This window comes from Salmonella sp. 741265050_HSA (genome assembly GCF_046569445.1).
GTDB lineage: Bacteria > Pseudomonadota > Gammaproteobacteria > Enterobacterales > Enterobacteriaceae > Salmonella > Salmonella enterica.
Genome location: NZ_JBKFSV010000007.1, coordinates 57,539 through 115,209, shown reverse-complemented (window position 1 = coordinate 115,209; position 57,671 = coordinate 57,539). Strand labels below are relative to the sequence as shown.

At 53.4% G+C, this 57,671-nt stretch carries 54 protein-coding genes (2 of these 54 running past the window's edge); 24 read left to right on the top strand and 30 right to left on the bottom strand.

The annotated features are described in order from the left end of the window. The 10 genes from rlmC to ACLD4F_RS14145 form a co-directional block, all read right to left on the bottom strand. Positions 1–1,038, bottom strand: partial view of a 23S rRNA (uracil(747)-C(5))-methyltransferase RlmC gene (gene rlmC / locus ACLD4F_RS14190; protein ID WP_001623325.1) — the 5' portion only. Its footprint begins 90 nt before the window's first position; 1,038 of the gene's 1,128 nt are visible here — the first part of the coding sequence; its start codon is at positions 1,036–1,038; its stop codon lies beyond the left edge, outside the window. Positions 1,039–1,080: 42 nt separating this feature from the next. Next, positions 1,081–1,554 carry a YbjO family protein gene (locus ACLD4F_RS14185; protein WP_001668047.1) on the bottom strand — a complete coding sequence of 158 codons (474 nt, stop codon included), beginning with the start codon at positions 1,552–1,554 and terminating at the stop codon, positions 1,081–1,083. A 73-nt stretch (positions 1,555–1,627) separates the two neighbouring features. Continuing rightward, positions 1,628–2,473 carry a putrescine ABC transporter permease PotI gene (potI, locus tag ACLD4F_RS14180; protein WP_001061631.1) on the bottom strand — a complete coding sequence of 282 codons (846 nt, stop codon included), beginning with the start codon at positions 2,471–2,473 and terminating at the stop codon, positions 1,628–1,630. Further along, complete coding sequence (potH, locus tag ACLD4F_RS14175) at positions 2,470–3,423, bottom strand: putrescine ABC transporter permease PotH (protein WP_000105453.1); 954 nt, start codon at positions 3,421–3,423, stop codon at positions 2,470–2,472. Before potH ends, potI begins: the two co-directional genes overlap by 4 nt. A gap of 9 nt (positions 3,424–3,432) precedes the next feature. Further along, the gene (gene potG, locus ACLD4F_RS14170; protein WP_001000698.1) at positions 3,433–4,566 is read right to left on the bottom strand and encodes a putrescine ABC transporter ATP-binding subunit PotG; all 1,134 of its coding nucleotides are present in this window, start codon (positions 4,564–4,566) and stop codon (positions 3,433–3,435) included. An 87-nt stretch (positions 4,567–4,653) separates the two neighbouring features. Beyond that, positions 4,654–5,766, bottom strand: a complete 1,113-nt coding sequence (potF, locus tag ACLD4F_RS14165; protein WP_000125769.1) for a spermidine/putrescine ABC transporter substrate-binding protein PotF — start codon at positions 5,764–5,766, stop codon at positions 4,654–4,656. Positions 5,767–6,114: 348 nt separating this feature from the next. Continuing rightward, the gene (locus tag ACLD4F_RS14160; protein WP_000624814.1) at positions 6,115–6,591 is read right to left on the bottom strand and encodes a YbjN domain-containing protein; all 477 of its coding nucleotides are present in this window, start codon (positions 6,589–6,591) and stop codon (positions 6,115–6,117) included. 96 nt (positions 6,592–6,687) lie between these two features. Next, on the bottom strand, positions 6,688–7,590 hold the full coding sequence (rimK, locus tag ACLD4F_RS14155; RefSeq protein ID WP_000684361.1) for a 30S ribosomal protein S6--L-glutamate ligase: 903 nt from the start codon (positions 7,588–7,590) through the stop codon (positions 6,688–6,690). 57 nt (positions 7,591–7,647) lie between these two features. Next, complete coding sequence (nfsA, locus tag ACLD4F_RS14150; protein WP_000075300.1) at positions 7,648–8,370, bottom strand: nitroreductase NfsA; 723 nt, start codon at positions 8,368–8,370, stop codon at positions 7,648–7,650. Further along, on the bottom strand, positions 8,354–8,644 hold the full coding sequence (locus tag ACLD4F_RS14145) for a YbjC family protein (RefSeq protein ID WP_023138442.1): 291 nt from the start codon (positions 8,642–8,644) through the stop codon (positions 8,354–8,356). The genes nfsA and ACLD4F_RS14145 overlap by 17 nt, the downstream gene beginning before the upstream one ends. A 169-nt stretch (positions 8,645–8,813) precedes the next feature. Here ACLD4F_RS14145 and ACLD4F_RS14140 point away from each other — a divergent pair, with 169 nt between their 5' ends. Beyond that, complete coding sequence (locus tag ACLD4F_RS14140; RefSeq protein ID WP_000495513.1) at positions 8,814–9,077, top strand: GrxA family glutaredoxin; 264 nt, start codon at positions 8,814–8,816, stop codon at positions 9,075–9,077. 31 nt (positions 9,078–9,108) lie between these two features. On the opposite strand, the gene ACLD4F_RS14135 is transcribed toward ACLD4F_RS14140, so the two are convergent. Next, the gene (locus ACLD4F_RS14135; protein WP_000680850.1) at positions 9,109–9,486 is read right to left on the bottom strand and encodes an inner membrane protein YbjM; all 378 of its coding nucleotides are present in this window, start codon (positions 9,484–9,486) and stop codon (positions 9,109–9,111) included. A 270-nt stretch (positions 9,487–9,756) separates the two neighbouring features. On the opposite strand from ACLD4F_RS14135, the gene ACLD4F_RS14130 reads away from it, so the two are divergent. Further along, positions 9,757–11,442 (top strand): aspartate:alanine antiporter, encoded by a 1,686-nt coding sequence (locus ACLD4F_RS14130; protein ID WP_001024853.1) that lies wholly within the window; start codon positions 9,757–9,759, stop codon positions 11,440–11,442. Between the two features lie 116 nt (positions 11,443–11,558). Here the strand turns inward: ACLD4F_RS14130 and ACLD4F_RS14125 are convergent, their stop codons facing one another. Then, positions 11,559–12,179 carry a TetR/AcrR family transcriptional regulator gene (locus ACLD4F_RS14125; protein ID WP_000661873.1) on the bottom strand — a complete coding sequence of 207 codons (621 nt, stop codon included), beginning with the start codon at positions 12,177–12,179 and terminating at the stop codon, positions 11,559–11,561. Between the two features lie 167 nt (positions 12,180–12,346). On the opposite strand from ACLD4F_RS14125, the gene ACLD4F_RS14120 reads away from it, so the two are divergent. Next, the gene (locus tag ACLD4F_RS14120; RefSeq protein WP_058111902.1) at positions 12,347–13,558 is read left to right on the top strand and encodes an MFS transporter; all 1,212 of its coding nucleotides are present in this window, start codon (positions 12,347–12,349) and stop codon (positions 13,556–13,558) included. Beyond that, positions 13,555–14,370 carry a Cof-type HAD-IIB family hydrolase gene (locus ACLD4F_RS14115; RefSeq protein WP_079972988.1) on the top strand — a complete coding sequence of 272 codons (816 nt, stop codon included), beginning with the start codon at positions 13,555–13,557 and terminating at the stop codon, positions 14,368–14,370. The genes ACLD4F_RS14120 and ACLD4F_RS14115 overlap by 4 nt, the downstream gene beginning before the upstream one ends. A gap of 53 nt (positions 14,371–14,423) precedes the next feature. On the opposite strand, the gene ACLD4F_RS14110 is transcribed toward ACLD4F_RS14115, so the two are convergent. Next, complete coding sequence (locus ACLD4F_RS14110) at positions 14,424–15,656, bottom strand: MFS transporter (protein ID WP_001181284.1); 1,233 nt, start codon at positions 15,654–15,656, stop codon at positions 14,424–14,426. Between the two features lie 312 nt (positions 15,657–15,968). Between ACLD4F_RS14110 and ybjG the strand changes: the two genes are divergently transcribed. Together ybjG and deoR are read left to right on the top strand one after the other, a co-directional pair. After that, positions 15,969–16,577, top strand: a complete 609-nt coding sequence (ybjG, locus tag ACLD4F_RS14105) for an undecaprenyl-diphosphate phosphatase (protein ID WP_079972990.1) — start codon at positions 15,969–15,971, stop codon at positions 16,575–16,577. 71 nt (positions 16,578–16,648) lie between these two features. Continuing rightward, the gene (gene deoR, locus ACLD4F_RS14100; protein ID WP_000450103.1) at positions 16,649–17,407 is read left to right on the top strand and encodes a DNA-binding transcriptional repressor DeoR; all 759 of its coding nucleotides are present in this window, start codon (positions 16,649–16,651) and stop codon (positions 17,405–17,407) included. A 44-nt stretch (positions 17,408–17,451) separates the two neighbouring features. On the opposite strand, the gene dacC is transcribed toward deoR, so the two are convergent. Continuing rightward, positions 17,452–18,654, bottom strand: coding sequence for a serine-type D-Ala-D-Ala carboxypeptidase (dacC, locus tag ACLD4F_RS14095; RefSeq protein ID WP_060633275.1), 1,203 nt, complete (start codon positions 18,652–18,654; stop codon positions 17,452–17,454). Between the two features lie 243 nt (positions 18,655–18,897). Between dacC and ACLD4F_RS14090 the strand changes: the two genes are divergently transcribed. Further along, complete coding sequence (locus ACLD4F_RS14090; RefSeq protein WP_000631907.1) at positions 18,898–19,524, top strand: glutathione S-transferase family protein; 627 nt, start codon at positions 18,898–18,900, stop codon at positions 19,522–19,524. On the opposite strand, the gene ACLD4F_RS14085 is transcribed toward ACLD4F_RS14090, so the two are convergent. Next, on the bottom strand, positions 19,521–20,642 hold the full coding sequence (locus tag ACLD4F_RS14085; RefSeq protein ID WP_001252730.1) for a PQQ-dependent sugar dehydrogenase: 1,122 nt from the start codon (positions 20,640–20,642) through the stop codon (positions 19,521–19,523). The genes ACLD4F_RS14090 and ACLD4F_RS14085 overlap by 4 nt on opposite strands. A gap of 118 nt (positions 20,643–20,760) precedes the next feature. Further along, a complete protein-coding gene (gene bssR / locus ACLD4F_RS14080) occupies positions 20,761–21,144 on the bottom strand; it encodes a biofilm formation regulator BssR (RefSeq protein ID WP_000259651.1) in 384 nt (127 codons plus the stop codon). Positions 21,145–21,374: 230 nt separating this feature from the next. Between bssR and rimO the strand changes: the two genes are divergently transcribed. Next, complete coding sequence (rimO, locus tag ACLD4F_RS14075; RefSeq protein WP_079972987.1) at positions 21,375–22,700, top strand: 30S ribosomal protein S12 methylthiotransferase RimO; 1,326 nt, start codon at positions 21,375–21,377, stop codon at positions 22,698–22,700. A gap of 90 nt (positions 22,701–22,790) precedes the next feature. On the opposite strand, the gene gsiD is transcribed toward rimO, so the two are convergent. The 5 genes from gsiD to iaaA are packed head-to-tail and all read right to left on the bottom strand — an operon-like array spanning position 22,791 to position 29,080. Next, complete coding sequence (gene gsiD / locus ACLD4F_RS14070) at positions 22,791–23,702, bottom strand: glutathione ABC transporter permease GsiD (protein ID WP_001236024.1); 912 nt, start codon at positions 23,700–23,702, stop codon at positions 22,791–22,793. A 2-nt stretch (positions 23,703–23,704) separates the two neighbouring features. Beyond that, positions 23,705–24,625 carry a glutathione ABC transporter permease GsiC gene (gene gsiC / locus ACLD4F_RS14065; protein ID WP_000936069.1) on the bottom strand — a complete coding sequence of 307 codons (921 nt, stop codon included), beginning with the start codon at positions 24,623–24,625 and terminating at the stop codon, positions 23,705–23,707. Between the two features lie 60 nt (positions 24,626–24,685). Beyond that, positions 24,686–26,224: a glutathione ABC transporter substrate-binding protein GsiB gene (gene gsiB, locus ACLD4F_RS14060; RefSeq protein WP_000191432.1), complete on the bottom strand. Its 1,539-nt coding sequence runs from the start codon at positions 26,222–26,224 to the stop codon at positions 24,686–24,688. 32 nt (positions 26,225–26,256) lie between these two features. Then, positions 26,257–28,128 (bottom strand): glutathione ABC transporter ATP-binding protein GsiA, encoded by a 1,872-nt coding sequence (gene gsiA / locus ACLD4F_RS14055; protein WP_001120575.1) that lies wholly within the window; start codon positions 28,126–28,128, stop codon positions 26,257–26,259. A gap of 10 nt (positions 28,129–28,138) precedes the next feature. Further along, the gene (gene iaaA, locus ACLD4F_RS14050) at positions 28,139–29,080 is read right to left on the bottom strand and encodes a beta-aspartyl-peptidase (protein WP_411010897.1); all 942 of its coding nucleotides are present in this window, start codon (positions 29,078–29,080) and stop codon (positions 28,139–28,141) included. 202 nt (positions 29,081–29,282) lie between these two features. Here iaaA and moeA point away from each other — a divergent pair, with 202 nt between their 5' ends. From moeA to ACLD4F_RS14030, 4 genes are all read left to right on the top strand, one after another. After that, a complete protein-coding gene (gene moeA / locus ACLD4F_RS14045; protein ID WP_000395783.1) occupies positions 29,283–30,518 on the top strand; it encodes a molybdopterin molybdotransferase MoeA in 1,236 nt (411 codons plus the stop codon). Then, entirely contained in the window at positions 30,518–31,267 is a 750-nt protein-coding gene (gene moeB / locus ACLD4F_RS14040; protein WP_000829278.1) for a molybdopterin-synthase adenylyltransferase MoeB, read from the top strand. The genes moeA and moeB overlap by 1 nt, the downstream gene beginning before the upstream one ends. Before the next feature lie 277 nt (positions 31,268–31,544). Further along, a complete protein-coding gene (locus ACLD4F_RS14035; protein ID WP_000576954.1) occupies positions 31,545–32,444 on the top strand; it encodes a glycyl-radical enzyme activating protein in 900 nt (299 codons plus the stop codon). Between the two features lie 5 nt (positions 32,445–32,449). Further along, positions 32,450–34,882, top strand: a complete 2,433-nt coding sequence (locus tag ACLD4F_RS14030; RefSeq protein ID WP_000192661.1) for a glycyl radical protein — start codon at positions 32,450–32,452, stop codon at positions 34,880–34,882. Positions 34,883–34,959: 77 nt separating this feature from the next. On the opposite strand, the gene ACLD4F_RS14025 is transcribed toward ACLD4F_RS14030, so the two are convergent. Further along, positions 34,960–35,769 carry a Cof-type HAD-IIB family hydrolase gene (locus ACLD4F_RS14025; RefSeq protein ID WP_000217910.1) on the bottom strand — a complete coding sequence of 270 codons (810 nt, stop codon included), beginning with the start codon at positions 35,767–35,769 and terminating at the stop codon, positions 34,960–34,962. 261 nt (positions 35,770–36,030) lie between these two features. Between ACLD4F_RS14025 and ACLD4F_RS14020 the strand changes: the two genes are divergently transcribed. Next, positions 36,031–37,296, top strand: a complete 1,266-nt coding sequence (locus ACLD4F_RS14020) for a DUF1479 domain-containing protein (RefSeq protein WP_076726320.1) — start codon at positions 36,031–36,033, stop codon at positions 37,294–37,296. Between the two features lie 121 nt (positions 37,297–37,417). Here ACLD4F_RS14020 and ACLD4F_RS14015 read toward each other — a convergent pair whose 3' ends face one another. Further along, positions 37,418–39,013 (bottom strand): ABC-F family ATPase, encoded by a 1,596-nt coding sequence (locus ACLD4F_RS14015; RefSeq protein ID WP_000961480.1) that lies wholly within the window; start codon positions 39,011–39,013, stop codon positions 37,418–37,420. Positions 39,014–39,232: 219 nt separating this feature from the next. On the opposite strand from ACLD4F_RS14015, the gene ldtB reads away from it, so the two are divergent. Further along, a complete protein-coding gene (gene ldtB / locus ACLD4F_RS14010; protein ID WP_001056404.1) occupies positions 39,233–40,153 on the top strand; it encodes a L,D-transpeptidase in 921 nt (306 codons plus the stop codon). Between the two features lie 43 nt (positions 40,154–40,196). Here the strand turns inward: ldtB and ACLD4F_RS14005 are convergent, their stop codons facing one another. Both ACLD4F_RS14005 and mntR read right to left on the bottom strand, forming a co-directional pair. Further along, on the bottom strand, positions 40,197–41,309 hold the full coding sequence (locus ACLD4F_RS14005; RefSeq protein ID WP_001046521.1) for an anion transporter: 1,113 nt from the start codon (positions 41,307–41,309) through the stop codon (positions 40,197–40,199). Then, the gene (mntR, locus tag ACLD4F_RS14000) at positions 41,306–41,779 is read right to left on the bottom strand and encodes a manganese-binding transcriptional regulator MntR (protein ID WP_000533542.1); all 474 of its coding nucleotides are present in this window, start codon (positions 41,777–41,779) and stop codon (positions 41,306–41,308) included. The genes ACLD4F_RS14005 and mntR overlap by 4 nt, the downstream gene beginning before the upstream one ends. A gap of 185 nt (positions 41,780–41,964) precedes the next feature. On the opposite strand from mntR, the gene mntS reads away from it, so the two are divergent. Together mntS and ACLD4F_RS13990 are read left to right on the top strand one after the other, a co-directional pair. Continuing rightward, on the top strand, positions 41,965–42,093 hold the full coding sequence (mntS, locus tag ACLD4F_RS13995; protein WP_001001755.1) for a manganase accumulation protein MntS: 129 nt from the start codon (positions 41,965–41,967) through the stop codon (positions 42,091–42,093). A 264-nt stretch (positions 42,094–42,357) separates the two neighbouring features. Beyond that, positions 42,358–43,938 (top strand): phosphoethanolamine transferase, encoded by a 1,581-nt coding sequence (locus ACLD4F_RS13990; RefSeq protein ID WP_001089327.1) that lies wholly within the window; start codon positions 42,358–42,360, stop codon positions 43,936–43,938. 63 nt (positions 43,939–44,001) lie between these two features. Here ACLD4F_RS13990 and ompX read toward each other — a convergent pair whose 3' ends face one another. Then, entirely contained in the window at positions 44,002–44,517 is a 516-nt protein-coding gene (gene ompX / locus ACLD4F_RS13985) for an outer membrane protein OmpX (RefSeq protein ID WP_000716763.1), read from the bottom strand. A 353-nt stretch (positions 44,518–44,870) separates the two neighbouring features. On the opposite strand from ompX, the gene rhtA reads away from it, so the two are divergent. The 6 genes from rhtA (at position 44,871) to ybiO (ending at position 51,649) form a co-directional block, all read left to right on the top strand. Then, complete coding sequence (gene rhtA, locus ACLD4F_RS13980) at positions 44,871–45,758, top strand: threonine/homoserine exporter RhtA (protein ID WP_001119555.1); 888 nt, start codon at positions 44,871–44,873, stop codon at positions 45,756–45,758. Positions 45,759–46,060: 302 nt separating this feature from the next. Continuing rightward, positions 46,061–46,564 carry a DNA starvation/stationary phase protection protein Dps gene (gene dps / locus ACLD4F_RS13975; protein WP_000100805.1) on the top strand — a complete coding sequence of 168 codons (504 nt, stop codon included), beginning with the start codon at positions 46,061–46,063 and terminating at the stop codon, positions 46,562–46,564. Between the two features lie 476 nt (positions 46,565–47,040). Continuing rightward, on the top strand, positions 47,041–47,787 hold the full coding sequence (glnH, locus tag ACLD4F_RS13970) for a glutamine ABC transporter substrate-binding protein GlnH (RefSeq protein ID WP_000838671.1): 747 nt from the start codon (positions 47,041–47,043) through the stop codon (positions 47,785–47,787). 145 nt (positions 47,788–47,932) lie between these two features. Then, positions 47,933–48,592: a glutamine ABC transporter permease GlnP gene (gene glnP, locus ACLD4F_RS13965; RefSeq protein ID WP_001159076.1), complete on the top strand. Its 660-nt coding sequence runs from the start codon at positions 47,933–47,935 to the stop codon at positions 48,590–48,592. After that, positions 48,589–49,311: a glutamine ABC transporter ATP-binding protein GlnQ gene (glnQ, locus tag ACLD4F_RS13960; RefSeq protein ID WP_000569093.1), complete on the top strand. Its 723-nt coding sequence runs from the start codon at positions 48,589–48,591 to the stop codon at positions 49,309–49,311. The genes glnP and glnQ overlap by 4 nt, the downstream gene beginning before the upstream one ends. 118 nt (positions 49,312–49,429) lie before the next feature. After that, positions 49,430–51,649 (top strand): mechanosensitive channel protein, encoded by a 2,220-nt coding sequence (ybiO, locus tag ACLD4F_RS13955; RefSeq protein ID WP_079972984.1) that lies wholly within the window; start codon positions 49,430–49,432, stop codon positions 51,647–51,649. Here ybiO and rlmF read toward each other — a convergent pair. Continuing rightward, positions 51,646–52,572 (bottom strand): 23S rRNA (adenine(1618)-N(6))-methyltransferase RlmF, encoded by a 927-nt coding sequence (rlmF, locus tag ACLD4F_RS13950; RefSeq protein WP_079972983.1) that lies wholly within the window; start codon positions 52,570–52,572, stop codon positions 51,646–51,648. The genes ybiO and rlmF overlap by 4 nt on opposite strands. 204 nt (positions 52,573–52,776) lie before the next feature. On the opposite strand from rlmF, the gene ACLD4F_RS13945 reads away from it, so the two are divergent. Both ACLD4F_RS13945 and ybiJ read left to right on the top strand, forming a co-directional pair. Beyond that, positions 52,777–53,043, top strand: a complete 267-nt coding sequence (locus ACLD4F_RS13945) for a DksA/TraR family C4-type zinc finger protein (protein ID WP_000146332.1) — start codon at positions 52,777–52,779, stop codon at positions 53,041–53,043. Positions 53,044–53,327: 284 nt separating this feature from the next. Beyond that, a complete protein-coding gene (ybiJ, locus tag ACLD4F_RS13940) occupies positions 53,328–53,588 on the top strand; it encodes a DUF1471 family protein YbiJ (RefSeq protein ID WP_000849089.1) in 261 nt (86 codons plus the stop codon). Between the two features lie 155 nt (positions 53,589–53,743). On the opposite strand, the gene ybiB is transcribed toward ybiJ, so the two are convergent. The 3 genes from ybiB to rhlE form a co-directional block, all read right to left on the bottom strand. Continuing rightward, on the bottom strand, positions 53,744–54,718 hold the full coding sequence (gene ybiB, locus ACLD4F_RS13935) for a DNA-binding protein YbiB (protein ID WP_079944587.1): 975 nt from the start codon (positions 54,716–54,718) through the stop codon (positions 53,744–53,746). Between the two features lie 29 nt (positions 54,719–54,747). Next, complete coding sequence (dinG, locus tag ACLD4F_RS13930; RefSeq protein WP_001218637.1) at positions 54,748–56,892, bottom strand: ATP-dependent DNA helicase DinG; 2,145 nt, start codon at positions 56,890–56,892, stop codon at positions 54,748–54,750. 207 nt (positions 56,893–57,099) lie between these two features. Further along, positions 57,100–57,671 carry the final stretch of an ATP-dependent RNA helicase RhlE gene (gene rhlE / locus ACLD4F_RS13925; RefSeq protein ID WP_000007065.1) on the bottom strand. It continues 790 nt past the right edge of the window, so only the last 572 of its 1,362 coding nucleotides appear in the window; its start codon lies off the right edge, out of view; its stop codon occupies positions 57,100–57,102.

Sequence of the window (57,671 nt, the reverse complement as noted above, 5' to 3'; positions counted from 1 at the left end):
CAGATGACGAATATCCTGCGCCATCGTCTGCGCGTTACAGCTCGAATAAATGATAAAACGCGGCGCCATTTGTGCAAGGTAATCGCACAACGGCTTGCCAATGCCGCGGCGGGGAGGATTCACCAATACCAGGTCGGGCGTTTCGCCTTGGGCGGTGGCGAATTGGGTGGAATCCAGCGCCTGGAAATGAAGGCGGGTCAATCCCAGCTCGGCAGCGGATTGCTTCGCGCAGGCAATCGCCTCCGGCGCGATCTCAATACCGGTTAATTGCATCTGCGGCGTCGCGCAGTGCAGGCCGAATCCGCCCACTCCGCAAAAAAGATCCCACATATGGCGTACCGGCAGTTGCCCTACCCAGTCGCGCGCCGTCGCATATAATCGGCTGGCGACCGTAGGGTTGGTCTGAAAGAAACTTTGCGGACGAATCCACAGCGGCACATCGTTAAAACGTTCCGCCAGCGCCTGCTGATCCGTCAGGTAGATTTCCGTCTCCCCTTCCATAATCGCCATATGTACCGGCTGAATATTTGCGGTGATCACTCTGAGCTGCGGCAGTTGCGCACGCAGCCACGGTAACGCCGCGCGCAGTTGCGTAAGTTTGGTTTCTGAACGCAACACGAAGCGTAGCATCATGCCGCCATCGAACTGACTTTCCGTCAGCAACAGGTATTTCAGTTCGCCGCGTTTTCGCGCCACGTTATAAGGCGTGAGTCCGGCACGGGCAATAAAAGGTTTTAGCGCGCTGAATACGGGGGCAAAGGAGGCGGGATACAGCGGGCAACCGCAAAGATCGACCGGCGTACCGTCGCGATGCAGCATCCCGAAGAGCGGTTTTTCTACACTACCGCTCACGACCATTTTCGCTTTGTTGCGGAAATGCTGTTCCGGGCCGCCAATCGGCGCGCACCACTGTTCAACAGGCAGCCCGGCGAGCAAACGATGTAAATCGGCTGTTTTTGCGGAAAGTTGTTCGTTAACCGACTGCGTAATCCATTGACAGGAACGGCAGCGACCCGCGTCATAGAGTGCGCACTGCATACCAAAAAACCTTCATATTATCCGGGGCGACGATTATACACATTATTGCAGCCGGAAGAACCGACGGCTGGGAGCGGGAATAAACAGCAGAAACAGAATTAAAAGATCGGGGAGTTTTTGCATGACCAGGGAATGCAGGATATCACGCTTCGATTCTCCCGCGATGCTAAACAACTCCGGATACCCGTAGCCTAACGACGCCGCCCACAGATACCCACTCACAATAATTTGTGTCGCCAGGTACACCCAGCGCGCCCAGCTACGGCCTTTCACCAGCGAAAACGCACAATAAATTTCAATAAAGACCAGCACTAAGCTGGCCAGAAAGACCAGGGTTAAGCTCCACGTCTGCACGCTGCGATGAATAAACTCGCCCATCCCGCGTATGCCGAGGGTATTCATAATCATCAGCACATCGAGACCGCGAATCAAAATAATCGCCATAGCCGCAACCTGCACCAGCGTAGGCACATTTAAACGGGCATGTGATGAGGTTGATTGCTTTATAAATCCCAATGAATGTCTTCCCTGAAAATGATGCCGCGACTCGCGCGGCAACGCATTGCCATAGTGGAAGATTTTAGTGGCTTCAGCCGCGTCTTGCACGCTGGATATCGCGAATCCGCTGTTTTTCCGCTCGCGCCATCAGGTACCAGGCAATAAATCCGATGATTCCTACCACGCCGAGGATTAACGTCGCCAGCGCGTTGATTTCCGGGTTCACACCCATGCGCACGCTGGAGAAAACCAGCATCGGTAGCGTGGTGGCTCCGGGACCGGAAACAAAGCTGGCAATCACCAGATCGTCAAGAGAGAGCGTAAAGGCCAACAGCCAGCCCGAGATCACCGCTGGCATGATCATCGGTAACGTAATGACAAAAAAGACTTTCAACGGCGGCGCGCCAAGATCCATCGCCGCCTCTTCAATCGAACGATCCAGTTCGCGTAATCGCGAAGCGATCACCACTGCCACGTAGGCGGTACAGAAAGTGACATGCGCCAACCAGATGGTCAGCATCCCGCGATCGGAGGGCCAGCCGATAGCATGACCGAGCGCGACAAACAGCAGCAGCAGCGACAGCCCGGTAATCACATCCGGCATCACCAGCGGCGCGGTGATCATAAACGCAAAGCCGTTTGCGCCGCGAAACCGTCCAAATCGCACCATCACCACCGCAGCAATGGTACCGAGCACCACCGCCATCGTCGCCGCACAGGCGGCAATTGTCAGGCTTAGTCCCACTGCGCTCATCATGGCGGTATCCCGAAAGAGCTCGCCATACCAGCGCGTCGACCATCCCGCCCACACCGTCACCAGCTTCGAACTGTTAAACGAGTAAATCACCAACATTAACATCGGCGCATAGAGAAAAGTAAACCCCAGCACCAGAATCAGAATGCGCCAGGGCGAGCGAACGACCGGTAAGTTATTCATCCGTGCTCCCCCACACTTTTTTGCTGATGTTTATGGAACCACATGATCGGTACTATCAGCAGCAGCAACATAATAATGGCGACCGCAGAAGCAACCGGCCAGTCGCGGTTATTGAAAAACTCCTGCCACAGGACGCGACCAATCATGATACTGTCCGGCCCGCCAAGCAGTTCCGGGATCACGAACTCGCCCACCGCCGGGATAAAAACCAGCATCGAGCCGGCGATGATTCCGCCTTTGGTGAGCGGGACAATGATGCTAAAAAATGTTTTCAGCGGTCGGGCGCCGAGATCCAGCGACGCTTCCACCAGCGAATAATCAATGCGCGTCAATGCGGTATAAATGGGCAGTACCATAAACGGCAGATAAGCATAAACAATGCCGATATAGACGGCCAGGTTAGTGTGCAGGATCGTCAGCGGCTGATCGATAACCCCAAGCCACAGCAACACATTGTTCAGCACGCCGTTGTTTTTCAAAATGCCCATCCAGGCATAGACGCGTATTAAAAAAGACGTCCACGAGGGCAGAATCACCAACAGCAGCAGGATATTGCGCGTGGAGGGCTTGCTGTGCGCCACCGCCCACGCCAGCGGGTAGCCCAGCAGCAGGCAGCAGATTGTGGAAATACCGGCAATTTGTAACGATTGCAGATAGGCTTCGAAATAGAGCGGATCGTCGGTCAGTTGCAAAAAATTGCCGAGGTTGAGCGTAATCGACAACTGACCGTCAGCCCATTCCAGCAGATCGGTATACGGCGGGATCGCCCGCGCCATTTCCGCCAGACTTATCTTAAAGACGATAAGAAACGGCAGTAAAAACAGCAGAATGAGCCAGATATAAGGCAAAGCAATAACCAGCTTACGCCCATGTTTCATTTGCATTCGCGCCAACCATAGCGCCGCGCCGCCAGGTTTACTGATGCGTGCCGGAGGTTCAAGTGTGCTCATGTTTCCCCCTTATACCGTCAAGACCACGCAGCTATCCGCTTCCCAGCACAAACGCACTTCATCGCCCCAGGTCGGTAACCCTTTCCGGTAACGGTGCGCATTCTGCAGTTGAGCGCTGATCATCTGCCCGCTTTTTAGCCGCACATGATAAATAGACAGATCGCCGAGATACGCAATATGCGCCACTTCGCCGACGGCGAAATTATAGCCATCGGCAGGCGGCGACTCACACAGCATGATTTTTTCCGGACGTAGCGCCACATATACCGGCACATTATCAACGACAGAGGCATCTGCATCGACTTTTAACGGATGAACCAAACCAGGTGCGTCAATGACCAGACCGTCCTCTTCACGCGCTTTCAGTAAGCCCTCAAAAACATTTACCGATCCGATAAATTCGGCGCTGTAGCGGGTCGTCGGATGCTCGTAAATCTCCTCCGGTTCGCCAATTTGCACAAATTTTCCACGGTTCATGATGGCAATGCGCCCCGCCATCGTCATGGCTTCTTCCTGATCGTGCGTCACCATGACGCAGGTCACGCCGACGCGCTCAAGGATATCCACCACTTCAAGCTGCATCCGGTCGCGTAATTTTTTATCCAGCGCGCCCATCGGTTCATCCAACAAGAGCAGCTTAGGACGTTTCGCCAGGCTGCGCGCCAGGGCCACGCGCTGACGCTGACCGCCGGAAAGCTGATGCGGCTTACGTTTCGCAAACTCCTGCATGTGCACCAGACCCAGCATCTCATTGACGCGGCTGGTAATCTCCGCCTTTGGCAGTTTGTCCTGCTTCAGACCAAAAGCGATGTTCTGCTCTACCGTCATATGCGGAAACAACGCATAGGACTGAAACATCATATTAATCGGACGCTGATACGGCGGAACATGCGCCAGATCGACGCCGTCGAGCATAATTTGCCCGCTGCTCGGCGGTTCAAAACCTGCCAGCATCCGTAGCAGAGTCGATTTTCCACAACCTGACGCGCCCAGCAGGGCAAAAATCTCGCCTTTATAGATAGTCAGACTGACATCATCGACAGCATGTTGCCCGTCGAATGACTTCGTCAGGTTGCGAATTTCCAGAAGCGGCGTCAGCGCTTTACGGGTTTTCACCTGCGGGCGGTGGGGGACATCATTCACAAGGCGCTCTCCGGCATAACACAATCAAACGATACAAACGGTGGAATGCCCGATAGCGCACGCTTATCAGGCCATACCGTTAATAAATTACTTACCGCTTTTCACCTTCGTCCATGCGCGGGTGCGGACGCGATCAATCTTCGGCTCCTGCACTTTCAGGGTAAACAACTTGGCCCGCACATCCGCCGGCGGATAAATTCCCGGGTTATCGCGCACCTGCTGGCTGACCAGCGCCGTCGCCTCTTTATTCGCATTGGCGTAGAAAACGTGATCGGAAATATGGGCAATCACATCAGGGCGCAGCAGATAATTAAGGAACTGGTAGGCCTCGTCTTTATTTTTGGCGTCAGCCGGCATGGCAAACACATCAAAAAACGCCATTGCCCCCTCTTTGGGGATCGAGAAAGAGATATTGACGCCATTTTTCGCCTCTTTCGCCCGGTTAGCGGCCTGCCAGACATCGCCCGCCCAGCCGATGGCCACACAGGTATCGCCATTAGCCAGATCGTTAATGTATTGCGAGGAGTGGAAATAGCGAATGTTTGGCCGTAGCTTCAACAACAGATCGGTTGCCGGGCCGGTGTAGTCATCCGCTTTGCTGCTATTCGGATCTTTACCCAGATAGTTCAGCACGGTGGCAAAAATTTCTTCAGGCGCATCAAGGAAAGAGACACCGCAGCTTTTTAGCTTCTCCAGATTTTCCGGCTTGAGGACTAAATCCCAGCTATTCACTGGCGCATCATCCCCCAGCACCGCTTTCACTTTATCAACGTTATAGCCAATGCCCGTCGTGGCCCACATATAGGGCATGGCGTATTTGTTGTCAGGATCGTGCTTCGCTACCAGTTTCAGCAGTTCAGGATCGAGGTTTTTCCAGCCGGGAAGTTTGCTTTTATCCAGCGGCTGAAAAACGCCCGCGGTGAGCTGGCGCTCAAGAAAACTGGCCGATGGCACCACCAGATCGAACCCGGTGCTGCCTGCCATTAACTTGCCTTCCAGCACTTCGTTAGAGTCAAAGACATCATAGATAACGTTAATCCCGGTCTCTTTTTCAAAGTTCGCCACCGTGTCCGGCGCGATATAATCTGACCAGTTATAAATGTGCAGCGTTTTTTGTTCGGCAGCGAGCGTGCCGACAGAGACGACCATCAGAGCACCCGCAACCAGACCCGATAGCCATTTTTTCTTTAAGGCGGTCATCATCGCTTTCCTTCTGAAATCCGTTAACAAATGAACCCATTAGGCGTGGTTTAAAACATGCCTGAAATGTGCATACCTTTTCATTTGATACAAATGAAGAAGAGAGGTCGCCCTCCCTGCCATCAAGCTCGCTATAGAAGCTTCGCAAGAATAACTTTAGCTAAGGTTTGAGGCTATAGCCCAGATTAAAAAACGCCTTTTATCAATTTTTTATGCAGGTTTTGTCTATGTGATAAAGCGAAATGGTCAGAAAGGAGGTGAATAATTCTTTAAATAAAGGTTAACGGCAGCATAAAAAAACGTAAACAGCAGCCGCGCTGGCAGCGACTGCCTGATTATCGGGAGGGATCAGTGAAGAAAATGGTCAACCGCGCTAGTTTTTTGCGCGTCTTCTTCCGCGTTAAACAGAAGCTGATGCGCCCCGGCCTCAAGGATCACCATAGAAATCTGCTCTTCACTTTGGCGAACAAACCATTCGAACTGTTCGTAGGTGACGCCTTGCATAACGGATAAAGACTGGCACACAACCAGTTTTGGCAGATTATCATCCTGCATATCGAGAAAGGCTTTTACCGTCAACGAACTGGCGTTGATAGCAGAGAGATCGGCCGCCAGCGGCAGCAACGCGGAAGGCCTGACCTCCGCCATCGCGGAAAAAAGAACGGTGTTGTCCACCAAATCGATTTTAGCATCGTAGACGCCGTCAAAATTCTGCATATGCGGCAAATGCAGCGCCTGGCAGGTATCACATTCGAAGAAATTCATGCCCAGGTCGTCGAGCCATTGACGCAACGTATCCAGAGTGGGAACGACCAGTGATATCATAATAATGTGCTACCTCTTACGATGACGATGAAAAAATTACCGGCACAGCTTACGCAAAAAGCGTGCTTCGTACTACGGCGGAATCCACGATTGCGATTAGCCGCCGATTTTAAGGCAAAATTCAGGCGTAGCGTGACGTTCTATCCACTGAATCATTCGCCCCGCGATATCCACGCCCGTAGTCTTTTCGATACCTTCCAGTCCCGGCGAGGCATTCACCTCCATCACCAGCGGCCCGCGCGCGGCGCGTAAAATATCGACACCCGCCACATCCAGCCCCAGCGTCTGTGCGGCTTTGATGGCGATATCCCGTTCACGGGGCGTGATCGTCGCGATGCTGGCCACCCCGCCACGATGAAGATTGGAGCGAAAATCACCGGCTTTCGCGCACCGCTCAATCGCCGCCACAACCTCATTGCCGACGACCAGACAACGAATATCGCATCCTTTAGCTTCGGCAATGTATTCCTGAACCAAGATATGGGCATTCAGCCCCCGAAACGCATCAATAACACTTTCAGCAGCCTGACGCGTCTCCGCCAATACCACGCCGATCCCTTGCGTGCCTTCTACCAGCTTCACGACCAGCGGCGCCCCGCCAACCATCTTAATAAGATCGCTGGTATCATCCGGCGAATGGGCGATCCCGGTAATGGGGAGATCGATCCCCTGGCGCGCCAGAAGTTGTAGCGATCGCAGCTTATCGCGCGCGCGGGTAATAGCGACGGATTCATTCAGCGGATAGCTACCCAGTAGCTCAAACTGACGTAGCGCAGCGGTACCATAAAAGGTAATGGCCGAACCAATACGGGGAATAACGGCGTCAAAATGGGGCAGACGACGCCCCTTGTAATGGATCGACGACGCAGCCGGATTAATATTCATATAGCAGGAAAGAGGATCGAGTATCTCGACCAGATGGCCGCGCCGCATCGCCGCTTCGCGCAGACGTTTGCAAGAATAGAGCGTTCCATCCCTGGACAATATGGCAATTTTCACCCTGCACCTCGCTGAAAACCCTGAAAAGCCCGCGTATCATACACTGGCCCGCAGGTTTTAGCGCGTCGCCCAGCCCTGTTTATGCAAATATTCAAGGATAAATGGGCGATTTTCTTTAATCAGGGTGCGACGGATATGATCGCTCCAGGTATCGCGTCGCGTATTACTGCCGCGGGTCAGATAATACTCAGCCAACTGCTCGTCATAGCGCGCCAGCAGCTTTTCATCAAGCGGTTGATACTGGTTCTCATGAACCACAAGCTCAGCAGGCAGGCGCGGTTTCAGATCCGGATTATCCGCAGGCCATCCCAAACACAGGCCAAAGAGCGGCAATACATGCTTCGGCAATTTTAACAGTTCGGTAACAGACTCAATATTGTTACGGATGCCGCCGATATACACGCCGCCTAATCCCAGTGATTCCGCCGCCGTCAGCGCATTTTGCCCCATCATCGCCGTATCGACGACACCGAGCAGCAGTTGTTCGGCAAGCCCCAACTGCGCGTCAGGGCAGATCTGCAAATGACGATTAAAATCGGCGCAAAATACCCAGAACTCAGCGGCCTGCGCCACATGCTTTTGCCCTCCCGTCAGGGGCACTAACGCCTCGCGCAGCGCCCGATCGGTAATACGGATAATAGAGCTGCACTGTAAAAAACTGGAACTGGACGTGCTGCGCGCGGCGGCAATAATGGCCTCTCGCTGCGCGTCAGTCACGGGTTCATCGGTGAAATGGCGAATAGAACGATGGCCACAAAGAAGTTCAATGGTCGGACTCATTATGCTTTTCTCTATCTGAACGGGAAGAAATGTCGGGTGGACGTTTCATCAACTGCGGCGCCAGTAACTGCGCAATACGCCACATCATCGCCACCGCGGCGGGGAGGATCAACACGACGCCCAGGAAAACCATCAATACGCCAGCCAGCGACGTATTGAACGGCGCGGGCAGCGTAAGGTAATGATTAAGCGATAGCAGAGCAAGCGCCAGCAAAATCATACCGAGGCATTCCAGTATCAGTATGCTTTTGGGTAACACGCCAATCGTGCGCATATCAAGCCTCCCGGTTAACTGACGCACAGTGTAGAACGTTCTGGTCCGGCGTGCTTAACAGATATAGCCCTGGGTTATCAAAGGAACAGGCGTAACCTGCTTTTCATCTGCCGTAAATCGCGGCATGATAACACCTGTTCGCCGTCTGGCTTTATGTTCGAGGAGAGATATGTTTACTGTTATTTTTGGCCGCCCAGGGTGCCCTTATTGCGTGCGTGCAAAAGAGTTGGCGGAAAAACTGAGCAAAGAACGCGACGATTTTAACTACCGCTATATTGATATCCATGCTGAAGGCATTACTAAAGCGGATTTGGAAAAAACCGTAGGTAAACCTGTAGAAACCGTACCGCAGATTTTTGTCGATCAAAAACATATCGGCGGCTGTACGGATTTTGAAGCATGGGCAAAAGAAAATCTGAATCTTTTCGCCTGATTGCTCTGGCAACGCCCTCTACCGGAGGGCGCTATCGGCGTTTTTTTCGCCGGTGGCTAAACAGGCTGCTAATAAACAAATAGCAGAGCGCGCCTAACGCACACCAGAATACGGCGCTAAATAACCACGCCAGTTCTTGCCAAAACGATCGGGTAGGCATAAATACCACGCGCATTAACACCAGGCAAAACGGCGCCGCCAGCATCGCCCCGATCAGCGGTCGGATCACCTCGCGTCGGTGAGAACAAAAACTGGCCACCGCACCAGGCAACGTAAAAAATAACAGTCCAATCTCAGGATGCCCTGCCGCGCGAAAAGCGCCTTGTACATGCATAGTTAATGAAAGACACACCACAATAAAGAGTACAAAGCAGCAGACAACGCTTGCCCACCCGTGTTTATGTTTCAATCGTTCCTCCTGACACTCTCTATCGAACACGCTTTCCGCCGTGAGGCATCCAGTCAGATAAAGTCATGTGGCATTCCATGCCAAAAACACACCTGCACGATTCTTATAGCCGTTAGTACGCAATAAGATTAAACTAGCAGGATATATTGTTGTGTTGTTTTTATTTGGATGCTGTATGCAATACGATTGCACCCTTAATTCATGATAAAAACAGTAGCGTAAATTACCATTTCTTTCAACAGCTTACTCGTAAACAAGAAGTTAGTCTCCGTGAATATAAACGTCGCAGATTTGTTAAATGGGAATTACATCCTGTTATTATTTGTGGTCCTGGCTCTTGGCCTGTGTCTTGGCAAGTTACGTCTGGGTTCAGTCCAACTTGGTAATTCCATTGGCGTTTTAGTGGTCTCTCTATTATTAGGGCAGCAACACTTCAGTATTAACACCGACGCGCTAAATCTGGGATTTATGCTGTTTATTTTTTGTGTCGGCGTCGAGGCTGGCCCCAACTTTTTTTCGATTTTTTTTCGTGACGGTAAAAATTATCTGATGCTTGCCCTGGTCATGGTCGGTAGCGCTCTGCTAATCGCCTTAGGCCTTGGTAAGCTATTCGGCTGGGATATCGGCCTGACGGCCGGTATGCTGGCCGGCTCAATGACATCCACGCCCGTGCTGGTTGGCGCAGGCGATACCCTGCGACATTCCGGCATCGCCAGCACCCAACTCTCCTCCGCTCTTGATAATCTGAGCCTGGGCTATGCCCTGACCTATCTGATTGGGCTGGTCAGTCTGATCGTGGGCGCGCGTTACTTGCCTAAACTACAGCATCAGGATTTGCAAACCAGCGCCCAGCAAATTGCTCGCGAGCGCGGTCTGGATACCGATGCTAATCGCAAAGTTTATTTGCCGGTTATCCGCGCCTATCGGGTTGGCCCGGAACTGGTGGCCTGGACTGACGGCAAAAACTTGCGCGAGCTGGGTATTTACCGCCAGACAGGCTGCTATATCGAACGTATTCGCCGTAACGGTATTCTGGCGAACCCGGATGGCGATGCGGTGCTGCAAATGGGCGATGAGATTGCGCTGGTCGGCTATCCGGACGCGCACGCCAGGCTCGATCCCAGCTTCCGTAATGGTAAGGAAGTGTTTGATCGCGATCTGCTTGATATGCGCATCGTGACGGAAGAAATTGTGGTGAAAAACCACAATGCGGTCGGTCGCCGCCTCGCTCAGCTCAAGCTGACCGATCATGGCTGCTTCCTTAACCGCGTCATCCGCAGCCAGATCGAAATGCCTATCGACGATAACGTCGTGCTGAATAAAGGCGACGTGTTACAGGTGAGCGGCGACGCCAGACGCGTAAAAACCATCGCCGATCGCATTGGTTTTATTTCGATCCATAGTCAGGTGACGGACCTGCTCGCCTTCTGCGCTTTTTTTATCATCGGGTTAATGATCGGGATGATTACCTTCCAGTTCAGCAATTTTAGTTTCGGCATCGGCAACGCGGCCGGATTGCTGTTCGCCGGGATCATGCTCGGTTTCCTGCGCGCTAACCATCCTACCTTTGGTTATATTCCGCAGGGCGCGCTTAACATGGTGAAAGAATTCGGCTTGATGGTATTTATGGCAGGCGTTGGTTTAAGCGCCGGCAGCGGTATCAGCAACGGTCTGGGCGCGGTCGGCGGACAAATGCTGATCGCCGGGCTTGTCGTCAGCCTGGTACCGGTGGTGATCTGCTTCTTGTTTGGCGCTTATGTGCTGCGCATGAACCGGGCGCTGCTGTTCGGCGCCATGATGGGCGCGCGTACCTGCGCCCCGGCGATGGAAATCATTAGCGATACGGCGCGCAGCAATATTCCAGCGCTGGGTTATGCGGGGACTTACGCCATCGCCAACGTTCTGCTAACGCTGGCGGGGACGCTTATTGTCATCATCTGGCCGGGGTTAGGATAAAACTGAAGTTTGCCTTTAAGTGGAAAAATTTTGCCAATAGGTCGAACTTTTCGTTAAAGCATCAGTCATACCTATTGCCACTGCTTTTCTTTGATGTCCCCATTTTGTGGAGCCCATCAACCCCGCCATTTCGGTTCAAGGTTGGTGGGTTTTTTGTTGCCTGACGCAGAGTGACACGACATTGACTCTCCGGCGATTCGCTTTACCATCTGTAAAATCGCTTCACGCGCCAGCGGCGTTCGATCCGTTACAAAATGCAGTGTCATCCCCTCGATAAACGCATCCAGCGCGCGGGCAGTCTGCGCGTCAAACCACTGCGCCAGCGTATTCTGGCTACGCTGCATCCAGTTTTGCATGACTATTTTTAACGCTGGCTTATCGCTGGCATAGGCATATAACTGATACATTAACGCCATATTATCCGGCGTCGTAACCTGCGAACCGTAAATCATTTCCGTTATCGCCTGGCACGCCCCCTCCGCATCCGTCACCTGCGCAAAAAAGTCCTGGTATTGACGAGACATGTTTTCGGTGAAAAGTGTAAAAGCTTCACTCAATAACGCATCCATACCGGCAAAATAGTAGGTCATTGAGCCAAGCGGCACCTGAGCGATAGCGGCGATTTTCCGGTGCGTCACGGCATGAACGCCATAGGTCTTTACCGCTTCCAGTGTGGCCTGAATTATTTTTTCCCGTCGCTTAGGATCATTGGCGCGTCTTACGGCATTTTCTTTCATGATGAGTTCCACATCTCATTCAGGATGCAGGCTATAGTAGCCTGCCGCTTACGCTGAAAAAATAGACAGTAAAAACTGTCTGCACAACGAAGTATGACGACGATATGTACAAATGTACACAAGCTTGCTAATGTTTACCTCTCGCTTCTATTTTCTGGCCTGACGCTATGACCGTCCTCTCCTCACGTAACGCCTTAAAACGCCGTACCTGGGCGCTGTTTATGTTCTTCTTTTTACCCGGACTGCTGATGGCCTCCTGGGCAACCCGAACGCCTGCTATTCGGGATATTCTTTCCGTCTCTACCGCGGAAATGGGGGCGGTCTTATTCGGGCTTTCTATCGGTTCAATGAGCGGTATTCTTTGTTCCGCCTGGCTGGTGAAACGATTTGGCACCCGGAAGGTTATTCGCACGACGATGACCTGCGCAGTAACCGGGATGGTTATTCTTAGCATCGCGCTGTGGTGCGCCTCGCCGCTGATTTTTGCCCTTGGATTAGCCGTCTTCGGCGCCAGTTTTGGCGCAGCCGAAGTGGCGATTAATGTCGAAGGCGCGGCGGTCGAACGCGAGCTGAATAAAACCGTTCTGCCGATGATGCATGGTTTCTACAGTTTCGGCACGCTGGCGGGCGCTGGTGTCGGCATGGCGTTAACCGCATTAAGCGTCCCGGCTAACATCCATATCATCCTCGCGGCTGCCGTGGCGATCGCGCCCATTTTTATCGCCATTCGGGCGATCCCTGACGGTACGGGTAAAAACGCATCGGAAGATGCTCACCTTCAGGAAAAAGGATTACCTTTTTATCGGGACATCCAGCTTTTGCTTATTGGCGTGGTGGTGCTGGCAATGGCATTCGCCGAAGGCTCTGCGAATGACTGGCTGCCGCTACTGATGGTAGACGGACACGGTTTTAGCCCAACCTCCGGCTCTCTGATCTACGCCGGTTTCACGCTTGGTATGACCGTTGGCCGCTTTACCGGCGGCTGGTTTATTGACCGCTATAGCCGGGTGACGGTTGTTCGCGCCAGCGCGTTGATGGGAGCGCTGGGCATTGGCCTGATTATTTTTGTCGATAGCGACTGGGTCGCCGGCGTCTCGGTCATTCTTTGGGGCTTAGGCGCTTCGCTCGGCTTCCCGCTGACCATTTCCGCCGCCAGCGATACCGGTCCCGACGCGCCGACGCGCGTGAGCGTTGTCGCCACGACCGGCTATCTGGCGTTTTTGGTCGGGCCGCCGCTGTTGGGCTATCTGGGAGAGCATTATGGATTACGCAGCGCCATGATGGTTGTGCTGGCGCTGGTTATTCTGGCGGCGCTGGTGGCGAAGGCCGTCGCCAAACCTGTATCGACTCCGCAACCGGTGATGGAGCATAACGCATGAGTATCAAATTAATCGCCGTCGACATGGACGGCACTTTTCTGAGCGATCAAAAAACCTATAACCGTGACCGGTTTATGGCGCAGTACCAACAAATGAAGCGGCAAGGCATTCGCTTTGTCGTGGCCAGCGGCAACCAGTATTACCAGTTAATCTCCTTCTTTCCGGAAATTGCGCACGAAATCGCTTTTGTCGCGGAAAACGGCGGTTGGGTGGTCAGCGAAGGAGAGGATGTTTTTAACGGCGAGCTGACAAAAGCCGACTTCCAGACGGTTGTCGAACACCTGCTCACACGCGCCGATGTGGAGATTATCGCCTGTGGAAAAAACAGCGCCTACACGCTGAAACGGTACAACGATGCGTTAAAAGCCGTTGCGGCAATGTATTATCATCGTCTGGAGTTTGTGGATAATTTTAATAATATCAACGATGTCTTTTTCAAATTCGGCCTTAATATTACCGATGAACGGATACCGGAAGTACAGGCGGCGCTGCACGACGCCATTGGCGATATCATGGTCCCCGTTCATACCGGCTATGGCAGTATTGATTTAATAATTCCCGGCGTGCATAAAGCCAACGGCCTGCGTCTGTTACAACAGCGCTGGGGCATTCATGATAGTGAAGTGGTGGTATTCGGCGACGGCGGCAACGATATTGAGATGCTGCGTCAGGCCGGGTTTAGTTTTGCCATGTCGCACGCCAGCGAAGCGGTCGCGGCGGCGGCGAAATACTGCGCCGGATCGAACAACCAGGAAGGCGTGCTGGATATCATCGACAGCGTATTAAACAACGAGCCGCCGTTCAACGTCTAGCGGATGCCTCTCTATGCCTGATAACAGAAAGCTTATCAGGCGTAGCCGCTCTCTCAGACTGTTTGCAAATTCCCCGTCCGCTTATCTTTTAAGAAGACCAGCATCAGCAGTAGCCAAAGAATACCGTTTGCCAGATTAAACAGGCTAAATAGCCCATTGCCGCCGCTTAACCAGGCGTGTTTACTGACTTCAATGCCAACGGTAAAAATCAGCATTTGTAGCATTCCCATCGCCGCCGAGACCGTTCCTTTACTCATATCGCTGGAAAAGAGCGTCAGACGCACCAGTCCGGCATTCGCCAGCCCAATGCCAAAAGCGTATACGCTTAATCCCGCCGTCATCCATAAATAAGCATGGGATGAAACCACCGTCGCCGCCGCGGCGATGATCAGCCCCGCGACGATAGGCCAGCCGCCCATCACGATCAGCGAGCGAACCGTACGTCGGGAGGTTAAACGCGCCAACACCAGATTACCGGCAATGAGCGCGCCAAAAACGGGCACCTGCAGCAGACCATATTCATAGCTGCTGAGCTGTTCGCCGCTAATGATGATAATCGGCGACTGCGCAATCCAGGCCAACAGCGGCAGGCTGACAAATCCCAGCGCTAACGCCCCTGCGACGAACCGCCGATTTTTTATCACCAGCCGATAGTCACGGCCCAGCGCCTTAAATGACAGCGTTTCGCCCCGCCGCGTGGCGGTCTCCGGCATTGCGCGCTGTAGCCCGAAAAAGGCGATAGCGGCCAGTGCGGCAAATAAAATAAACATCCCCTCCCACGGCAGAACATGCACCCATGCCGCCCCAACCAGTGGTCCCAGTAGCGGCGCGATTAACGCCACGTTCGCCATCAGCGCGGTAATTTTTATACACACCGCTTCCTCAAAGGATTCCTGAATCGCGGCATACCCTACAGCGCCGATAAAACACAGGCTAATCCCTTGCAAAAAACGCAGGAATGTAAATTGTTCGATGTTTTTCGCCAGTAACGTCGCCAGGCAGGTGACAATAAACCACACGACGCCCGCCAGCATCACGGGACGACGGCCAATCCGGTCAGACAACGGGCCAAGCAGCCACTGTAAGAACATACCGCCCGCCAGATAAGCGGTCATGGACGTCGGAACCCAGTCCAGGCCCGCCTGATACTGCTCAACCACCGCCAGCATACCCGGCTGGATCATGTCGTTGCCAATATAAGTAGAAAACTCGTACAGCACCAGACAGAGAGGAAAAAGCAGCGCCTGACGTCCCAGCCTGCCGCCTGATTGTAAACGATTCTGCATACCATCTCTTCGCCAATAAAAACCGCGCAGAGTGTAATGAAAGTCGGGGAACTGAGATAGCGAATTATGAGGCTGCAAGGGAAATAGCGCACATTTTTACAGAAAGCCGCTTAGCGCTTGCATACTTTAAGGTTAATTTAAGTTTGCGCCGTTATCATCGACATTATTTTATGCCATTGTCTTAAATCTCTTCATGTTGCCGCCAAATAAGACAATACTGCTTTTCCTCCCTGTTACGCTGCATTTATGCTCAGTTTGCACGGGGATGAGCTGGCTATCCCTTTTGATTTCATTGCTCCGAGCCTGGATGTTATGCTGGAAAACCTTAACAACTCGCTGTTTTATTTTATTAACGCCACGCCTGATTCCGCGCAGTGGACAATTTCGCTCGCTATCTTTATCGCCAAAGATGTCATCAACATCGTCCCGCTCTTAGCCGTTGTACTCTGGCTGTGGGGTCCCCGCGATCGGGTCTGCGCCCAGCGCCAGCTGATCGTTAAAATCGGCATCGCGCTGATTATCAGTCTGGCGGTCTCCTGGACAATGGGACACCTTTTCCCGCACGACCGTCCGTTTGTCGATCATATCGGCTATAACTTCCTGCATCATGCCGCCGATGACTCTTTCCCCAGCGATCACGGTACGGTGATTTTTACCTTTGCGCTGGCGTTTTTGTTCTGGCACCGCCTCTGGTCAGGCATCGTGATGATGGCGATAGGCATTACCATCGCCTGGTCGCGCGTCTATCTCGGCGTACACTGGCCGTTAGATATGATTGGCGCGCTGCTGGTAGCGATGCTTGGCTGCCTGAGCGCGCAATTGATCTGGCAATGGTACGGCGTGCCGCTCTACCAGGCACTGCAACGTTGTTACCGTTTCTGTTTCGCGTTGCCCATTCGAAAAGGCTGGGTACGTGACTAAACAGCGAAAAAAAGAGTAATATTAAGCGCTCTGTATGGTGCGGAGCGCTTATTTAACTCTCCAGGGGAACTATGGAAACGCGACGCGACGAGCGTATTGGTCAATTGCTGCAGGCCTTAAAACGCAGCGATAAACTTCATCTTAAAGAAGCCGCGACCCTGTTGGGCGTCTCTGAAATGACCATTCGTCGCGACCTGAACCATAAAAGCGCGCCTGTCGTGTTGCTGGGCGGCTATATCGTACTGGAGCCCCGCAGCGCCAGTCATTATCTGTTAAGCGATCAAAAATCTCGTCTGGTGGAAGAAAAACGCCGAGCCGCTCAGTTGGCTGCGGGCCTGGTACAAGCGCATCAGACGGTATTTATTGACTGTGGCACCACCACGCCGTGGATCATTGAAGCCATTGATAATGACCTTCCCTTTACGGCGGTGTGCTATTCACTTAATACCTTTCTGGCGCTGCAGGACAAACCACATTGCCGCGCCATTCTCAGCGGCGGGGAGTTTCACGCCAGCAACGCCATTTTCAAACCGCTTGATTTCCATGAAACCTTAAACAATATTTGTCCGGATATCGCGTTTTATTCCGCCGCCGGCGTTCATACCAGTAAAGGCGCTACCTGCTTTAATCTGGAAGAGCTGCCGGTAAAACATTGGGCCATGACGATGGCACAGTGCCATGTACTGGTGGTGGATCACAGTAAATTCGGCAAGGTACGTCCGGCGCGGATGGGGGAATTATCACGCTTTGATACGATTATCAGCGACCGCCGTCCCGATGAGGCCTTTGTGGCCTACGCTAAAGCGCAACAAATTACTCTGATGTATTAACCGCAGGTTGCCGGATGCGACGCGCACCCGGCAACGGGGTTATTTTACGAGAACCAACTGCCAAACCACTGATGGAGTTTCATCAGCACAAAATCCCACATCCGGCTGAAAAATCCCCCCTCCTCGACGTTTTCCATCACCATTAACGGGCGTTGCTCAATGGATTTTCCGTTAAGCTGGAAATCGATGGTGCCGACAACCTGCCCTTTCTTCAACGGCGCCGTGAGCTGTGGTTCGTTCAACGTAAAGCTGGCCTTCAGGTTTTTAAGCTGCCCACGCGGAATCGTCACAGACCCCGCATCGCCCGCCCCCAAATTGACCTCACGCTTATCGCCAAACCAGACCCGTTGCGTCACGAATGTCGCGTCAGGTTTAATCGGCGTGACCGTTTCAAAGAAGCGGAAACCCCAGGTCAGCAGTTTTTCTGACTCATTAAAACGAATACGGTCTGTTTTCGCCCCCAGCACGACAGAGATCAGGCGCATATCGCCCTGGGTGGCGGAGGCGACAAGGTTATATCCAGCGCCTGCCGTTGTCCCCGTTTTCATGCCGTCGACATGCAGATTGGTGCTCCACAACAGGCGGTTGCGGTTCGGTTGACGAATATTATTAAAAGTAAACTCTTTCTCTTTATGAATGGCGTATTCGTCAGGCACATCGTGAATCAGGGCCTTGCCGAGCAGCGCCATATCGCGAGCGGTACTGAACTGCCCTGGCGCATCAAGACCGTGTACCGTCTGGAAGGTTGTATTGGTTAACCCCAGTCGTTTCGCATAGGCGTTCATCAGGCCGATAAAGGACTCCTGGCTTCCGGCGACGTAGTCGGCAAGCGCGATACAGGCATCATTACCTGACTGAATGATGATGCCTTTATTAAGATCCGCCACCGACACCTGATCGCCTGGCTTCAGAAACATCACCGACGACCCACGTAGCGCCGGGTTCCCCGTCGCCCAGGCATCTTTGCCCACCGTCACCATATCGGTCAGCTTGATTTTCCCTGCCTTCAGCGCCTGGCCCACCACGTAGCTGGTCATAATTTTTGTCAAACTGGCAGGGTCGAGTTTCTCATCGGCATTGCCTTCCGCCAGTACTTTACCGCTGGCGTAATCCATTAAGATCCAGGCTCGCGCATCAACGCCCGGCGGCGCGATCGTTTGTTCCTCTGCCTTTACAGGCGAAGCGAAAAGGAATAAGAGAACCGAACTTGCCGCGAGGCTACGAAGGGAAGAAGCGTATTGCGTCATAGTACCACCCGAGTATCCATTCCAAAAACACACGTCACACCACCGTGTAATAAGTGCGGTGAGTAATAACGCACTCACGACGTTAAAGAAACCGTAACTTGGTAAAGTTTTTAAAGTTTATGCAATAACATCCCGTTACGCTTCCTTCATAACGATTTTTTTACAGACCATTGTGTAAATGTTAGGTTTATCTCACGGTAGGCCGATTACTGTCATCATCCTGATAAAACGGAAGGGGTTAATATGATTACGCTGTGGGGCCGGAACAACTCGACTAATGTTAAAAAAGTGTTGTGGACGCTTGAAGAGCTGGAACTGCCATACGATCAAATTCTGGCAGGCGGAAAATTCGGCGTTAACCAGGATGCCGACTATCTGGCGATGAATCCTAATGGGCTGGTGCCGCTGCTTAAAGATGATGAAACCGACCTGTTATTGTGGGAATCCAATGCCATTGTCCGCTATCTGGCGGCGCAATACGGCCAGAACCGGCTATGGGTTGATAATCCGGCGCGGCGTGCGGAGGGCGAAAAATGGATGGACTGGGCGAATCAAACGTTAAGCCCGGCGCACCGCGTGATCCTGATGGGACTGGTCAGAACCCCGCCGGAAAAACGCGACCAGGCGGCAATTGAAGCCGGTATCGAAAAGTGTGACAGCCTGTTTGCGCTTCTTGATGATGCTCTGGCCCACCAGCCGTGGTTCTCCGGGGATAACTTTGGCACCGGCGATATCGCTATTGCGCCTTTCGTCTATAACCTGTTGAACGTGGGTCTGAAGTGGACGCCGCGCCCGAATCTGGAGCGCTGGTATCAGCAGCTTACCGAGCGCCCTGCTTTTCGCAAAGTGGTGATGATCCCGGTGACCTAACGCGTGGCTGCAGGACTTACCTTGAGTAACTGCCCGTCGGACTCATCGGTTAACACATATAAGTAGCCGTCAGGTCCGACACGCACATCCCGAATACGCTGCTTTCTGTCACCCAGAATACGGCCTTCTTCCGTCACCGTATTGCCATCGACGCGCATCACAATGACCTCTTTATCTTTTAGCGCGCCGATAAACAGTTTGTGCCGCCACGGCGCAAAAACGTCGCTGGCATAAAAAGCCATCCCGCTGATCGCCGGAGAATCCTTCCAGTAGTAAACCGGTTGCTCCGTTCCCTCGACAATTTCACCTTTGGCTTCCGGCACTTTCAGACCACTATAGTTGACACCCCATGTGGCCAGCGGCCAGCCATAATTTTTGCCTTTTTCCGGGATGTTAATTTCATCGCCGCCGCGCGGACCGTGTTCATGCAGCCATAGCGCGCCGCTCCAGGGATTGATGGCCAGCCCCTGCGGATTACGAATACCGTAAGACCAGATTTCCGGACGCGCGCCCGCCTGATGCACAAACGGATTATCCGGCGGAATTTCGCCCTGCCCGGTCAGGCGCACCAGCTTACCCTGTAATTTATCCAAATCCTGCGCGGTAGCGCGCTGGTTATTTTCACCCAGGGCAATAAAAAGAAACCCTTGCGCATCGAATACCATACGTCCGCCGAAATGGTTGCCGGTAGACAGCTTAGGCATCTGGCGAAACACGGTACGAAAATGCTCCAGACGCTGAAGATCGTCGCTCAGCCGTCCAAAACCGACTGCCGTACCGGCGTTTCCTTCGCGGTCAGCTTCAGCATAGCTCAGCCAGACGCGGCGCGACTGGGCAAAGTCAGGCGCCAGCACGACGTCCAGCAAACCTCCCTGCCCGTTTGCCCACACTTTCGGTACGCCAGCCAGCGGATCGGAAAGTCCCCGCCCCGCCTGCCAGTGGCGCAGTTGTCCCCCTTTCAGGGTAATGAGCATCCCACGGTTATCCGGCAAAAAAGCCAGCGACCACGGGTGATCGAGTCGGGTTTGCAGCACCTCAACGTTCACCGGCGCAAGATTGGCGTTCGCCCATGAAGAGAAAAGAGAGAATGAAACTATCGCGAGAAGTATTCGACGCATACCGCCTCCTTCAGGGCTCTGCGTTAAAGCGTAGTCAGCATCGCAAGAGGTCGGGTTTATTTTTACAAAACATTAAGCGGCGCGGTCCGGTAAAAAGGGGGAGTCGCCTCCCCCTTATTCAGACCTGTGTAAGCGGTGAATGTGCTTTCAGACTCTGAATACTCAGCGTCAAAGTTGTCAGACAGTTTTCAAGTTTATCTGCGTTGACGGCAATAAAGGTCGGACAATCATGGTGTCCGCTCATTAAACAAACGGCGGCGGCTGCAAGCGCGCCTTCGGCACGGCGCAGCGCGTTCCACTCTTCCTGATCGAGATGCAGTCCCTGCCGTAAAGCGTGATCGTGGAGCTCGCGATTCAGTTCAAAAAAATTGTCACGCAGAGTGTCACTTTCGCTGACTGACATATACCCCTTCGCTTTTCGCAATTGCAGATAAGCGGCAAGATCGATACGCGCGTTTATCAGCTTGTTGAGAAGATCGGTTCTCAGTCTGTCAACGACCATACCTTTTTTCCTCCTCTTTTCTACCAGGGTTCAACTTAATAGTATGGTCGTTTTTTAGACAAAGGGGTGTCAGAGATCAAGAATTTTCTTAGAATTGCCCTTTTTCACCTTTTGCTGACAACCACAACGGTTGATGCCGCCGCTCCTGATGAGATTGCGATACAATTTTTGTTCGGATATCTGTAGAATCCCTGCCCTGACCATTCCAATAAATGAACACTTTTTAAGCTATGAGTAATGTAACCCACCAGCCAAAGATCGGCTTCGTTTCCCTGGGCTGTCCGAAAAACCTCGTTGATTCGGAACGCATCCTGACTGAGCTGCGTACCGAAGGCTATGACGTTGTGCCACGCTATGACGATGCGGATATGGTTATCGTTAATACCTGTGGCTTTATTGACAGCGCGGTACAAGAGTCGCTGGAAGCCATTGGCGAAGCGCTGAACGAAAACGGTAAGGTAATCGTCACCGGCTGCCTGGGCGCAAAAGAAGATCAGATCCGCGAAGTGCATCCGAAAGTACTGGAAATCACCGGGCCGCATAGCTATGAGCAAGTTCTGCAGCACGTACATCATTACGTACCGAAGCCGAAGCACAATCCATTTTTAAGCCTCGTACCGGAACAGGGTGTAAAACTGACGCCGCGCCATTATGCGTATCTGAAAATTTCTGAAGGCTGTAATCACCGCTGCACGTTCTGCATCATCCCGTCGATGCGCGGGGATCTGGTCAGCCGTCCGATTGGCGACGTATTAAGCGAAGCGAAACGTCTGGTTGATGCCGGGGTCAAAGAGATTCTGGTGATTTCGCAAGATACCTCCGCCTACGGCGTAGATGTGAAGCACCGCACCGGATTCCATAATGGCGAACCGGTGAAAACCAGTATGGTGAGCCTGTGCGAACAGTTATCAAAACTGGGCGTCTGGACACGTCTGCACTACGTCTACCCCTACCCACACGTTGATGATGTGATTCCGCTAATGGCGGAAGGCAAAATCCTGCCCTATCTGGACATTCCGCTGCAACATGCCAGCCCGCGGATTCTTAAACTGATGAAACGTCCCGGTTCCGTTGACCGCCAACTGGCGCGCATTAAGCAGTGGCGTGAAATCTGCCCGGAACTGACCCTACGCTCCACCTTTATTGTCGGCTTCCCCGGCGAAACAGAAGAAGACTTCCAGATGCTGCTCGACTTCCTGAAAGAGGCGCGCCTCGATCGTGTAGGCTGCTTCAAGTACAGCCCGGTGGAAGGCGCAGGCGCGAATGACCTGCCGGATCAGGTGCAGGAAGAGGTGAAAGAAGAGCGCTGGAACCGCTTTATGCAACTGCAACAGCAAATCTCCGCTGAGCGCTTGCAGGAAAAAGTGGGCCGCGAAATTCTGGTGATCGTCGATGAGGTTGACGAAGAAGGCGCTATCGGGCGTAGCATGGCGGATGCGCCGGAAATTGACGGCGCGGTCTATTTGAACGGCGAAACCAACGTCAAGCCGGGCGATATCGTGCGCGTGAAAGTGGAAAACGCCGACGAATATGATTTGTGGGGCAGTCGGGTTTAACGCCACCTCCCCCGGCGCGGGTGCCGGATGTGTTACCCCACCTGGCGAGCCCGTTCCAGGCCCGCCAGGCGTCAACGCCACCGGGCTGGCTTACCCCTTAATCTTCGGGTCCAGCGCATCGCGCAACCCGTCGCCTAACAGGTTAAACGCCAGCACAGTCAGGAAAATCGCCACCGCCGGGAAGAGCGCTACGTGCGGCGCGATGACCATATCCGCCCGCGCTTCATTGAGCATCGCTCCCCACTCCGGCGTTGGCGGCTGCGCGCCTAATCCGAGAAATGACAGGCTTGCCGCGGAAATAATTGACGTACCGATACGCATCGTAAAGAAAACCACAATTGACGAGACCGTTCCCGGCAAGATATGGCTAAACAAAATCGTCGTGTCGCTGGCGCCGATACTGCGGGCAGACTCAATAAACGTCTGCTGTTTTAAGACCAGGGTATTTCCGCGCACCAGACGTGCAAACGCCGGAATAGAGAAAATCGCCACCGCAACGATCACATTAGCAATACCGCTGCCTAACACCGCCACAACGGCAATCGCCAGCAAAATGCCGGGGAAGGCGAACAGCACATCGCAAATGCGCATAATGAAACGATCCCACCAGCCTTCATAATATCCCGCCAGCAATCCCAACACCGTGCCGATTATCGCGCCGATAAATACCGCGAACACGCCCGCCGCCAGTGAGATCTGCGCCCCAACGAGAACCCGGCTAAAGATGTCTCTTCCCAGCGAGTCAACGCCAAACCAGTGCTGCAAAGAGGGGCCATTGTTCAGGCTATCGTAGTCAAAATAGTTTTCCGCATCGTAGGGCGTCAGCCAGCGGGCAAAAATCGCCACCAGAATTAACGCCAGTACGAATCCCCCGGCGACCAACGCGACATGCTGGCGGCGAAAACGACGCCAGAACTCCCGCCATGGCGTGCGTATCTGGTCGGGTTTTACCACCGGCATAGCATGTAAAATCGCCTGACGGCGCCAGTTAAATAATCGCATCCTTACTTATACCTGATAGCCGGATTAATGGCGGCATAGAGGACATCCACCACTAAGTTGATAAGAATAAATTCCAGAGAAAACAGCAGCACTTCCGCCTGAATCACGGGGTAGTCGCGCATGTCGACCGAGTCGACCAGTAATCGCCCAAGCCCCGGCCAGTTAAACACTTTTTCGACGACGATCGATCCGCCAAGCAGAAAGCCAAATTGCAGTCCCATCATGGTGACGACCGGGATCATCGCATTGCGCAGGCCATGTTTTAACACCACCCACGTTTCACTGACGCCTTTCGCCCGCGCGGTCCTCATGTAATCCTCGCTCAGGACATCGACAAACGAGGAGCGCGTAAAACGCGCCATGACTGATGCCACCGCCGCGCCAAGCGTCAGGGAGGGTAAAATATAATGTTGCCAGCTATCCGCCCCCACGGTCGGTAGCCAGCCCAGATCCACGGAAAAAATCTGCATTAACAACATTCCCAGCGCAAAAGCCGGGAAAGAAATGCCGGTCACGGCAAGCGTCATTCCTACCCGGTCAGGCCAGCGATTACGCCACACGGCGGCGGCGATGCCGATCGCCATGCCAAACAGAACCGCCCATATCATACTGGTTATCGTCAGCCACAGCGTCGGCAAAAAGCGGCTGGCGATCTCCTCAGAAACCGGGCGGCGGGAAACCATTGACGTACCGAAATCGCCTTGTAAAACATGGGTGATGTAACGCCAAAACTGGACATGAAGCGGCTGATCAAGCCCCAGCTGCTGACGAACCAGCGCGATCACCTGCGCGTCGGCTTCTGGTCCGGCTATCAGCCGCGCCGGGTCGCCGGGCAACAAATGAACAAATAAAAACACCAGCACTGCCACAATCAACAGCGTAGGAATTAATCCCAGCAGGCGCTTGAGAACATAGTTAAGCATCACACGAACCTTTTACCGGATGGCGGACAACGCGCGCGCCATCCAGCCCCATCGCATTACTTACTTCAAATCCGCATCGTCAAAGCTGAAACCGGTATCCGGCATAATCCAGAAACCGGTCAAATTCTTACTGTGCGCAGAAACCAATTTCTCCACCACCAACGGTATCCAGGGCGACTCTTTCCAGATAATATCCTGCGCCTCTTTGTATAATCGTGTTTTCTCCTGCGGATCGTTGGTCTTTAAGGCCGCCGCCAAATCGCTGTCGACCTGCTTGTTGCTGTAAAAAGCGGTATTAAACTGCGTCGGCGGCCAGTTTTGTGATGCGAAGAGCGGCGATAACGCCCAGTCAGCTTCGCCCGTCGACGCCGACCAGCCGGTATAGAACATTCGCACGCCGCTCTCTTTTTGCCCTTTGCCCTCAACTTCCGCGGCGCGCTGGCCGGCGTCCATCGCGGTTATCCGGGCTTTAATGCCAATCTGCGCCAGTTGCTGTTGGGTAAACTGCAACACTTTTTGCGCGGTGCTATGGTTGTGCGATGACCACAGCGTGGTACTGAAACCGTCTGGATACCCCGCCTCTTTCAACAGTTCGCGCGCTTTAGCCGGATCATAGGGCCACGGCTGATAGCTTTGCGCATAGGCTATCGACGGCGGCACCACGCCCGTCGCCGGCGTGGCGTATCCGGCAAACGCCACTTTAACCAACGCCTGACGATTGATAGCGTAATTCAACGCCTCACGCACCTTAGGATTATCAAACGGTTTCTGCGTCACATTCATACTGATATAACGCTGCATAATGGACGGGCTGGCGACCAGTTCGAGGTTTTTATTTTTCGCCAGTAACGCGGCCTGCTCATAAGGGATAGGAAAAGCAAATTGCGCTTCGCCGGTTTGCAGCATCGCCGCGCGGGTATTGTTGTCAGTAACCGGACGCCAGGTAATAGAATCCAGCTTGGGTAAGCCCTGCTGCCAGTAACCGGCGAACTTTTTCACTTTGACAAAGTCGGTCTGATTCCAGGTTTCAAGCTGGTATGGACCGGTACCGACCGGATGAAAACCAATATCCTTGCCATATTTTTCCAGCGCTTGCGGCGAGATCATCGCCGTCGCCGGGTGCGCCAGAATATTAATGAAAGCGGAGAACGGCTGTTTCAGGGTAATTTTTACCGTTGCCGGATCGACAACCTCCGTTTTTGCGATATTTTTATACAGGTTATAACGCTTGAGGTGGTTATCCGGATTGCTGGCGCGATCGAGATTCGCTTTTACCGCCGCCGCATTAAAATCCGCGCCGTCCTGAAATTTCACCCCCTGCCGTAGGGTAATGGTGTAGGTCAGACCGTCATCAGAAACGGTATAGCCTTCCGCCAGGACGTTTTTTACCTTCATGTCTTTATCCAGGCCAAACAGCCCCTGATAAAATGACTTCGCCACCGCCTGCGAGAGCGTATCGTTGGCGTCATACGGATCGAGCGTGGTGAAATTAGACCCTACCGCCACCACCACATCTTTGGCCGCCAGGGCCGGAAAAGCCGCAATGGATGAGGCCAGTCCCAGCGCCGCCAGCCATTTATGCGTAATAAATTGCGTCATGTTGTTCTCCTGAAACCCTGCCTGTCTGAATGTTATAAGCGCGAGAGCGCATTATCCTGCAGCGGCCGCGCGACATAATGTCCCGGCCCGACCAACTGTAATGAAACGGCGGGCGTCTCTTCGCCACGTTTATGAATATTGCTGGGAATATCATCTGATAGCAGAACGCGCCGCGGCCGGTGTCTGGAAGGATCGGCAACCGGCACCGCCGCCATCAATTTACGCGTATAAGGATGCTGCGGATTTTCAAAAACGGCGCGCCGCGGCCCCATCTCAACAATTTGACCAAGATACATCACCGCCACGCGATGGCTAATTCGCTCCACGACCGCCATATCATGCGAAATAAACAGGTAGGCGATCCCCATTTCCCGTTGTAAATCAAGCAGTAAATTAATGATCTGTCCGCGAACGGAAACATCCAGCGCGGAGACCGCCTCATCAGCAATAATCACTTTAGGATTCAATGCCAGCGCGCGAGCTATGCAGATGCGCTGACGTTGACCGCCGGAAAACTCGTGCGGATAACGCCAGGCATGTTCAGGACGTAATCCGACACGCTCAAGCAACCAGGCCACGCGCTTTGCCGCAGCGTCCCCCTGCCCCAGACCATGAATCCGTAAAGGTTCCATAATGGAATACCCCACGGTCTGGCGCGGGTCGAGCGAGGCGTAAGGGTCCTGGAAAATACACTGAATATCGCGGCGCAACGGCTGGAGTTTACCCGCAGACAGCGTGTCAATGCGCTGGCCGTTAAAGATAATCTCCCCCTGCCGGGATTCAACCAACCGCAGCAGCGCGCGTCCGGTCGTCGATTTTCCGCTACCGGACTCGCCCACCAGCGATAGCGTTTCGCCCGGCCAGAGATCGAAACTGATATTCTCAACGGCATGAACTTCACGCGTAACGCGGTTAAAGAGACCGCTACGCAGCGGGAATCGCGTCACCAGTCCCCGAACCTGGAGAATAGGCTCGCCTTCCACCACCGTGTCTTGCTCAATCTGCGATTCATAAAGGGCTGGTTCGTCAGCGGAAATCAACGGGAAACGGCGTGGCAGCGAGTGGCCGCGCATCGCGCCAAGCTGAGGGACGGCGGCCAGTAACGTTTGGGTATAAGGATGCGTCGGCGCATGGAAAATCTGCTCTACGCTGCCGGTTTCCACGGCCTCGCCCTGATACATCACCAGTACGCGATCGGCGATATCCGCCACGACGCCCATGTCGTGGGTGATAAAAATCACGCCCATCGACATCTCTTGCTGCAACACTTTGATAAGTTGCAGAATTTGCGCCTGGATAGTGACATCCAGCGCCGTGGTGGGTTCATCGGCAATCAATACCGCCGGACGGCAGGATAGCGCCATCGCGATCATGACTCGCTGGCGCATCCCGCCGGAAAGCTGATGCGGATAACGCGATAAAATCGCCTGCGACTCCGGGATCCGTACCTGATCGAGCATACGTTTCGCTTCCGCCAGCGCCTCTTCGTGGCTGGCACCCTGATGCAAACGAATAGATTCGGCAATTTGCTCGCCGACGGTAAATACCGGGTTGAGCGAGGTCATTGGCTCCTGGAAAATCATGGCGATATCCGCGCCGCGCACACGCCGCATCTGCGCGTCACTCTGCTCAGACAGCTCAATCACCTGGCGATTACGCCGACGCAACAGCATTTCGCCGCAGCGCACGTTCGCGCCCGACTGCTCAATCAGCCGCATTAACGCCAGCGCCGTCACCGATTTTCCCGATCCCGACTCGCCGACAATCGCCAGAGTCTCTCCACGCTTCAGGCGTAATGACACATTACGCACGGCGTCTATCTGTTGCCCTTCGTGGTGAAACGCGATATTCAGGCCACTGACGGACAGAACATCGCGGCTATCCAGTTCATCGCTGTGCGGCACCTGCGGCTCCTTATTCCCGGTAAATTCCTGTGGTAGGCGTATCCCCGGCATATCCCCAGGCGCGATACATCCCTTCGCTGTTAAACGGCAACGCGACATTACCTTCGTGATCAACAGCGATTAATCCACCGCTGCCGCCCAGCGCCGGTAATTTTTCCATCACCACGCGCTCACAGGCGTCGGCAAGGCTGAGTCCGCCATATTCCATCAATGCGGCGATATCGTAAGCCGCGAGCATGCGAATAAAGACCTCTCCCGTTCCGGTACAGGAAACGGCGACGCTGGCGTTGTTGGCATAACACCCGGCACCGACCAGCGGGCTGTCGCCGACGCGCCCGGGCAATTTATTGGTCATCCCGCCGGTAGACGTTGCCGCCGCCAGATTGCCGAATTTATCCCGCGCCACCGCGCCGACTGTACCCATTTTTTTCGTTTCGTCCAGCGGCGCGCCGCTGTGATCGAGCGCCATTTCGCCCGCCGCACGCGCGGCCAGTAATTGCTCGTAACGCGCCGGGGTGGAAAAGATATCCGGCGAAACGCGCGCCATCCCCTGTGAAAAGGCAAAGTTTTCCGCCCCTTCCCCCACCATGAGTACATGCGGGCTGCGCTCCATCACCAGCCTGGCGGCGAGCACAGGATGGCGAACATGACTCACGCCCGCGACAGCTCCGGCTTTCAGGGTATTGCCGTCCATCACGCAGGCATCCAGTTCATGAGTCCCGTCTCGGGTATAGACCGCGCCGATACCCGCATTGAAGAGCGGACACGCTTCCAGCAGACGCACCGCTTCCGTCACTACATCAAGCGCGCTGTCACCCGTTTCCAGCATCTTTTGCCCGCTTTCAACAATCTCTGACAACGCCTGGATATAGCGTAGCTCCTGCTCATGGCTCATTTGCGCGCGAGCAATCGCGCCTGCGCCGCCGTGAATCGCAATCACTGCTTTATTCATTTTTAGGGTCCATTACGGTGGCACACAACTTTTACTATAACTATCAGAATTGTTGTGAGTTATTCATTCGATTTTTGAATATAGAAAGATGCGTAAGGTATGTAAAGGCGCAAGGCCGTCTCTAAGACCGAGGTAGCATACTGCCCGCCACTGTTTTCTGACATAATAGCCGGATTCGATTTTGCCTCGCAGGAGTATGTTCATGGAATTTTCCGCCGGATTGATGCCGCTTGAAACGGCGCTGACCCAGATGCTTTCACGTATTACCCCGCTCACCGCCGTAGAAACGTTGCCGCTGGTGAACTGCTTTGGCCGCATCCTGGCGACCGATATCGTTTCTCCCCTCGATGTTCCCGGCTTTGATAATTCAGCTATGGATGGTTATGCGGTACGTATGGCGGATTTGTCCGCCGATAAGCCGCTGCCCGTCGCCGGCAAAGCATTTGCCGGTCAGCCTTACCAGGGAGAGTGGCCTGCGGGCACCTGCATTCGCATTATGACCGGCGCCCCGGTGCCGACAGGTTGCGAGGCGGTAGTTATGCAAGAGCAGACGGAACAAACCGATGACGGCGTGCGTTTTACCGCCGATGTTCGTTGCGGACAAAACATCCGCCGCCGCGGCGAGGATATTCGCCAGGATGCGGTGGTCTTTCCGGCCGGTACGCGCCTGACTACTGCCGAACTGCCAGTGCTGGCGTCGCTGGGAATTGCCGATGCACAGGTTGTACGTAAAGTGCGCGTAGCGCTGTTCTCGACCGGCGACGAGCTCCAGCTTCCGGGCCAGCCGCTGGAGGCGGGACAAATTTATGACACTAACCGTCTAACTATACATTTGATGCTGCAACAGCTTGGCTGCGAAGTGATCAATTTAGGCATTATTCCTGACGATCCCGGTAAGCTTCGCGCCGCGTTTGTCGACGCCGACAGCCAGGCCGATGTAGTGATAAGCTCCGGCGGCGTCTCGGTTGGTGAAGCGGACTATACCAAAACCATCCTTGAGGAGCTGGGCGAAATCGCCTTCTGGAAGCTGGCTATCAAGCCAGGCAAACCGTTTGCCTTCGGCAAGCTCAGTAATAGCTGGTTCTGTGGCCTGCCGGGGAATCCAGTCTCTGCGGCGCTCACGTTTTATCAACTGGTTCAGCCCTTACTGGCGAAGCTTGGCGGCAACACGGCAAGCGCAGTGCCGCCGCGCCAGCGTGTACGCACAGCATCTCGCCTGAAGAAAACGCCGGGGCGTCTCGATTTCCAGCGCGGCATTCTGCAACGTAGCGCCAACGGCGAACTGGAGGTCACGACCACCGGACACCAGGGTTCACATATTTTCAGCTCGTTTAGTCTGGGCAACTGCTTTATTGTGCTGGAGCGTGAACGCGGCAATGTTGAGCCGGGAGAATGGGTGGAAGTCGAGCCGTTTAATGCTCTGTTCGGAGGCCTGTAATGGCGGAACTTAGCGACCAGGAGATGCTGCGCTATAACCGACAAATTATTCTGCGCGGCTTCGATTTTGAAGGGCAGGAAGCGTTAAAAGATGCGCGGGTATTAGTGGTCGGGCTGGGCGGACTCGGCTGCGCGGCAACGCAGTATCTGGCCGGCGCTGGCGTCGGGCAACTGACGCTACTCGATTTTGATACCGTTTCCGTTTCCAATCTCCAGCGTCAAACCTTGCACAGCGACGCCACGGTCGGGCAGCCAAAGGTTGAGTCCGCCCGCGACGCGCTGGCGCGAATCAACCCGCATATTACCATTACGCCCGTTAACGCGCGGCTGGACGACGACGCTATGACCAGCCTGATTGCCGGGCATTCGCTGGTACTGGACTGTACTGATAACGTTAGCGTACGTAATCAACTTAACGCCGGGTGCTATACCGCGAAAGTGCCGCTAATCTCCGGCGCGGCAATTCGTATGGAAGGACAAGTTACCGTCTTTACGTATCGGGAAAACGAACCCTGTTACCGCTGCCTGAGCCGTCTGTTTGGCGAAAACGCTCTGACCTGCGTAGAGGCAGGGGTGATGGCGCCACTGATTGGCGTGATCGGTTCGCTACAGGCAATGGAGGCCATTAAGCTGCTGGCGCATTACGGTCAGCCCGCTAGCGGAAAAATCGTCATGTACGATGCGATGACCTGTCAGTTCCGCGAAATGAAGTTGATACGCAACCCCGGCTGTGAAGTCTGCGGACAGTAGCCACTTTACGGATAAACATACCAAAGCACGGTTTATGGCCGTGCTGTATCAACAGATAATTACTGTCATCAGACGCAAAGCCAGCTTACCCAAGCTCCGACTGACGATCGGCTCAAGCAGCACGGCATCATCTTAAACGCCATACCACAACCTCAAACCGTGATGTTGTACCTCATTTAACGCCTCTTTGTCAGAACCTCTCCATTCGTTGACGCACATCAAGATAACTTTCATTCGAAAGTAATTTAATCTTTATATGAAATAAGAGAGGCCGTTTATGATCTTCAATATTCAGCGCTATTCTACCCACGATGGCCCCGGTATCCGTACCGTAGTATTTCTCAAAGGCTGTTCGTTGGGCTGTCGCTGGTGCCAGAACCCGGAAAGCCGCGCCCGCGCTCAGGATCTGTTATACGACGCGCGGCTGTGTCTCGAAGGATGCGACCTGTGCGCGCAAGCCGCGCCGGACGTCATTGAGCGCGCGCTAAACGGCCTGCTCATCCATCGCGAGAAACTGACCGACGCCCATTTTTCAGTCCTGGCGCATTGCTGCCCCACACAGGCGTTAACCGTGTGCGGCGAAATAAAAAGCGTGGATGAGATCATGGCGACGGTACTGCGCGATAAACCTTTTTACGATCGCAGCGGCGGCGGTCTTACGCTTTCCGGCGGCGAACCGTTTATGCAGCCGGAACTGGCGGCAGAGCTGTTTAAAGCCAGCCATGACGCCGGTATTCATACAGCGGTTGAGACCTGTCTGCATGTTCCATGGAAATACATTGCGCCCTCACTGCCTTATATCGATCTGTTTCTGGCTGATTTGAAGCATGTCGCCGACGGGCCGTTTAAGCAGTGGACCGATGGCAGCGCCTCGCGGGTGCTGGAAAATCTCAGGAAACTCGCGGCCGCGGGCAAAAAAATGGTGATTCGCGTCCCGCTGATTCAGGGATTTAATGCCGATGAGGAGACCATTAAAGCCATTACCGACTTTGCCGCCGACGAACTGCACGTCGGGGAAATTCATTTTCTGCCCTACCACACGCTGGGCATCAATAAATACCACTTACTCAGTCAGCCCTATCATGCCCCGGATAAACCACTGGATGCGCCGGCGTTACTTGATTTTGCCCAGAAGTACGCCTGCCAAAAAGGTTTAACCGCGACCCTACGAGGATAATTATCATGACCCAACTGAAACTGGACACGCTCAGTGACCGCATTAAGGCGCACAAAACCGCGCTGGTACATATCGTGAAACCGCCGGTCTGTACCGAGCGCGCGCAGCATTATACCGAAATGTACCAGCAGCATCTGGATAAACCGATTCCGGTACGCCGTGCGCTGGCGCTGGCCCATCACCTGGCGGAACGCACTATCTGGATAAAACACGATGAACTGATCGTCGGCAACCAGGCAAGTGAAGTCCGCGCCGCGCCGATTTTCCCGGAATATACCGTCTCGTGGATTGAAAAAGAGATCGACGACCTGGCAGACCGGCCCGGCGCAGGTTTTTCCGTAAGTGAAGAAAACAAGCGTATTCTGCACGACGTCTGTCCGTGGTGGCGCGGTCAAACCGTCCAGGATCGCTGCTACGGCATGTTTACCGATGAACAAAAAGGGCTTCTGGCGACTGGCATTATCAAAGCCGAAGGTAATATGACCTCCGGTGACGCGCACCTGGCGGTGAACTTCCCGCTGCTGCTGGAAAAAGGGCTTGATGGCCTGCGCGATAAAGTCGCCGAGCGCCGCTCACGCATCAACCTGACCGTGCTGGAAGATCTGCATGGCGAGCAGTTCCTGAAGGCGATTGATATAGTGCTGGACGCGGTAAGCCAGCACATCACGCGCTTTGCCGCGCTGGCGCGCCAGATGGCAGGCGAAGAGTCCCGTGAAAGCCGTCGTAAAGAGCTACTTACCATCGCGGAAAACTGCGAGGTGATCGCCCACCAACCGCCGCAGACCTTCTGGCAAGCACTGCAATTGTGCTACTTCATCCAACTGATTCTACAAATTGAGTCTAACGGGCACTCGGTGTCTTTTGGTCGTATGGACCAGTATCTTTATCCCTATTATCGTCGCGATGTCGAACTAAACCAGACGCTGGATCGTGAGCACGCCATTGAACTGCTGCACAGCTGCTGGCTGAAACTGCTGGAAGTAAACAAGATCCGTTCCGGTTCGCACTCTAAAGCTTCCGCGGGCAGCCCGCTGTATCAAAACGTCACCATTGGCGGTCAGAATCTCATCAACGGTCAGCCAATGGACGCAGTGAATCCGCTGTCTTACGCCATTCTGGAGTCCTGTGGACGTCTGCGTTCTACCCAGCCCAACCTCAGTGTGCGTTATCACGCCGGAATGAGTAACGATTTCCTTGACGCCTGCGTCCAGGTCATCCGCTGCGGCTTTGGGATGCCGGCGTTTAACAATGATGAAATCGTCATCCCGGAATTTATCAAGTTGGGGATCGAACCGCAGGACGCTTACGATTACGCGGCGATCGGCTGTATCGAAACCGCCGTCGGCGGGAAATGGGGTTATCGCTGCACCGGCATGAGCTTTATTAACTTCGCCCGCGTCATGCTGGCGGCGCTGGAAGGCGGTCGCGACGCCACCAGCGGTAAGGTATTTCTGCCGCAGGAAAAGGCGCTCTCCGCAGGCAACTTTAACAATTTTGACGAAGTGATGGCCGCCTGGGATACCCAAATTCGCTACTACACGCGCAAATCGATCGAAATTGAGTATGTGGTCGACACCATGCTGGAAGAGAATGTCCACGATATTCTCTGCTCAGCGCTGGTAGACGACTGTATTGAACGCGCGAAGAGTATCAAGCAAGGCGGCGCGAAATATGACTGGGTATCCGGTCTTCAGGTCGGTATCGCCAACCTGGGCAACAGCCTCGCCGCCGTGAAAAAACTGGTCTTCGAACAGGGCGTTATCGGTCAACAGCAGCTTGCCGCCGCGCTGGCCGATGACTTCGACGGCCTGACTCACGAGCAGCTGCGCCAGCGTCTGATTAACGGCGCGCCGAAGTACGGTAACGACGATGACAGTGTCGATACCCTGCTGGCGCGCGCTTATCAGACCTATATTGATGAGCTGAAGCAGTACCATAACCCGCGCTACGGTCGTGGCCCTGTGGGCGGCAACTATTACGCCGGTACGTCCTCTATCTCAGCAAACGTGCCGTTTGGCGCCGCGACTATGGCTACCCCGGATGGTCGCAAAGCGCATACACCGCTGGCGGAAGGCGCAAGCCCTGCATCAGGTACGGATCATCTCGGCCCGACGGCGGTGATTGGTTCCGTAGGCAAATTACCTACCGGTTCCATTCTCGGCGGCGTGCTGCTCAATCAGAAACTGAACCCAACGACGCTGGAAAACGAATCCGACAAACAGAAACTGATGGTTCTGCTACGGACGTTCTTTGAGGTGCATAAAGGCTGGCATATTCAGTACAACATCGTGTCACGCGAAACGCTGCTGGATGCGAAAAAACATCCGGACCAGTACCGCGATCTGGTCGTGCGTGTGGCAGGCTACTCCGCCTTCTTCACCGCGCTGTCGCCGGATGCGCAGGACGATATCATCGCCCGTACCGAACATATGCTGTAATTTACCCTGGCGCCATCGGCAATATGTCCGAACTGCCTGATGGCGCTACGTTTAACAGGCCTACGCAGGCCTGTTAATCAGAAGGGATCGGTGCCGTCAAGCACGGCCTGAATGACGTTGAGCGCGCCTTGATGGTTATTATCATCAGTGTGATAACGTGAAAGCGCTTTGATATTGTCTGCGGCATTGCCCATGGCAAAAGAGTAATGCGCCATTTTCAACATTTCCGCATCATTACCGCTGTCGCCAATGGCGACGACATTCTGTGGCGACCTGTTCCAGCGCTTTAACAGACGACTGATGCCATTCGCTTTATGCAGTCCCGGGATAATCAGGTCGATAAAACCGAAGCCGCTGGTGACGGGCTTCATGATGCCATCCAGAGATACGTGCAGTTTGTCGATAACCAGCGGAATTTGTTCATCGGGCAAATTCAGGGAGAACTTAAACAGGATATCGTCAATGTCGTGATAATCGTTTACCGGCTGCAGGCGGTGATAATGTTTGGCCATCAGCGCCACGAAAGTCTCGGGAGCGTTTTTGCTGACATAAGCGCTTTTCAGACCGCAGGCGACGAAGTTAAGCTGCTTATCCTTCAGCAGTTCGCCAATCACAATCCGCGATTCATGCCGGGTTAGCTCCCCGTGAAACAACTGCTTGCCATGTTCATACACCAGCGCGCCATTTTCTGCGACAAAGGAAATTTCGTCTTTCAGCTCGGGGAAGAAGGAGATCAACTGGTAGTACTGATTACCGCTGGCGACCACAAATTCGATATTACGTTTTTTCAGTTCCTGGTATTGCGCCATGAAGCGTACACGATCGTACTGCTTGGCATCGTCGAGAAAAGTGCCGTCCATATCGGTAACGACAACGTTAACGGTCATACTTAAGCTCCTGGCTGTAACTGCGACCAGAAACATTTTAATAACAATGTGAGCAGAACCACAAATTTATTTCGAATGAAAAGTAGCTGAACGAAAGGAATAGCCGCATAAGACATTAAGGCGTCCTGGCCACCTTACGTTTTCCTCTCGCTTCCCTCTTTGTGTTCCCCTGCAATATTTTAAACTTGCATTAACCTTACTTTAACTTAAAGTATCACATGTAACTAATTTTACTTTCGAACGAAAGATGGTGAGGTTAATATGACGACTCCTTTTACCCACGAAACGCTGCCCGCCGACCCAAAAGCGGCCATTCGTCAGATGAAGCAGGCGCTACGCGCGCAAATCGGCGACGTACAGGCGGTGTTCGACCGTTTGAGCGCCACCATAGCAGCCCGGGTGGCGGAAATTAACGATCTGAAGGCGCAGGGACACCCGGTATGGCCAATTATCCCTTTTAGCGAACTGGCGATGGGCAACATTAGCGATGCCACCCGCGCCGAGGTTAAGCGCCGCGGGTGCGCGGTGATTAAAGGTCATTTTCCACGCGAACAGGCGCTGGCATGGGACCAGTCGATGCTCGACTATCTGGACAAGAACCATTTTGACGAGGTGTATAAAGGACCGGGGGATAATTTTTTCGGTACGCTGAGCGCCTCCCGGCCTGAAATCTATCCTGTCTACTGGTCGCAGGCGCAAATGCAGGCCCGCCAAAGTGAAGAGATGGCGCTGGCGCAGTCGTTCCTCAACCGTCTGTGGCAGGTAGAGCACGACGGCAAGCGATGGTTTAATCCGGATATCAGCATCCTTTACCCGGATCGCATCCGTCGCCGCCCACCGGGCACCACATCCAAAGGACTGGGAGCGCATACCGACTCCGGCGCGCTGGAACGCTGGCTGCTACCAGCCTATCAGCAGGTATTCGCCAGTGTGTTTAACGGCAACGTCGAGCAGTACGATCCGTGGAATGCGGCGCACCGTACCGAAGTTGAAGAGTATACGGTGGATAACACCACAAAATGTTCGGTATTTCGCACCTTCCAGGGCTGGACCGCGCTCTCCGATATGCTGCCCGGTCAGGGGTTGCTTCATGTCGTCCCTATCCCGGAGGCGATGGCGTATATTCTGCTGCGCCCGCTGCTGGATGATGTCCCGGAAGATGAATTATGCGGCGTCGCGCCGGGCCGGGTGCTGCCGATTTCTGAACAGTGGCATCCTTTACTGATGGCGGCGTTAACCAGCATTCCGCCGCTGGAAGCCGGGGATTCCGTGTGGTGGCATTGCGATGTCATCCACTCCGTCGCCCCCGTCGAAAACCAGCAGGGCTGGGGCAATGTGATGTACATTCCTGCCGCGCCAATGTGTGAGAAAAATCTGGCCTATGCGCGTAAGGTGAAAGCGGCGCTGGAGACAGGCGCATCACCGGGCGATTTCCCGCGCGAGGACTATGAAACCACCTGGGAAGGGCGCTTCACGCTGCGCGATCTGAATATTCACGGTAAACGGGCATTAGGTATGGACGTTTGACGGTCGTACCGCCCTGCCCGCTCACCTGCGGTGTGCCCTTTGCCTGGGCGCACCCGTCTTACCGAACCTACGCGCCAGGATACGTAGGCCCGGTAAGCACAGCGCCACCGGGCGTCAGTGTTTAGCTTTCAATCCCTTTACTACGCAAATAATCGTCGTAGTTGCCGCTGAAGTCCACCACGCGCTCCGGCGTAATTTCAATGACGCGGGTTGCCAGCGAGCTGACGAACTCACGGTCGTGCGAAACAAAGATCAGCGTGCCCTGATACAGCTCCAGCGCCATATTCAGCGATTCGATCGACTCCATATCCAGGTGGTTAGTCGGTTCGTCCATGATCAGGATATTCGGCTTTTGCATCATCAGTTTGCCGAACAGCATACGGCCCTTCTCGCCACCGGAGAGGACTTTCGCAGGCTTTTTGATATCATCCTGGCTAAATAGCAGGCGACCCAGAATACTGCGCACTGCCTGCTCGTCGTCGCCTTCCTGCTTCCACTGACTCATCCATTCAAACACCGTCAGGTCATTTTCGAATTCATATTCGTGGTCCTGCGCGTAGTAACCAATACGCGCGTTTTCCGACCATTTAACGGTGCCGTGATCGGCGTCCAGATCGCCAACCAGCGTCTTCAGCAGCGTAGATTTACCCACGCCATTGGTGCCGAGTACCGCCAACTTCTCGCCGACTTCGAGCAGCAAATTGACATTTTTAAACAGCGGACCGTTATCAAAACCTTTCGTCAGCGCCTCCACTTCCAGAGCGTTACGGAACAGTTTTTTATCCTGCTCAAAACGGATGAACGGGTTCTGACGGCTGGAGGCTTTCACCTCTTCCAGCTTGATTTTATCGATCTGCCGCGCGCGCGACGTTGCCTGACGCGATTTAGAGGCATTGGCGCTAAAACGGCTAACAAAAGATTGCAGCTCGGCAATTTGCGCTTTTTTCTTCGCATTATCGGCCAACAGACGTTCACGCGCCTGGGTCGCCGCCGTCATATACTCATCATAGTTACCCGGATAGACGCGCAAGTCGCCGTAATCCAGATCCGCCATATGCGTACAAACCATGTTCAGGAAGTGACGGTCGTGCGAAATGATGATCATCGTGCTATCGCGCTCGTTCAGCACCTGCTCCAGCCAACGGATAGTATCAATATCCAGGTTGTTGGTCGGTTCGTCGAGCAACAGGATGTCCGGATTAGAGAATAACGCCTGCGCCAGCAGCACACGCAATTTCCAGCCTGGCGCGACTTCACTCATCAGACCGTAATGCTGCTCCAGCGGGATGCCCACCCCCAACAGCAGTTCGCCCGCGCGCGCCTCAGCGGAATAACCGTCCATCTCGCCGTATTTTACTTCCAGATCGGCGACTTTATAGCCATCTTCTTCGCTCATTTCCGGCAAGGCGTAGATACGGTCGCGCTCCTGCTTGACTTCCCACAGTTCGCCATGCCCCATAATGACAGTATCAAGTACGGTGAATGTTTCAAAAGCGAACTGGTCCTGACGCAGCTTACCGATGCGCTCATTCGGATCGAGGGAAACATTGCCCAGCGTCGGCTCCAGGTCGCCGCCGAGGATTTTCATAAAAGTGGACTTTCCGCTACCGTTGGCGCCGATCAGGCCGTAACGGTTGCCGCCGCCAAATTTGACGGAAATGTTTTCGAACAGCGGCTTACTGCCGAACTGCATGGTAACGTTGCTGGAAACTAACACAGGCTTATCCTGAAAAAAGATGTGACAAACCGCTTATTATGCCACAAGTCTGAAATAAGATCGCGCCCTGTACAAAGGGCTACACTGAACCGTAAGGGGAAAAAAACGTGATTTCGTACACATCTGAATTCCCTGTTTACTGGAATGCACCTATAATGCGCTCCCAACATGACAGAATTCTCAACCTACTAGCCTGCTTGGCACAGAATCTCGCATAACATGAATATGAAATTAACAACGCTTTTCGCGGCGGCTTTCGCTGTAGTTGGTTTTTGTAAAACAGCCTCAGCAGTCACTTACCCGCTGCCTACCGATGGTAGCCGTTTAATTGGGCAAAATCAGGTCATCACCGTTCCGGAGGGCAATACCCAGCCGCTGGAGTATTTTGCCGCGGAGTATCAGATGGGGCTCTCTAACATGCTGGAAGCCAACCCGGGCGTGGATACCTTCCTGCCGAAGGGCGGTACCGTGCTGAATATTCCGCAGCAGCTGATCCTGCCGGATACCGTACACGAAGGCATTATCATCAATAGCGCGGAAATGCGCCTCTATTACTACCCGAAAGGCACAAACACCGTTATCGTCCTGCCGATTGGGATCGGTCAGTTAGGTAAAGACACGCCTATCAACTGGACGACCAAAGTTGAACGTAAAAAAGCCGGTCCGACCTGGACGCCTACGGCAAAAATGCACGCTGAATATCGCGCCGCCGGCGAGCCGCTGCCTGCGGTCGTGCCAGCGGGCCCGGATAACCCGATGGGTCTGTACGCGCTGTACATCGGTCGCCTGTATGCTATTCACGGCACCAACGCCAACTTCGGCATCGGGCTTCGCGTGAGCCACGGCTGCGTACGTCTGCGCAACGACGATATCAAATTCCTGTTTGAAAATGTGCCGGTCGGTACCCGCGTGCAGTTTATCGATGAACCGGTAAAAGCCACCACCGAGCCGGACGGTAGCCGTTACATTGAGGTGCATAACCCGCTGTCAACGACGGAAGCGCAGTTTGAAGGTAAGGAAGCGGTGCCGATCACGCTTAATAAGAGCATCCTGGCCGTCACCAACGAGCCTGACGTTGATCAGACCGTCGTACAACAGGCGGTTCAGGATCGTTCCGGAATGCCGGTTCGCCTGAACTGACAGACTCTGCCTGCGAAGCCCGATAGATACTATCGGGCTTCTCTTACGGCATCAGTTGCAATAATCCATATCCCACCAGCGCCGCCCATGCCAGCATCGGCAGCGAATAGAAATGAAATCGCCACCAGATTCGGCGATCGTTCGCCATCCGTAAAGCAATAAGATTTGCCAGCGACCCCGGCAGCAGACCAAACCCGCCGATATTCACCGCCCACGCCAGCAGCGTCGAGGCCGGTACATAGTTCAGCAGGAGAATGGTACTGGGCACATTACTGATAACCTGCGACAGGCCGATAGCGGTTAGCCAAAGTCCCAGGTGAGACAGTGCGCCAACCTGGTTGAAAACGCCCTGCAACGCCGGCAATTGCGTTAGCAGATGGACATCAATAAACATCGCCATAAATACCAGCAGCAGCGTCCAGTCCACGCTGACTATCACCCTGCGCGCCAGCACAATAAACCCAGCAGCCACCAACACCAGTCCCCATAACTCTTGCCTGAGTTCCAGCGCGGTAAGAAAAACGACATATAATGCCAGGCAACTCCACACCAGACGGGGCTGCCACTGCGGCGAACGCGTACCGGTATGATACTGTAACGCCCTACCCGGAAAACAAAACCAGCACAGGAGCAGTAACGTCAGCATCATCATGACGGCAAGCGGCGCCATTTGCCCGCTAAATTCAGCAAAGGTTAAGCCGGAGCGTCCCCACAACAGAATATTTTGCGGATTACCGACAGGCGTCAGCAGCGAACCGGCGTTCACCGCCAACGCTTCAAAAATAATCAATCGGTTGACCGGAATCGCGCACAGTTTTTTCAACGTTATCGTCAGCGGCACAACGATAAACAGCGCGACATCGTTTGTCAGAAAGGTCGACAGCGCCGCCGCAGCCAGCACCAGGAACATCGCCAGTTGCCGCTCGGTATGAAATCGGCGCGTCATCTTGCGTCCCAGCACATCAAAATAGCCGCTCAGCTCAACGCCTTTAGTGAGCAACATTAACCCACTGAGGGTAATAATGGTGTGCCAGTCAATCGCGCCAGGCCAGGCGCGGGGCGCAAAAGGAACAAACAGGCTTAACGCCATCCCCACAATGATCAACAACTGAAAAAAACGGTCACGCCGCAGCGCCCGTAAAAAGGCCAGATTCATTCTGCAGATGTTCCATGCTGTTGCGTGAAGGCCAAAAAGGCATCCAATGTCTCCTGGCTGACATGGTGTTCCATCCCTTCCGCATCACGACGCGCGATTTCCGGGCTTACGCCTAATACCAGTAAAAAATTTTCGACAATTTGATGCCGCTCGCGGCTTTCCTGCGCCAGCTTCTCCCCTTCCGGCGTCAGAAAAACGCCGCGCCAGGGGATCATTTGAATAAATCCTAACGATGCCAGGCGCTTAAGCATTTTGGCCACAGTCGGCTGGGAGACGCCGAGCCGCGCCGCCATATCCACCTGACGCGCTTCCCCTACCTCAATAATTAAATCGGAAATCAGCTCAACGTAATCGTCTATCAACTCACGGCGATGCGCCTCTCTGACCTGACGAAATCCTTCAACGTGTTCTTCTACGTTCACCAATTGCGTCACTTTTTTTGTTGTTGGCGTACCTGCGCGACGACCCATTTTGCTTCCTCGTTTCTGTGACGCGTTAACGCGTCAGCTGACAGAGCGCTCATTGTAAACCAGAGTTGTCCGGGCACAAAAAATTAACGTTTTAGCAATAGCTATAAAACATAGCCTGTGCTATATCTGTATGTAATGCAGACATCCCTCACGGATCGATGGGATAGAAACATCAGGAGGTTTATATGAACGAATTTAAGAGGTGTATACGCGTGTTCAGTCACTCTCCCTTTAAAGTCCGGTTAATGCTGCTCTCTATGTTGTGCGATATGATCAACGGCAAACCGGAACAGGATAACCCTTCCACGAAATAAGGCGGCGGTGCGGTATGCCGCTTTATTTTGCATCCTCAACGGAAATGGTGCCCATTTCCCCTGTTTTTTTGTGGTTTTGCTATTCTCTTCGCAAAACATTTTCTTTCCGGCGGTTGACCTTCTTACCCGCACGCTCTATCTTCTGGCAGCCCTGAATATTTTGCGACTCGCCGTTGCGAACCCAATACCTTTTTTACGCATAATCAGGCAGGTAATGACCCTTCGCGCCAGGGTTAGCACATGGCGTTTTTGCAATAGTGGCATATGAATTCAACCCTTATCGATTCACTTCTCGCCCGTCGTCGGGCTGTAAGCCCGTGGGCGGGCCTCTACTTTTTACAGTCGCTGCTGATTAACCTCGCGCTCGGCTATCCCTTTAGCCTGCTTTATACCGCGGCGTTTACCTGCCTGTTGCTGTTGCTCTGGCGCTACCTGCCCCGCGGACAAAAAGCGCTGCTCGGCATCTGTTCGCTGGTAGCCGCTTGCTATTTTCCCTTTGGCCAGGCTTACGGCGCGCCGAACTTTAATACGCTGCTGGCGCTGCACTCCACCAATATGGAAGAGTCGAGCGAAATCCTGACCATCTTCCCGTGGTATAGCTACCTGACCGGACTTTTTATTTTTGCGCTGGGTATTATTGCGCTTCGCCGCCGAAAAGAAGAGGTCAGGCCGCGCTGGAATAGCCTCGACAGCCTGTGCCTGTTGATTAGCGTCGCGGCATTTTTCGTCGCGCCGGTACAAAATCTGGCGTGGGGCGGCGTTTTTAAGGTTATTGATACTGGCTATCCGGTTTTTCGCTTCGCTAAAGACGTTATCGTCAATAACAACGAAGTCATTGAAGAGCAGCACCGTATGGCGCAGCTATCCGGCATAAAAGATAGCTGGACGGTTACTGCGGTGAAACCCAGATATCACATCTATGTCGTGGTGATTGGTGAAAGCGCGCGACGGGATGCCATGGGCGCTTTCGGCGGCCACTGGGATAATACCCCCTTCGCCAGCCATGTGAATGGCGACTTCTTTATGGATTACATCGCCGCCAGCGGCTCAACGCAAAAATCGCTCGGTTTAACGCTCAATCGCGTGGTGGATAACAAACCGCAGTATCAGGATAACTTCGTCACGCTGGCTAACCGCGCCGGTTTTCAGACATGGTGGTTTTCCAATCAGGGGCAAATCGGCGAATACGACACGGCCATCGCCAGTATCGCCAAACGCGCCGATGAAGCGCATTTCCTGAAAAACGGCGATTTTGAAGCGGATAAAAATACTCGCGACGACGCGCTGTTAACCATGACGGCGCAGGTATTGGCGACAGAACGCACGCAACCGCAGTTGATTGTGTTGCATTTAATGGGATCGCATCCCCAGGCCTGCGACCGCACTCAGGGAAAATACGCGACGTTTGTCCAGTCGAAAGAGACGTCTTGTTATTTATACACCATGACGCAAACCGATGATTTACTCCGTCAGCTCTATACTCAGCTTCGTCATAGCGGCGACAGTTTTTCGCTCGTCTATTTCTCCGATCACGGGCTGGCGTTCAAAGAGCGCGGCAAAGCGGTACAGTACCTGGCGCATGACGACAAATTCCAGCAAAACTTCCAGGTGCCGTTTATGGTGCTATCCAGCGACAGTAAAGCGCATCGGATCATTAAAGCTCGCCGTTCCGCGAACGATTTCCTGAGTTTTTTCTCGCAATGGACAGGAATTAGCGCTAAAGAGATCAAAAATCGCTATCGATTTATTTCGGAGCAGAAAGCCGGGCCCGTTTATATCACCAATTTCAAATTACAAAAAGTGGACTATAACCATCTGGGCAGCGATATTTTTTCACTAAAATAATGCATGTTTCAGGCAAAAAAAAATCCGCCCCGAAAGGCGGATTTTTCATTTTCACCGACGTGATTAGAAGCGGTAACCCACACCAGCAATCCAGGTGCCAACGTCAACGCTACGAATACGGCTCTGCTCGTAAGAGAAGTCCAGAGCAACATTTTCCATCGGGTTGAATTGCAGACCAGCGCCATAGGAGAAGCCATAATCGCTGGTGTCATGCTTGTAGGTTGGGTAATCGGTCGTCTGGAATTTACCGTAACCCACACCGACTACACCGTAGATGCTCGCCCAATCGTTCAGACGGTAAGCCGGGCCGGCAGTGATGCCGTAGTACTGACCTTTGTTGTAATCGCCCGCACCGTTAGTACGATCTTTTTCGGTGTAGGTGAAGGAACCGATTACGCCCAGCGGGTTGTCGTCCTGCTCGTAACGATACTTCAGGTTGAAACCGCTCATTTTATTCGCTACGCCCTGCGCGTCGCTCTGAGCGTAACCACCGGTAACGGTAGAAGTAGCAGCTACTGCAGTACCTGCGGAAAAAGCCAGAACAGCGGCCAGTGCTGAAAGACATGCAATTTTTTTCATAACCACCTCAAATGTGCTTCAAGTAAGTCCTAAGTTTTAAATATATCAAAAATTAATGGGAAACTCTTTGCGATTCACGGTGTCTAAGGGCGCCTTTCATGTAACAGAACGTTTCCATATCGCGCTATCTTATTCAATTAACATCACTTTTCCGGCTGATTGCACCAATAATGCGCGTGCGACGCGATACATTCATCCAGATTATTCCTAAACTAACAGTCTATTTATCCATCAATTTAAGTTCATTTTATGGAATCCTGGAAATTTTTTTTCAACGAATCCTCAACCGCCACGGGGAATTTCCATTACACTGCCACCTCTACTCGTACTGACATTTTTTGACAGGAGAAAGGATGCCGGGGTCAACACGTAAACTACCAGTCTGGTTGCCCATTTTGGTTTTGCTCATTGCCATGTCCTCTATTCAGAGTGGCGCTTCACTGGCGAAATCGTTATTTCCTCTTGTCGGCGCGCCGGGCGTAACGGCGCTTCGTCTGGCGTTGGGAACGCTTATCCTTATCGCCTTTTTCAAACCCTGGCGTTTGCGTTTTGCCAAAGAGCAGCGGCTGCCTTTACTGTTCTATGGTCTGTCGCTGGGCGGGATGAACTATCTATTCTATCTGTCGATTCAGACGGTGCCGTTGGGTATTGCGGTCGCGCTGGAATTTACCGGTCCTCTGGCGGTCGCGCTGTTTTCATCCCGACGGCCGGTAGATTTTATTTGGGTCGTACTGGCTGTGCTTGGACTCTGGTTCCTGCTGCCATTAGGGCAAGATATGTCTCACGTCGATCTTACCGGGGCCGCGTTAGCGCTCGGCGCTGGCGCCTGTTGGGCTGTCTATATTCTTACCGGCCAGCGAGCAGGCGCGGAACATGGTCCGGCCACGGTGGCGGTAGGCTCGCTGATTGCCGCCATCATTTTCGTGCCGATTGGCGCAGTTCAGGCTGGCGACGCGCTATGGCACTGGTCGATTCTTCCCTTAGGGTTAGCGGTCGCTGTGCTTTCTACGGCGCTGCCTTATTCACTGGAAATGATTGCGCTGACGCGTCTGCCAACCCGCACTTTCGGTACGCTGATGAGCATGGAACCCGCGCTGGCCGCCGTTTCCGGGATGATTTTTCTGGGCGAAACGCTTACGGGCATACAAATCATGGCCCTGTGCGCCATCATTGCCGCCTCAATGGGTTCTACCCTAACGATTCGCCGCGAACCGCAAATTAAACAAGTTGACGTAAAATAGTTTCTTATTCTGCATGATGTGCATAATCATGCAGAATATCACCTCGTTATTCACCTTTTATTATCGCGCTATTACTTCGTCATTTTTTGTCATATTTTTTCTCATTTTTTACATTAAAATGAGAATTATTACCCATCAAACAGCAAACTCGTCTAACTAATTGATTTTTAATCATAATAAATATTAAATCTTGTCTGTACTATTAAAGTGATAGGTAAATTCAAAAAAGCAAAGTTAAAAACCGGTGCTATACTTATTTTCGCTAATTACCTGGGACACAAACATCAAGAGGATATGAGATTATGAGTACCGCTAAACTGGTAAAAACAAAAGCGTCTAATCTGCTTTATACCCGTAACGATGTATCAGAGAGCGATAAAAAAGCGACGGTTGAGTTGCTTAATCGTCAGGTGATCCAGTTCATTGACCTGTCGCTGATCACGAAACAGGCCCACTGGAACATGCGCGGTGCTAACTTTATTGCCGTTCATGAGATGCTGGATGGCTTCCGTACCGCACTGACCGATCATCTGGATACTATGGCCGAGCGCGCCGTACAGCTTGGCGGTGTGGCGTTAGGCACCACGCAAGTTATCAACAGCAAAACTCCACTGAAAAGCTATCCGCTCGACATCCATAACGTGCAGGATCACTTAAAAGAACTGGCCGATCGCTACGCTGTTGTCGCTAATGATGTTCGCAAAGCTATCGGTGAAGCCAAAGATGAAGACACTGCCGATATCTTTACCGCCGCATCACGCGACCTCGATAAATTCCTGTGGTTTATCGAATCCAACATCGAATAAATCTATCTCTACCCTGAATACTTCGAGTTGCAGGAAGGTACAAACGCAGCGAATCCGCAGAAGCCTGACTTCCGTCGGTAACTGAAGCGAACGCACCTGCAACTTGATGTACACAGGTATATAAGTCATCCCTATACCCCTGCCTGGCACAGGGGTTTTGCACTTAAATAGTGCACACGTCTTGTACTCCCCTCCGATAAAAGTGAATTATTTGTAATAATTACATCACACAATCGTTAATTAAAGATTGTTTTAACAACAATTTTTACGCTAAATAGACCCTGTATCTCTACTTTGTTATTCATGCACCAAATCAGTGCCCCAAAACGGTGCGGCATACTGGTTTTGCCCGACTTATTGTGCACAGGAATGATTCACGCTTCTGTTAAAACAATGAGTTACATAATTGGCATGATTTTTTCATTACGCTACATGTTCTCGCAGGGGATCGCCCCGTGGATAGAAAAGGAAATGCTATGAAGTCTCTATTAAAAGTTTCACTGGCTGCACTTACCCTGGCTTTTGCGGTGTCTTCGCACGCCGCGGATAAGAAACTCGTTGTGGCAACCGATACGGCGTTCGTTCCGTTTGAATTTAAACAGGGCGACAAATACGTCGGTTTTGATGTTGATCTGTGGGACGCTATCGCGAAAGAACTGAAGCTGGACTACACCCTGAAACCGATGGATTTCAGCGGCATTATTCCGGCATTACAAACCAAAAATATCGATCTGGCGCTGGCGGGTATTACGATTACGGACGAGCGTAAAAAAGCGATCGACTTTTCCGATGGCTATTACAAAAGCGGTCTGCTCGTGATGGTGAAAGCCAACAATAACGATATTAAAAGCGTTAAAGACCTCGATGGCAAAGTCGTGGCCGTGAAGAGCGGAACCGGGTCGGTGGATTACGCGAAAGCGAATATCAAAACCAAAGACCTGCGTCAGTTCCCGAACATTGATAACGCGTACATGGAATTAGGCACCAACCGCGCAGACGCCGTTCTGCACGATACGCCGAACATCCTGTACTTTATCAAAACTGCAGGCAACGGCCAGTTCAAGGCGGTAGGCGAATCGCTGGAAGCACAGCAATACGGAGTTGCCTTCCCGAAAGGCAGCGATGAACTGCGCGAGAAAGTCAACGGCGCGCTGAAAACGCTGCGTGAGAATGGCACCTATAACGAAATCTACAAAAAATGGTTCGGTACAGAACCTAAATAAAACGACCTGATGTTGGCTTGTGGCCCGGTAGTGAGGACGCTCACCGGGCCTACAGCTCTTTTCCGTGACGGATAAGACACTTTCACGCCATTTCCGCGCCGGATAGAGCATTTGACTATTTACACCACGGTAACAGGAACGACATATGCAGTTTGACTGGAGCGCCATCTGGCCCGCCATTCCGCTTTTGCTTGAGGGCGCTAAAATGACCCTGTGGATCTCGGTCCTCGGTCTGGCTGGCGGCCTGGTTATTGGACTGGCGGCAGGTTTTGCCCGTACGTTTGGCGGCTGGTTCGCCAACCACATCGCCCTGGTTTTCATTGAAATTATTCGCGGCACGCCCATCGTTGTCCAGGTCATGTTTATCTACTTTGCCCTGCCGATGGCATTTAATGATTTGCGTATTGATCCGTTCAGCGCAGCGGTCGTGACAATTATGATTAACTCCGGCGCTTATATCGCGGAAATTACTCGCGGCGCAGTACTATCCATTCACAAAGGTTTTCGCGAAGCGGGTCTGGCGCTGGGCCTTTCTCGCCGGGAAACCATCCGCCATGTTATTTTACCGCTTGCTCTGCGCCGTATGCTGCCGCCGCTGGGCAATCAGTGGATCATTAGCATCAAAGACACCTCGTTGTTTATTGTTATCGGCGTAGCCGAGCTGACCCGTCAGGGCCAGGAAATTATTGCCGGTAACTTTCGCGCCCTGGAAATCTGGAGCGCCGTGGCCGTCTTCTATTTGATCATTACGCTGGTGCTGAGCTTTATTTTGCGTCGTCTTGAAAGAAGGATGAAAATCCTGTGATTGAATTTAAAAACGTCTCCAAGCACTTTGGCCCCACCCAGGTGCTGCATAACATTGATTTAAACATCCGTCAGGGCGAAGTGGTTGTGATTATCGGCCCTTCCGGTTCGGGTAAATCCACGTTATTACGCTGTATCAATAAACTGGAAGAGATCACCTCCGGCGATCTGATTGTCGATGGTCTGAAAGTCAACGATCCTAAAGTAGACGAACGGCTGATTCGCCAGGAAGCCGGCATGGTGTTTCAACAGTTTTATCTGTTCCCGCATCTGACCGCGCTCGAAAACGTGATGTTCGGTCCTCTGCGCGTGCGCGGCGTAAAGAAAGAAGAAGCGGAAAAGCAGGCGAAAGCTCTGTTAGCGAAAGTTGGACTGGCGGAACGGGCGCACCACTACCCCTCCGAGCTTTCCGGCGGTCAACAACAGCGCGTCGCCATTGCCCGAGCGCTGGCCGTGAAGCCGAAAATGATGCTCTTTGACGAGCCAACCTCCGCTCTGGACCCTGAACTGCGCCATGAAGTGCTGAAAGTCATGCAGGATCTGGCGGAAGAAGGCATGACCATGGTCATTGTCACTCACGAAATCGGCTTTGCCGAAAAAGTCGCCTCACGGCTGATTTTCATCGATAAAGGCCGTATTGCCGAAGATGGCAGCCCGCAGGCGTTGATCGAAAACCCGCCAAGCCCACGTTTACAGGAATTTTTACAGCACGTCTCCTGAGATATCGCCCTTCCTGCCCTGCGGCAGGGAGGGCATCATAGAATAGTCCCATTTCATTTTCCCTCCCCTGCGCCATCTATACTTAGTGTTTTGCGTCTCTTTTCTCACTGGAGGAGTCATGCGGTGGACCCTGTTCATCCTTTTTTGTCTACTGGGCACGCCTGCCCATGCGGTCGCCATACCCGGCGTGACCACGGGGACATCAACCAGCCAGCAAGCAGCGCCAGAGCCCAGTCCTGAACAAAAAAAAGCGGCCTATGCGGCCCTGGCTGACGTACTGGAGAACGAGGCTTCACGTAACGAATTGATAGCGCAACTCCGCGAAGCATCAACCACGCCGACCGAGCCGGCACCAGCGCTTGCGCCGCCTGCGGCCAAAGATGAGAAAACGGTACTGGAGAACGTCACCACCGTTACCCGTCAGTACGGCGATGCTTTCGCTACCCGTTTCGCCCAGCTTTATCGCAACATCACCGATGCGCCGCACAAGCCGTTTAACTCTCAAACCTTCACCAACGCGTTAACCCACTTTTTATTTCTGGCCGTCGCGGTATTTGGTTTTTATAGCGTGATACGGCTTTGCGCCCTGCCGTTATATCGAAAAATGGGCCTGTGGGCGCGCAAGAAAAACCGTGAACGCAGCAACTGGTTACAGCTCCCGGCGATGATCGTCGGCGCGTTTATTATCGACCTGCTGCTACTGGCGCTCACCTTATTTATCGGTCAGATGCTCAGTGATAATTTCCATGCGGGAAGTCGAACTATCGCTTTTCAGCAAAGCCTGTTCCTGAATGCCTTCGCGCTGATAGAGTTCTTTAAAGCGATTCTGCGGCTTATTTTTTGCCCTAATGTACCGGAATTACGCCCATTCGCGATTCAGGATGCGACAGCGCGTTACTGGAATCGCCGTATGAGTTCCCTTAGCAGCTTGATTGGCTACGGGCTGATTGTTGCCGTTCCGATTATTTCCAACCAGGTGAATGTTCAGGTTGGCGCGATGGCTAATGTGGCGATCATGCTCTGCATCACCATCTGGGCGCTGTACCTGATCTTTAAAAACAAAGCGGAGATTACGCAACATTTATTAAGTCTGGCGGAACGATCATTAGCCTTTTTTAGCCTGTTTATCCGCGCCTTTGCGCTGGTGTGGCACTGGCTGGCCAGCGCCTACTTTATCGTGCTGTTTTTCTTCTCGTTATTCGACCCAGGCAATAGTCTGAAGTTTATGATGGGCGCGACCGTGCGCAGTCTGGCGATTATTGGCATCGCGGCGTTTATCTCCGGTATGTTTACCCGCTGGATAGCGAAAACCATCACCCTGTCGCCCCATACGCAGCGCAATTACCCGGAATTACAAAAGCGGCTTAACGGCTGGCTCTCCTCGGCGCTAAAAGTCGCACGCTTTTTGACCGTCTGCGTCGCCGTCATGCTGTTGCTCAACGCCTGGGGATTATTCGATTTCTGGCACTGGCTACATTATGGCGCGGGGGAAAAGATGGTCGATATCCTCATCCGTATCGCGTTAATCTTATTCTTCTCCGCCGTGGGATGGACGATTCTCGCCAGTCTGATTGAGAATCGCCTGGCCTCTGATATTCATGGTCGCCCGCTACCCAGCGCCCGCACGCGCACGCTGCTGACGCTGTTCCGCAATGCGCTGGCAGTGATTATCAGTACCATAACCATCATGATCGTGTTATCGGAAATCGGCGTCAATATCGCGCCATTGCTGGCTGGCGCGGGGGCGTTAGGTCTGGCTATCTCTTTCGGTTCGCAAACCCTGGTGAAAGATATTATTACCGGCGTCTTTATTCAGTTTGAAAACGGGATGAATACCGGCGACTTAGTCACCATAGGCCCGCTGACGGGGACGGTCGAAAGAATGTCGATTCGTTCCGTCGGCGTGCGGCAGGATACCGGGGCATACCATATTATCCCGTGGTCCTCGATCACCACTTTCGCCAACTTTGTGCGCGGTATCGGCTCTGTTGTCGCCAACTATGACGTGGATCGCCATGAGGATGCGGATAAAGCGAATCAGGCGCTGAAAGACGCGGTAACGGCGCTGATGGAGACGGAGGATATTCGCGGGCTGATTATCGGCGAACCCACGTTCGCCGGTATTGTCGGTTTAACGAACACGGCGTTTACTTTACGCGTATCGTTCACCACCCTACCGCTCAAGCAGTGGACGGTGCGTTTTGCCCTTGATAGCCAGGTGAAAAAGCATTTTGATCTGGCCAATGTGCGCGCGCCGGTGCAAACGTATCAGGTTCTACCCGCCCCCGCCGGCGGCCCGTCGCCTGATTCACTGCCGCCGCGCGAACCGACGATTTAGCGTTTACGGGTGATAAAACGGCGACGCTGGTCGTCATCCATAAAGGTCCAGGCAATAAAGCGGCTTTGCTTTTGCCCCTGGGCCATCTCTTTTTTCACCACTTTCACCGCGCCAGTCTCCGTCAACGCCCGGTAAAGCGGCGGTAAATTCTCGCCGCGCGACACCAACGTCGTAAACCACAACACCTGACGGCGGAAGGTTTGGCTTTCAGCAATCATTTTTTTAATAAAGGCGACTTCGCCGCCTTCACACCATAGCTCCTGCTGTTGACCGCCAAAGTTCAGCGCATCATCTTTATTCTGCCCCAAATTGCGGCGCTTACGCTCGCTGCCCGCGCGGGCTGCGGCGGCGGAGTCGTGAAAAGGCGGGTTACAAAGCGTTGCGTCATAAAATTCATTTTTATGAATGATACCTGTAAAAATGGCCGCCGGATCTTTTTGCCGACGCAGACGAATGGCGCGGCTTAACCCCGTATTAGCCTGAATGATAGCCTGCGCGCTGGACATCGCTGCGTCGCTGACTTCACTACCGGTAAATCGCCAGCCATATTCATGGACGCCGATAAGCGGATAAATACAATTGGCGCCCACGCCCACGTCCAGAATAGTTGCCTGCGCCGGAATACTCCCTGTCGTTTCGCCAAGCAGATCCGCCAGATGATGGATATAATCCGCACGACCAGGCACCGGCGGACATAAAAACCCTGGCGGAATGTCCCAGTGTGTGACGGCATAAAAATGCGCCAGCAATGCCTTATTGAGCGCTTTTACCGCTTGCGGATTAGCAAAATCAACGCTCTGTTCACCGGCGGGCGTGCGGATAAGAAAGGACGTCAATTCCGGCGTGGTCTGACACAGTGCGGCGAGATCATAACGGTGTTGATGGCGGTTGCGCGGGTGTAACCCCGGTTTCTGGGCGGACATGGCATTCTCCTTTTAGCAGCGGCGTAAGATACCCGTATAACGCCACGGGGTAAATATACCACCGCGAATTCCCTGCCTCGCTCGTTTGATCGGATATCTGAATGACATTGGTTCTGCTCATGGTCTGAAAAGATCGCGCGATGCGATTTTTTCACCTGACGGCGCTACACTTAACCTCAGGTACCCTAAAATCAGGAGAGCGTGATGGCATCCGGCTGGGCAAATGACGACGCAGTGAATGAACAAATCAACAATACCATTGAAGATGCCGTTGCCCGCGCTCGCGGCGAACTTCCTCACGGCGAAAGTCGCGATGAATGCGAATCTTGCGGCGACCCTATCCCTGAAGCGCGGCGTAAAGCCGTACCGGGCGTTCGGTTATGCATATCCTGCCAACAGGAGAAAGATTTACATAACGCAACATTTTCAGGATATAATCGCAGAGGTTCAAAAGACAGCCAGTTACGCTGACTTTTCTTTACCGAAACCGCCAGTATCATCCATTCCTTTACGCTCATGCTTTTTAGCGTTCTGCGTCGCAGAATGTGCCGTTAACCTCGACTCTGTAAAGCCAGATGACAAGAACGGTAAATTCCACTGTTGAATTAATTAATAATCAATAGGTTATTTGTCATTCAAAAATTTTGAGCAAGGCCGTCAATTCTATTCGATTTTATCTTTCGCAAAAAACCGTGATACTCATCACATCGACGGAACATCGTCCTATAAACAGAATAACCTGCGAGAGATTAATCATGAAAACCATTAAATATGCTGTTGCAGCCATCGCGCTTTCCACCCTTTCTTTTGGCGCTTTTGCCGCAGAACCGGTTAGCGCGTCTCAGACGCAAAACCTGCATAAAATCGGCGTAGTGTCTGCCGATGGCGCCACCACGCTGGATGGCCTGGAAGCTAAACTGGCTGAAAAAGCCGCCGCTGCTGGCGCAAGCGCTTATAACATCACCTCCGCCGTGGGTAATGACAAAATGAGCGGCACTGCGGTGATTTATAAATAATTTACCTGCCCGCCAGATTTCAGAATGTAACATCGCTGTTGTTTGAATTCTGACGGGTATTACCCTCGTCTGTTTGCCAACAGACCCACTGCTCCAACCCTCATTAACCCTGTTTGTTACCCTTATTTGCCCGTCCGTCACTGGACGGGCTTTTTTTATTCGCTAAAAGCCTGTTCGACGCGCGCAATCCCGTCTTCTAACGTCGCCGCCTCTCCCGTCGCAACCAGACAACAGGCCATTTGCGTTTTTAATGATTGCGGCACCGGCTCGCGGCCGGCAAGGCAGCGCTCAATCCAGCGCGCGGTGATTTCAGGATCTTTAGTCGCAGGCAGTGAAAGCGGCTCGTCGTGCGTGTCGCTCTGACGCTCATGCAGTACCTGCACGCCACGGCTATCAATCAGGCTGATTTGCGGACAGCGTTGCGGGTTGGCATAGACTTCGCCTTCGGTACCATGCATCAGCAAAGCCCGCCCGCCGATGCGGCTAAAAAAGGTCGCCACACGCGGGACATATTCAGGGTGAGAAACGCTTGATAAACGCAGCGCGGCATCCTCAGCAAATGGCGTCGCCAGCTTGGCCAGTGAATGCGCGCTGTTGCGCACGCCCATCCGCCAGCGCATCGCCAGTTGTTTTTCCAGCGGCGGGCAGAGCGCGCTCACCGGGATAAACACCGGCTGGTGCCCGTCCAGTTTGGCCTGCGCTTGTCCGCCGTGTAGGGTGGGCACAATCCCCATCAGCTCAAATATTGTTTCCGTCAGTACGCGGGTCGGATCTTCACTGACGCCGTGTACTACAACTGGAAAGCCCAATTTATGCAGCAGGATAGCCAGCAACGGCGTTAAATTCGCCTGTTTACGCGCGCCGTTATAGCTGGGAATAACGACCGGCAACGGCCTATCTGCGGGCGGTGTCAGTTTGATGGTATGATTCTGCATGGCTTCATAAAAGCCCAGCATTTCGGCTTCGCCTTCGCCTTTAATACGCAGCGCCATCAATATACTGCCCATCTCCAGGTCGGGGACGTCGCCATTCAGCATTCGGGTATACAAACCGCGCGCGGTATCCAGATCCAGATCGCGGGCGTGATTTTTACCTCGCCCGATCTCTTTGATGATCTTGCGATAATCCATTGAAAGCTCCTTGAAGTGTGCTCACAGCATTAACGCCGTCGGCGGCGTGCAGGTTTTGCTTTTGGTTTTACTATAACGTCTGGCACGGCAGGCTGCTCTATCGGAAAAACAGGTAAGGCATTCAGTAAACGCTGTCCGTAGTTTTTGGTCAACAACCGCTTATCATAAATGACCACTTCTCCCCGACAGGCGTGGCTACGGATCAATCGCCCTACCTGCTGAATTAAATTAAAAGACGCGCTTGGTAAGCTTTGTACCTCAAACGGATAACGATTCAGGCTTTTTAGCCATTCGCCTTCGGTGATCACGACCGGGCTGTCGATCGGCGGGAAGGCAATTTTATGGATATGGACCTGCGTCAGCAGCTCGCCTTTAAGATCCAGCCCTTCGGCAAAAGACTGAAGCCCAACCAGCACGCTGCGTTCGCCGCTCTCCACCCGTTTACGGTGTAGCTCCACCAGCCGGTAACGCGGCTGGTCGCCCTGGACCAGGAGGAGTAAGCGCACATCAGCGACATGCTCCAGAAAACGCTGCATCGCCCGCCCGCTGGCGAACAGTACCAGCATACCATGATGTTTTTTGCTCTCCAGTTGCTCACGAAAATAGGCCGCCATTTCGGCAATATGCTGCTCTTCGTTATCAATGGTGGGTTCGTAGCGCATTTGAGGAATCACCAGTTTCCCCTGTTCCACATGATTAAACGGCGAATCCAGCGCCACAAAGCGGTCGCCGGCTTTTTCTTTTAAGCCGCTCATTTCCTGCAGGCGCGAAAAGCTATTGAGCGAGCGCAATGTCGCCGAGGTGACAATAATGTGCGGTACGCTGCGCCATAACAATCTTTCCAGCTGCTCGCTGACGCGGATACCGACACAATGGAACCAGACGTGGAGTTGCCCTTCGCGTATTTCACGCGTCGCCCATTTGGACACCGGCGCGCCTGAAGACTGCGCCATCGAAGCCAGCCGCCATAATTTACTTTGCGCCTCGAACATTCCCAGCGCCCGGTTCATCTGTAAAATCACCCGATGCAAACGCACAATATCGTGCGACCCGGTTTTTTCGCTGAGATCGTTGAGAAAGGACTCCGCCAGCCCACGCAGCGTCTCGGTCAGCTTCGCCAGTCGCTGGCAGATTTCCATGACCTCATCAGGCAACTCGCCCATTGCAAAACGGTGCTCCGCCTCCTGCGCTGCGGGCATATACAGATTAAGAATGGCATTGAGCGAGGCGATCAGTTCGTACACCTCCTCGCAATGGGCGTTAAGTCGCTCAGGATTCGCTAACGGCGGCGTGGTCTTAGGGCGAAATTGCTCCATGCAGGTCGCCACCAGTTTGCTGAACAGATCCAGTTGCAAGCGATACCAGGAGGCGGTAATTTCCGCGCTCATCTCCAGCGCATCGCGAGCGACATCGGGCAGATGATGACCTTCATCCAGTACCAACAGCAGATGCTTTGGTTCCGGCAGTACGGCTTCACTTTCCATCGCCGCCATTACCAGCGCGTGATTCGCCACCACGACTTCCGCTTCCTGTATTTCACGTCGGGCGACAAAGAATGGACATTCGCGGTAATAGTGACAGTTGCGGTTCAGACAACTGGCTTTATCGGTACTTAATCGCCGCCACAGATCGTCGTCAATAGCAATGTCGGTATGATCCCGCAGACCATCCCATTTGTAACCGTCAAGATCCCCTTTCAGCCTGGCGCAGCGCTTTTGCTCTTCCTGATTGTTAGGCGTCAGTTCGTCATCAAGAAAGGCGAGCAGATCCTGCTGCGTAGGCTCGCTACTGGCGAGCGCCGCCAGGTTTCGCGGACACACGTAACGCCCGCGGCCAAAGGCGGCGGTAAAGCGCAGATCGGGGATGATTTTTCGTAGCAGCGGCAAATCTTTGCTAAAGATCTGATCCTGTAACGCCACGTTAGCGGTACTGACCACCAGTGTTTTTTGCTCTTCCCGGGCAATGGCGATACCGGGAATAAGATAGGAGAGGGTTTTCCCGACGCCGGTCGGCGCTTCAATAGCCAGATGTCTCCCTTCTTCCCCGGCCAGCGTTCTGGCGACGTCAGCAATCATCTGCCGCTGCGGCGCACGGGGAATAAAGTCGGGGATCTGGTCCTGAAGCGCCTTATACCAGGCGGCGATTTGCGCTTTCAGCGCAGCGGTCAATGCCATGAGAAAACCTGAAGTACTGTATAAACAGCCACTATTGTGTCACATTTCAGGGGCGGGAAGTACCTTTTTTACCGGTTCTGGAAGGCGGCTCGCAACGCGATGTGTATTTTGCCGGATGGCGGTGCAAGCACCTTATCCGGCCTACGTATTTGCATAGTCCGTAGGCCCGGTAAGCGTCGCACTACCGGGCATGTTGCCGGATAAAATTTACTGGGCAGGCGTGATTCTGCGCGGGCGACGCGGCGGACGTGCTTTGTCGCCCGCGGGTTTCCCCTCGCCTGTGCGCGGTTTTGGTTTCGCCTTCGCCGCCCCGCTATCCTGACGTCGCGGCTGCTGACTGCGCCCCGCTCCCCCCTGATTTTGTCCGCGTCCACGACCGCCGCCGCCGCGCTGCTGACGACCGTTCTGAATCGGCTCCGCTTTAATCGACGGGTCCGGCTCATAGCCCGGCGTCGTAATGCGTGGGATCTCTTTTTTCAGCAACTTTTCGATATCACGCAACAATTTATGCTCGTCAACACAGACCAGCGACAGCGCCTCGCCAGTTGCCGCCGCGCGACCGGTACGGCCAATACGGTGTACATAATCTTCCGGCACGTTCGGCAGCTCATAGTTGACCACGTGCGGCAGCTCTTCAATATCCAGACCACGCGCCGCAATATCCGTCGCTACCAGCACGCGAATATCGCCGGATTTAAAATCGGCCAGCGCGCGGGTACGTGCGCCCTGCGATTTATTACCGTGGATCGCCGCGCTGCGAATACCGTCTTTATTAAGCT

Bases quoted from the DNA above. Each gene is read 5' to 3' on its own strand.
- potI (WP_001061631.1), bottom strand. From the start codon at position 2,473: ATGAATAACTTACCGGTCGTTCGCTCGCCCTGGCGCATTCTGATTCTG.
- potH (WP_000105453.1), bottom strand. From the start codon at position 3,423: ATGAGCACACTTGAACCTCCGGCACGCATCAGTAAACCTGGCGGCGCG.
- potF (WP_000125769.1), bottom strand. From the start codon at position 5,766: ATGACCGCCTTAAAGAAAAAATGGCTATCGGGTCTGGTTGCGGGTGCT.
- ACLD4F_RS14160 (WP_000624814.1), bottom strand. From the start codon at position 6,591: ATGATATCACTGGTCGTTCCCACTCTGGATACGTTGCGTCAATGGCTC.
- nfsA (WP_000075300.1), bottom strand. From the start codon at position 8,370: ATGAGTCCGACCATTGAACTTCTTTGTGGCCATCGTTCTATTCGCCAT.
- ACLD4F_RS14145 (WP_023138442.1), bottom strand. From the start codon at position 8,644: ATGCGCACGATTGGCGTGTTACCCAAAAGCATACTGATACTGGAATGC.
- ACLD4F_RS14140 (WP_000495513.1), top strand. From the start codon at position 8,814: ATGTTTACTGTTATTTTTGGCCGCCCAGGGTGCCCTTATTGCGTGCGT.
- ACLD4F_RS14125 (WP_000661873.1), bottom strand. From the start codon at position 12,179: ATGAAAGAAAATGCCGTAAGACGCGCCAATGATCCTAAGCGACGGGAA.
- ACLD4F_RS14120 (WP_058111902.1), top strand. From the start codon at position 12,347: ATGACCGTCCTCTCCTCACGTAACGCCTTAAAACGCCGTACCTGGGCG.
- ACLD4F_RS14115 (WP_079972988.1), top strand. From the start codon at position 13,555: ATGAGTATCAAATTAATCGCCGTCGACATGGACGGCACTTTTCTGAGC.
- ACLD4F_RS14110 (WP_001181284.1), bottom strand. From the start codon at position 15,656: ATGCAGAATCGTTTACAATCAGGCGGCAGGCTGGGACGTCAGGCGCTG.
- ybjG (WP_079972990.1), top strand. From the start codon at position 15,969: ATGCTGGAAAACCTTAACAACTCGCTGTTTTATTTTATTAACGCCACG.
- deoR (WP_000450103.1), top strand. From the start codon at position 16,649: ATGGAAACGCGACGCGACGAGCGTATTGGTCAATTGCTGCAGGCCTTA.
- dacC (WP_060633275.1), bottom strand. From the start codon at position 18,654: ATGACGCAATACGCTTCTTCCCTTCGTAGCCTCGCGGCAAGTTCGGTT.
- ACLD4F_RS14090 (WP_000631907.1), top strand. From the start codon at position 18,898: ATGATTACGCTGTGGGGCCGGAACAACTCGACTAATGTTAAAAAAGTG.
- ACLD4F_RS14085 (WP_001252730.1), bottom strand. From the start codon at position 20,642: ATGCGTCGAATACTTCTCGCGATAGTTTCATTCTCTCTTTTCTCTTCA.
- bssR (WP_000259651.1), bottom strand. From the start codon at position 21,144: ATGGTCGTTGACAGACTGAGAACCGATCTTCTCAACAAGCTGATAAAC.
- rimO (WP_079972987.1), top strand. From the start codon at position 21,375: ATGAGTAATGTAACCCACCAGCCAAAGATCGGCTTCGTTTCCCTGGGC.
- gsiD (WP_001236024.1), bottom strand. From the start codon at position 23,702: ATGCGATTATTTAACTGGCGCCGTCAGGCGATTTTACATGCTATGCCG.
- gsiC (WP_000936069.1), bottom strand. From the start codon at position 24,625: ATGCTTAACTATGTTCTCAAGCGCCTGCTGGGATTAATTCCTACGCTG.
- gsiB (WP_000191432.1), bottom strand. From the start codon at position 26,224: ATGACGCAATTTATTACGCATAAATGGCTGGCGGCGCTGGGACTGGCC.
- iaaA (WP_411010897.1), bottom strand. From the start codon at position 29,080: ATGAATAAAGCAGTGATTGCGATTCACGGCGGCGCAGGCGCGATTGCT.
- moeA (WP_000395783.1), top strand. From the start codon at position 29,283: ATGGAATTTTCCGCCGGATTGATGCCGCTTGAAACGGCGCTGACCCAG.
- moeB (WP_000829278.1), top strand. From the start codon at position 30,518: ATGGCGGAACTTAGCGACCAGGAGATGCTGCGCTATAACCGACAAATT.
- ACLD4F_RS14035 (WP_000576954.1), top strand. From the start codon at position 31,545: ATGATCTTCAATATTCAGCGCTATTCTACCCACGATGGCCCCGGTATC.
- ACLD4F_RS14030 (WP_000192661.1), top strand. From the start codon at position 32,450: ATGACCCAACTGAAACTGGACACGCTCAGTGACCGCATTAAGGCGCAC.
- ACLD4F_RS14025 (WP_000217910.1), bottom strand. From the start codon at position 35,769: ATGACCGTTAACGTTGTCGTTACCGATATGGACGGCACTTTTCTCGAC.
- ACLD4F_RS14020 (WP_076726320.1), top strand. From the start codon at position 36,031: ATGACGACTCCTTTTACCCACGAAACGCTGCCCGCCGACCCAAAAGCG.
- ldtB (WP_001056404.1), top strand. From the start codon at position 39,233: ATGAATATGAAATTAACAACGCTTTTCGCGGCGGCTTTCGCTGTAGTT.
- ACLD4F_RS14005 (WP_001046521.1), bottom strand. From the start codon at position 41,309: ATGAATCTGGCCTTTTTACGGGCGCTGCGGCGTGACCGTTTTTTTCAG.
- mntR (WP_000533542.1), bottom strand. From the start codon at position 41,779: ATGGGTCGTCGCGCAGGTACGCCAACAACAAAAAAAGTGACGCAATTG.
- mntS (WP_001001755.1), top strand. From the start codon at position 41,965: ATGAACGAATTTAAGAGGTGTATACGCGTGTTCAGTCACTCTCCCTTT.
- ACLD4F_RS13990 (WP_001089327.1), top strand. From the start codon at position 42,358: ATGAATTCAACCCTTATCGATTCACTTCTCGCCCGTCGTCGGGCTGTA.
- ompX (WP_000716763.1), bottom strand. From the start codon at position 44,517: ATGAAAAAAATTGCATGTCTTTCAGCACTGGCCGCTGTTCTGGCTTTT.
- rhtA (WP_001119555.1), top strand. From the start codon at position 44,871: ATGCCGGGGTCAACACGTAAACTACCAGTCTGGTTGCCCATTTTGGTT.
- dps (WP_000100805.1), top strand. From the start codon at position 46,061: ATGAGTACCGCTAAACTGGTAAAAACAAAAGCGTCTAATCTGCTTTAT.
- glnH (WP_000838671.1), top strand. From the start codon at position 47,041: ATGAAGTCTCTATTAAAAGTTTCACTGGCTGCACTTACCCTGGCTTTT.
- glnP (WP_001159076.1), top strand. From the start codon at position 47,933: ATGCAGTTTGACTGGAGCGCCATCTGGCCCGCCATTCCGCTTTTGCTT.
- ybiO (WP_079972984.1), top strand. From the start codon at position 49,430: ATGCGGTGGACCCTGTTCATCCTTTTTTGTCTACTGGGCACGCCTGCC.
- rlmF (WP_079972983.1), bottom strand. From the start codon at position 52,572: ATGTCCGCCCAGAAACCGGGGTTACACCCGCGCAACCGCCATCAACAC.
- ACLD4F_RS13945 (WP_000146332.1), top strand. From the start codon at position 52,777: ATGGCATCCGGCTGGGCAAATGACGACGCAGTGAATGAACAAATCAAC.
- ybiJ (WP_000849089.1), top strand. From the start codon at position 53,328: ATGAAAACCATTAAATATGCTGTTGCAGCCATCGCGCTTTCCACCCTT.
- ybiB (WP_079944587.1), bottom strand. From the start codon at position 54,718: ATGGATTATCGCAAGATCATCAAAGAGATCGGGCGAGGTAAAAATCAC.
- dinG (WP_001218637.1), bottom strand. From the start codon at position 56,892: ATGGCATTGACCGCTGCGCTGAAAGCGCAAATCGCCGCCTGGTATAAG.